Origin of the sequence: Edwardsiella piscicida (assembly GCF_001896205.1) — a bacterium.
Taxonomy (GTDB): Bacteria; Pseudomonadota; Gammaproteobacteria; order Enterobacterales; family Enterobacteriaceae; genus Edwardsiella; species Edwardsiella piscicida.
This window is the reverse complement of the sequence record NZ_MPNU01000001.1, coordinates 1007927-1064288: the sequence shown is the minus strand read 5'-3', so window position 1 is coordinate 1064288 and position 56362 is coordinate 1007927. Positions and strand designations below refer to the sequence as shown.

At 61.3% G+C, this 56362-nt stretch carries 58 protein-coding genes and 1 pseudogene (1 of these 59 only partly in view); 51 read left to right on the top strand and 8 right to left on the bottom strand.

Features of this window, described 5'->3' with window-relative positions; genetic code table 11:
• The 3 genes in view from sctT to sctR are tightly spaced (at most 18 nt apart) and all read right to left on the bottom strand, a layout consistent with a single transcriptional unit that may run on beyond the window.
• Nucleotides 1-298: the beginning of a type III secretion system export apparatus subunit SctT gene (sctT, locus tag BRD58_RS04860; protein WP_015683273.1), read on the bottom strand. The gene continues 482 nt to the left of window position 1, outside the view; 298 of the gene's 780 nt are visible here — the first part of the coding sequence; the start codon lies at nt 296-298; the stop codon falls past the left edge of the window.
• Nucleotides 299-300: 2 nt separating this feature from the next.
• Nucleotides 301-570, bottom strand: coding sequence for a type III secretion system export apparatus subunit SctS (sctS, locus tag BRD58_RS04855; RefSeq protein WP_012847746.1), 270 nt, complete (start codon nt 568-570; stop codon nt 301-303).
• 18 nt (nt 571-588) lie between these two features.
• Entirely contained in the window at nt 589-1236 is a 648-nt protein-coding gene (gene sctR, locus BRD58_RS04850; protein WP_069578283.1) for a type III secretion system export apparatus subunit SctR, read from the bottom strand.
• 179 nt (nt 1237-1415) lie between these two features.
• Between sctR and BRD58_RS04845 the strand changes: the two genes are divergently transcribed.
• The 27 genes and pseudogenes from BRD58_RS04845 to guaD all read left to right on the top strand — a co-directional run bounded on the left by BRD58_RS04845 (nt 1416) and on the right by guaD (nt 22049).
• On the top strand, nt 1416-1796 hold the full coding sequence (locus BRD58_RS04845; RefSeq protein WP_073381831.1) for a type III secretion protein: 381 nt from the start codon (nt 1416-1418) through the stop codon (nt 1794-1796).
• Complete coding sequence (locus BRD58_RS04840) at nt 1780-3837, top strand: EscV/YscV/HrcV family type III secretion system export apparatus protein (RefSeq protein ID WP_012847743.1); 2058 nt, start codon at nt 1780-1782, stop codon at nt 3835-3837. Before BRD58_RS04845 ends, BRD58_RS04840 begins: the two co-directional genes overlap by 17 nt.
• Nucleotides 3824-5139, top strand: a pseudogene (locus BRD58_RS04835) (FliI/YscN family ATPase). Before BRD58_RS04840 ends, BRD58_RS04835 begins: the two are co-directional and overlap by 14 nt.
• Complete coding sequence (locus tag BRD58_RS04830) at nt 5133-5501, top strand: hypothetical protein (RefSeq protein ID WP_012847741.1); 369 nt, start codon at nt 5133-5135, stop codon at nt 5499-5501. The pseudogene BRD58_RS04835 and the gene BRD58_RS04830 overlap by 7 nt, the downstream one beginning before the upstream one ends.
• The gene (locus BRD58_RS04825) at nt 5498-5971 is read left to right on the top strand and encodes a hypothetical protein (RefSeq protein ID WP_015461067.1); all 474 of its coding nucleotides are present in this window, start codon (nt 5498-5500) and stop codon (nt 5969-5971) included. The genes BRD58_RS04830 and BRD58_RS04825 overlap by 4 nt, the downstream gene beginning before the upstream one ends.
• On the top strand, nt 5956-6864 hold the full coding sequence (locus tag BRD58_RS04820) for a translocation protein in type III secretion (RefSeq protein WP_073381826.1): 909 nt from the start codon (nt 5956-5958) through the stop codon (nt 6862-6864). Before BRD58_RS04825 ends, BRD58_RS04820 begins: the two co-directional genes overlap by 16 nt.
• A gap of 303 nt (nt 6865-7167) precedes the next feature.
• On the top strand, nt 7168-7515 hold the full coding sequence (locus BRD58_RS04815) for a hypothetical protein (RefSeq protein WP_012847738.1): 348 nt from the start codon (nt 7168-7170) through the stop codon (nt 7513-7515).
• Nucleotides 7516-7539: 24 nt separating this feature from the next.
• Entirely contained in the window at nt 7540-8136 is a 597-nt protein-coding gene (sseB, locus tag BRD58_RS04810; RefSeq protein ID WP_012847737.1) for a type III secretion system translocon protein SseB, read from the top strand.
• Between the two features lie 10 nt (nt 8137-8146).
• The gene (locus tag BRD58_RS04805) at nt 8147-8614 is read left to right on the top strand and encodes a SycD/LcrH family type III secretion system chaperone (RefSeq protein WP_012847736.1); all 468 of its coding nucleotides are present in this window, start codon (nt 8147-8149) and stop codon (nt 8612-8614) included.
• The gene (locus BRD58_RS04800; RefSeq protein WP_012847735.1) at nt 8611-10047 is read left to right on the top strand and encodes a type III secretion system translocon protein; all 1437 of its coding nucleotides are present in this window, start codon (nt 8611-8613) and stop codon (nt 10045-10047) included. The genes BRD58_RS04805 and BRD58_RS04800 overlap by 4 nt, the downstream gene beginning before the upstream one ends.
• A gap of 15 nt (nt 10048-10062) precedes the next feature.
• On the top strand, nt 10063-10644 hold the full coding sequence (gene sseD, locus BRD58_RS04795; RefSeq protein ID WP_015461065.1) for a type III secretion system translocon protein SseD: 582 nt from the start codon (nt 10063-10065) through the stop codon (nt 10642-10644).
• A gap of 10 nt (nt 10645-10654) precedes the next feature.
• Nucleotides 10655-11038 carry a type III secretion system effector protein SseE gene (gene sseE, locus BRD58_RS04790; RefSeq protein ID WP_012847733.1) on the top strand — a complete coding sequence of 128 codons (384 nt, stop codon included), beginning with the start codon at nt 10655-10657 and terminating at the stop codon, nt 11036-11038.
• A gap of 155 nt (nt 11039-11193) precedes the next feature.
• Complete coding sequence (locus BRD58_RS04785) at nt 11194-11685, top strand: tetratricopeptide repeat protein (protein ID WP_012847732.1); 492 nt, start codon at nt 11194-11196, stop codon at nt 11683-11685.
• Between the two features lie 10 nt (nt 11686-11695).
• Complete coding sequence (locus BRD58_RS04780) at nt 11696-12592, top strand: protein EseG (protein ID WP_073381823.1); 897 nt, start codon at nt 11696-11698, stop codon at nt 12590-12592.
• Nucleotides 12593-12708: 116 nt separating this feature from the next.
• Nucleotides 12709-13110 carry a hypothetical protein gene (locus BRD58_RS04775; RefSeq protein ID WP_034168276.1) on the top strand — a complete coding sequence of 134 codons (402 nt, stop codon included), beginning with the start codon at nt 12709-12711 and terminating at the stop codon, nt 13108-13110.
• Nucleotides 13107-14591, top strand: coding sequence for an EscC/YscC/HrcC family type III secretion system outer membrane ring protein (locus tag BRD58_RS04770; protein ID WP_012847729.1), 1485 nt, complete (start codon nt 13107-13109; stop codon nt 14589-14591). The genes BRD58_RS04775 and BRD58_RS04770 overlap by 4 nt, the downstream gene beginning before the upstream one ends.
• A 7-nt stretch (nt 14592-14598) precedes the next feature.
• On the top strand, nt 14599-15789 hold the full coding sequence (sctD, locus tag BRD58_RS04765; protein ID WP_073381818.1) for a type III secretion system inner membrane ring subunit SctD: 1191 nt from the start codon (nt 14599-14601) through the stop codon (nt 15787-15789).
• 10 nt (nt 15790-15799) lie between these two features.
• Complete coding sequence (locus BRD58_RS04760; RefSeq protein WP_012847727.1) at nt 15800-16024, top strand: EscE/YscE/SsaE family type III secretion system needle protein co-chaperone; 225 nt, start codon at nt 15800-15802, stop codon at nt 16022-16024.
• An 84-nt stretch (nt 16025-16108) separates the two neighbouring features.
• Nucleotides 16109-16801 (top strand): helix-turn-helix domain-containing protein, encoded by a 693-nt coding sequence (locus tag BRD58_RS04755; RefSeq protein WP_012847726.1) that lies wholly within the window; start codon nt 16109-16111, stop codon nt 16799-16801.
• Nucleotides 16802-16819: 18 nt separating this feature from the next.
• On the top strand, nt 16820-17041 hold the full coding sequence (sctF, locus tag BRD58_RS04750; protein WP_012847725.1) for a type III secretion system needle filament subunit SctF: 222 nt from the start codon (nt 16820-16822) through the stop codon (nt 17039-17041).
• Nucleotides 17042-17045: 4 nt separating this feature from the next.
• On the top strand, nt 17046-17312 hold the full coding sequence (locus tag BRD58_RS04745) for an EscG/YscG/SsaH family type III secretion system needle protein co-chaperone (protein ID WP_015461061.1): 267 nt from the start codon (nt 17046-17048) through the stop codon (nt 17310-17312).
• On the top strand, nt 17309-17560 hold the full coding sequence (gene sctI, locus BRD58_RS04740) for a type III secretion system inner rod subunit SctI (protein ID WP_012847723.1): 252 nt from the start codon (nt 17309-17311) through the stop codon (nt 17558-17560). The genes BRD58_RS04745 and sctI overlap by 4 nt, the downstream gene beginning before the upstream one ends.
• Nucleotides 17557-18288 carry a type III secretion system inner membrane ring lipoprotein SctJ gene (sctJ, locus tag BRD58_RS04735; RefSeq protein ID WP_012847722.1) on the top strand — a complete coding sequence of 244 codons (732 nt, stop codon included), beginning with the start codon at nt 17557-17559 and terminating at the stop codon, nt 18286-18288. The genes sctI and sctJ overlap by 4 nt, the downstream gene beginning before the upstream one ends.
• A complete protein-coding gene (locus tag BRD58_RS04730; protein ID WP_073381814.1) occupies nt 18285-18839 on the top strand; it encodes a type III secretion system domain-containing protein in 555 nt (184 codons plus the stop codon). Before sctJ ends, BRD58_RS04730 begins: the two co-directional genes overlap by 4 nt.
• Nucleotides 18836-19501: a protein EsaK gene (locus tag BRD58_RS04725; RefSeq protein WP_015461060.1), complete on the top strand. Its 666-nt coding sequence runs from the start codon at nt 18836-18838 to the stop codon at nt 19499-19501. Before BRD58_RS04730 ends, BRD58_RS04725 begins: the two co-directional genes overlap by 4 nt.
• On the top strand, nt 19494-20522 hold the full coding sequence (locus BRD58_RS04720; protein WP_012847719.1) for a TyeA family type III secretion system gatekeeper subunit: 1029 nt from the start codon (nt 19494-19496) through the stop codon (nt 20520-20522). Before BRD58_RS04725 ends, BRD58_RS04720 begins: the two co-directional genes overlap by 8 nt.
• A 177-nt stretch (nt 20523-20699) precedes the next feature.
• Nucleotides 20700-22049, top strand: a complete 1350-nt coding sequence (guaD, locus tag BRD58_RS04715; RefSeq protein WP_041692715.1) for a guanine deaminase — start codon at nt 20700-20702, stop codon at nt 22047-22049.
• A 137-nt stretch (nt 22050-22186) separates the two neighbouring features.
• On the opposite strand, the gene BRD58_RS04710 is transcribed toward guaD, so the two are convergent.
• Genes BRD58_RS04710 through BRD58_RS04700 form a run of 3 tightly spaced genes read right to left on the bottom strand, consistent with a single transcriptional unit; the run spans nt 22187 to nt 23936 of the window.
• Nucleotides 22187-22495, bottom strand: a complete 309-nt coding sequence (locus BRD58_RS04710) for a pentapeptide MXKDX repeat protein (RefSeq protein WP_012847717.1) — start codon at nt 22493-22495, stop codon at nt 22187-22189.
• 43 nt (nt 22496-22538) lie between these two features.
• Nucleotides 22539-23327 (bottom strand): molybdopterin-dependent oxidoreductase, encoded by a 789-nt coding sequence (locus BRD58_RS04705; protein ID WP_073381809.1) that lies wholly within the window; start codon nt 23325-23327, stop codon nt 22539-22541.
• A gap of 9 nt (nt 23328-23336) precedes the next feature.
• Nucleotides 23337-23936: a cytochrome b/b6 domain-containing protein gene (locus tag BRD58_RS04700; RefSeq protein WP_073381805.1), complete on the bottom strand. Its 600-nt coding sequence runs from the start codon at nt 23934-23936 to the stop codon at nt 23337-23339.
• A 438-nt stretch (nt 23937-24374) separates the two neighbouring features.
• On the opposite strand from BRD58_RS04700, the gene BRD58_RS18070 reads away from it, so the two are divergent.
• Complete coding sequence (locus BRD58_RS18070) at nt 24375-24551, top strand: hypothetical protein (protein WP_012847714.1); 177 nt, start codon at nt 24375-24377, stop codon at nt 24549-24551.
• Between the two features lie 123 nt (nt 24552-24674).
• On the opposite strand, the gene dsdA is transcribed toward BRD58_RS18070, so the two are convergent.
• Together dsdA and dsdX are read right to left on the bottom strand one after the other, a co-directional pair.
• A complete protein-coding gene (dsdA, locus tag BRD58_RS04695; protein ID WP_015461055.1) occupies nt 24675-26003 on the bottom strand; it encodes a D-serine ammonia-lyase in 1329 nt (442 codons plus the stop codon).
• 17 nt (nt 26004-26020) lie between these two features.
• Nucleotides 26021-27358, bottom strand: coding sequence for a D-serine transporter DsdX (dsdX, locus tag BRD58_RS04690; protein ID WP_012847712.1), 1338 nt, complete (start codon nt 27356-27358; stop codon nt 26021-26023).
• Between the two features lie 226 nt (nt 27359-27584).
• Here dsdX and dsdC point away from each other — a divergent pair, with 226 nt between their 5' ends.
• From dsdC to BRD58_RS04575, 23 genes are all read left to right on the top strand, one after another.
• On the top strand, nt 27585-28526 hold the full coding sequence (dsdC, locus tag BRD58_RS04685) for a DNA-binding transcriptional regulator DsdC (RefSeq protein WP_012847710.1): 942 nt from the start codon (nt 27585-27587) through the stop codon (nt 28524-28526).
• 672 nt (nt 28527-29198) lie between these two features.
• On the top strand, nt 29199-30614 hold the full coding sequence (gene tnaA, locus BRD58_RS04680) for a tryptophanase (protein WP_012847708.1): 1416 nt from the start codon (nt 29199-29201) through the stop codon (nt 30612-30614).
• Nucleotides 30615-30698: 84 nt separating this feature from the next.
• Nucleotides 30699-31949: a low affinity tryptophan permease TnaB gene (gene tnaB / locus BRD58_RS04675; protein WP_073381797.1), complete on the top strand. Its 1251-nt coding sequence runs from the start codon at nt 30699-30701 to the stop codon at nt 31947-31949.
• A gap of 778 nt (nt 31950-32727) precedes the next feature.
• Nucleotides 32728-33117 carry a hypothetical protein gene (locus BRD58_RS04670; protein WP_012847705.1) on the top strand — a complete coding sequence of 130 codons (390 nt, stop codon included), beginning with the start codon at nt 32728-32730 and terminating at the stop codon, nt 33115-33117.
• Between the two features lie 65 nt (nt 33118-33182).
• Nucleotides 33183-34241: a class I SAM-dependent methyltransferase gene (locus BRD58_RS04665; RefSeq protein ID WP_012847704.1), complete on the top strand. Its 1059-nt coding sequence runs from the start codon at nt 33183-33185 to the stop codon at nt 34239-34241.
• Between the two features lie 66 nt (nt 34242-34307).
• Nucleotides 34308-35033, top strand: coding sequence for a beta-ketoacyl synthase chain length factor (locus tag BRD58_RS04660; RefSeq protein ID WP_015461053.1), 726 nt, complete (start codon nt 34308-34310; stop codon nt 35031-35033).
• On the top strand, nt 35030-35842 hold the full coding sequence (locus BRD58_RS04655; RefSeq protein WP_012847702.1) for a lysophospholipid acyltransferase family protein: 813 nt from the start codon (nt 35030-35032) through the stop codon (nt 35840-35842). Before BRD58_RS04660 ends, BRD58_RS04655 begins: the two co-directional genes overlap by 4 nt.
• Nucleotides 35823-36080, top strand: coding sequence for a phosphopantetheine-binding protein (locus tag BRD58_RS04650; RefSeq protein ID WP_015461052.1), 258 nt, complete (start codon nt 35823-35825; stop codon nt 36078-36080). The genes BRD58_RS04655 and BRD58_RS04650 overlap by 20 nt, the downstream gene beginning before the upstream one ends.
• 13 nt (nt 36081-36093) lie before the next feature.
• Nucleotides 36094-36345, top strand: a complete 252-nt coding sequence (locus BRD58_RS04645; protein ID WP_012847700.1) for an acyl carrier protein — start codon at nt 36094-36096, stop codon at nt 36343-36345.
• A gap of 4 nt (nt 36346-36349) precedes the next feature.
• Entirely contained in the window at nt 36350-36931 is a 582-nt protein-coding gene (locus tag BRD58_RS04640) for a COG4648 family protein (protein ID WP_034168538.1), read from the top strand.
• Complete coding sequence (locus BRD58_RS04635) at nt 36928-38289, top strand: AMP-binding protein (RefSeq protein ID WP_012847698.1); 1362 nt, start codon at nt 36928-36930, stop codon at nt 38287-38289. The genes BRD58_RS04640 and BRD58_RS04635 overlap by 4 nt, the downstream gene beginning before the upstream one ends.
• The gene (locus BRD58_RS04630; RefSeq protein ID WP_012847697.1) at nt 38276-38629 is read left to right on the top strand and encodes an ApeI family dehydratase; all 354 of its coding nucleotides are present in this window, start codon (nt 38276-38278) and stop codon (nt 38627-38629) included. The genes BRD58_RS04635 and BRD58_RS04630 overlap by 14 nt, the downstream gene beginning before the upstream one ends.
• On the top strand, nt 38620-40311 hold the full coding sequence (locus tag BRD58_RS04625; RefSeq protein ID WP_073381789.1) for a glycosyltransferase family 2 protein: 1692 nt from the start codon (nt 38620-38622) through the stop codon (nt 40309-40311). Before BRD58_RS04630 ends, BRD58_RS04625 begins: the two co-directional genes overlap by 10 nt.
• Nucleotides 40312-40314: 3 nt before the next feature.
• A complete protein-coding gene (locus BRD58_RS04620) occupies nt 40315-40737 on the top strand; it encodes an acyl-CoA thioesterase (RefSeq protein WP_012847695.1) in 423 nt (140 codons plus the stop codon).
• Nucleotides 40734-41339, top strand: coding sequence for an outer membrane lipoprotein carrier protein LolA (locus tag BRD58_RS04615; protein ID WP_012847694.1), 606 nt, complete (start codon nt 40734-40736; stop codon nt 41337-41339). Before BRD58_RS04620 ends, BRD58_RS04615 begins: the two co-directional genes overlap by 4 nt.
• Nucleotides 41308-43629 (top strand): MMPL family transporter, encoded by a 2322-nt coding sequence (locus tag BRD58_RS04610; protein WP_073381785.1) that lies wholly within the window; start codon nt 41308-41310, stop codon nt 43627-43629. Before BRD58_RS04615 ends, BRD58_RS04610 begins: the two co-directional genes overlap by 32 nt.
• Nucleotides 43626-44210, top strand: coding sequence for a DUF3261 domain-containing protein (locus tag BRD58_RS04605; protein WP_073381782.1), 585 nt, complete (start codon nt 43626-43628; stop codon nt 44208-44210). Before BRD58_RS04610 ends, BRD58_RS04605 begins: the two co-directional genes overlap by 4 nt.
• Nucleotide 44211: 1 nt before the next feature.
• Nucleotides 44212-45381: a beta-ketoacyl-[acyl-carrier-protein] synthase family protein gene (locus BRD58_RS04600; protein ID WP_073381780.1), complete on the top strand. Its 1170-nt coding sequence runs from the start codon at nt 44212-44214 to the stop codon at nt 45379-45381.
• Nucleotides 45378-45854: an ApeP family dehydratase gene (locus tag BRD58_RS04595; RefSeq protein WP_015461047.1), complete on the top strand. Its 477-nt coding sequence runs from the start codon at nt 45378-45380 to the stop codon at nt 45852-45854. Before BRD58_RS04600 ends, BRD58_RS04595 begins: the two co-directional genes overlap by 4 nt.
• Nucleotides 45851-46582, top strand: coding sequence for a 3-ketoacyl-ACP reductase FabG2 (locus BRD58_RS04590; RefSeq protein WP_012847689.1), 732 nt, complete (start codon nt 45851-45853; stop codon nt 46580-46582). The genes BRD58_RS04595 and BRD58_RS04590 overlap by 4 nt, the downstream gene beginning before the upstream one ends.
• Nucleotides 46579-47808, top strand: a complete 1230-nt coding sequence (locus BRD58_RS04585; RefSeq protein WP_012847688.1) for a beta-ketoacyl-ACP synthase — start codon at nt 46579-46581, stop codon at nt 47806-47808. The genes BRD58_RS04590 and BRD58_RS04585 overlap by 4 nt, the downstream gene beginning before the upstream one ends.
• A gap of 707 nt (nt 47809-48515) precedes the next feature.
• Nucleotides 48516-50279, top strand: a complete 1764-nt coding sequence (locus tag BRD58_RS04580) for a ShlB/FhaC/HecB family hemolysin secretion/activation protein (protein ID WP_073381778.1) — start codon at nt 48516-48518, stop codon at nt 50277-50279.
• 55 nt (nt 50280-50334) lie between these two features.
• On the top strand, nt 50335-56362 hold a 6028-nt coding region (locus BRD58_RS04575), incomplete at its 3' end, for a two-partner secretion domain-containing protein (protein WP_073381776.1).

Genomic DNA, 56362 nt, shown 5'->3' with positions numbered 1-56362 from the left:
TAAAGCCCGCCATGTTCAAGGCCCACAGCGGCAGCGCCGCCGAAAACCCCAGCAGCAGGCCCAGGACTAACTCCCCCAGCAGCAGCCCCCCATAGTGCAGCGGCGCCTGCAGAGGGCTGGGCAGGACCAAGGCCGCCAGCTGCGGCAGCGCCGGCAGCGCCGCCATCAGCGCCAGCGCATTACGGATCAGGGCCCCGCCGAGCATCGCGCTGTTGAATAGCGGCATGATCAGCATGATGCCCAGCGGGCGCATCATGGCGATGCCCAACAGCGGCCACCAGTGATTCAGCTCAGCCATCATCAGCCCCCCATCTGCGCGATCAGATCCATCGCTCTTCCGGCATAGCTAAACAGCGCGCTGCCCATCCAGTGGTAGGTCAACGCCAGCGTAACGCTGGCGGCCACCAGCTTAATGGCGAAAGAGACCGTCTGATCCTGGATCTGCGTCAGCGCCTGCACCAGCCCCACCAGCACGCCGACCAACGACGCGACCAGCACCACCGGTAACGAGAGGATCAGGACCAGCCAGAGCAGCTCACTGGCCAACTGCACGAGCTGTGCTTTTCCCATAGCGCGCCTCCCGGAGCCTTAGCGATACGAAAGCAACAGCTGGCCCAGCAGCTTGTCCCAGCCCCCGACCAGAATAAAGACCAGCAGCTTGAACGGCATGGAGATGGTCATCGGCGACACCATCATCATCCCCATGGCCAGCAGGATATTGGAGACGATGAGATCGATGGCGATAAAGGGCAAAAACAGCAGCAGGCCTATCTGAAACGCCTCCACCAGCTGGCTGACGGCAAACGCCGGCATCAGTAATAGCAGCGAGTCATCGCTGATCTGCTCCCGAACGGAGGCGGGCCAGCTCTTTGTCGCCACCTGGCGAAAGAAGTGCAGCTGCGTCGCGGAGGTGTGCTGGCGCAGAAACTGACGGTATGGGTCGAGCGTATTGTCGGACAGCCGCGCCAGCAGCGTGGTCTGCGCCTCCACGGGCGCATCGGCCAGCCGCGCCTGCACGGCGGTGCCGACCGGCGTCATGATGAACAGCGTCAGGATCAGCGCCAGCCCATACAGCGCAATGTTCGGGGGGATCTGCTGTATTCCCAGCGCATTACGCAGCAGGGCAAACACAACGGACAGCTTTAAAAACGATGTACCCATTACGATCAGCAGCGGTAACAGCGAGAGGGTAACCAGAAGCGCGATCAGTTCCGCCGGTTGTTCTGTCAGAGACATGATGGGTTCTCCTCTAGTATCTGCCGACAGTGTTCCCCACTTCCACGCCGACGCCCATCGGGTAAAGACCTGACCTGCATGGAAAACCCAGGGCTAACGCGACATCAGGTATTCACCCTATGCCCTCCTGAACACGGCTCCGCCATGATGAGTACGCATCACGATCGCGGAGGATATTCATGGACCTACAGTGGCAACGGCAAACCGAACTTTGGCTACGACTGATGGGCGCCGGCCCACAGCCGCCAACGAGCAGCCTGACCCTGGACAGGGATCGCGACCGTATCTTTCTGGAGCAGGATCAGGGGCGGGCGCGCCTGACGCTGGCGCGCCGCCTACCGGTGCCGCAGCGGCAGTCGACGCTGCTACGCCTGCTGCAGCTCTTGCAGCCCGAGGCCGGCGGCGGGATCCCGCTGCGAGCCTGGCTGGCGGGCGATGCGCTGTGGATTTCAGCGGCGGCACCGCCGGACAGCGGCGCCGAACAGTGGCATGAGCTGGCGCGCCGTCAACGGCGCCTGCTCGATCGCGTGATGGAGAATCCCCATGAAAACGGTCAATAGCTGGCTACACAAACTCACCGCGCGCCAGGATATCATTCTGGCGGCCATGCTGTTGCTGGCCGTTTTCATGATGATCATTCCCCTGCCGACGCCCCTGATAGACATCCTGATCGCCATCAACCTCACGCTGTCGATCACCCTGCTGATGATGGCGGTCTACATTCGGGAGCCCATGGAGTTCTCCGCCTTTCCCTCCGTCCTGCTCATCACCACGCTGTATCGTCTGGCGCTGACCATCAGCACCAGCCGCCTGATTCTGCTGCAGCACGATGCCGGCGAGATCGTCTATACGTTTGGCAACTTTGCCGTCGGGGGCAATCTGGCCGTCGGCCTCATCGTGTTCGCCATCATTACCGTCGTGCAGTTTATCGTGATTACCAAAGGCTCTGAGCGCGTGGCCGAGGTCAGCGCCCGCTTCTCCCTCGACGCGATGCCGGGCAAACAGATGAGCATCGACGGCGATATGCGCGCCGGGATCATCGACGCGACAGAGGCTCGGCGCCAGCGGGCCCTGGTGCAAAAAGAGAGCCAGCTCTATGGCGCGATGGATGGCGCGATGAAGTTTGTCAAAGGGGACGCCATCGCCTCGATCATCGTCATACTGGTCAATATTGTCGGGGGGATCTGCGTCGGCGTGTTTATGCATGAGATGAGCGCGGGCGATGCGGCGGCAACCTACGCCATCCTGTCCGTCGGCGATGGCCTGATTGCCCAGATCCCGGCACTGCTCATTTCGATCGCCGCCGGGATCATCGTCACCCGGGTGCCGGGCGAAAACCGACGTAACCTCGCCAGCGAACTCACCGAGCAGATCCTGCGCCAGCGCCAGGCGCTGTGGATCGTTGCCGCGGTGCTGGCCCTGTTTGCCGCCCTGCCCGGCTTTCCTACCCTGATCTTCATCGGCCTGGGCGCGGGGCTGGCCGCTATCGCCTACTCGCTGAGGCGCAAAGAGCGGCAGCGCTCCCCGCTCGCCGCCGGCCACTCCGCGAGCGACCACGACGAGAGTGGACAGGAGGGCGCGCCGCTGCTCATCGGCGCGACGCCGCTCGCGCTGCGCCTGCCCGACGCGCTGGCCCGCGATCCCACCCTCGCCCAGGCGCTGGCCACGCTGCGGGCGGAAAAGCTGGAGCTGGCGGGGCTGCCGCTGCCGGAGATTCAGATCCAGCCAGATAGCAGCCTGGGCCCGGATCAGTTTACCCTGCTGCTGTATCAAGAGCCGGTGCTCTCGATGACCCTTCCCCACCTCGCCCTGCTCGATCTTGCCGCGCCGACGCTGCGCCAGGTCGACCACCGGGAGACGCTCCCCTTCGGCGGGATCACCCTGCAGTGGATAGCTCAGGAGCAGGCCGAAGGCAGCGCCGCCATCGGCGTCAACCGCTATCAGGGCAATGCCCGGATTGCCTATCTCGTCTCGCTGGCGCTGGATCGCTACGGCGCCGAGTTCATCGGCGTTCAGGAGGCCCGCTACCTCATGGACCAGATGGAGCAGCGCTACGGCGAACTGGTCAAAGAGCTGCAGCGTCAGCTGCCGGTCGCCCGGGTCGCCGATGTGCTGCAGCGCCTGGTCGCGGAGAGCGTCTCCATCCGCGATCTGCGCGCCATCTTCGAGGCGCTGGTCGAGTGGGCGCCGCGGGAAAAAGATCCCGTGATGCTGGCCGAATATGCCCGGCTGGCCCTACGCCGCCACATTATCGGGCGCCAGCGCCACGGCCAGCCCTGGGTCAAGGCCTGGCTTATCGGCAGCCATATTGAGCAGAAGGTGCGCGAGTCTGTCCGCCAGACCTCTGCGGGCTCCTACTCCGCGCTCTCGCAGCAGGAGAATCAGGCGATCCTGACCGAGATCCACGCGGCGCTGGAGCGCAGCGGCGCCGTCAACACGGCCATCGTGACCGCGATCGATATCCGTCGCTTTATCCGTAAGCTGATCGAACGCGAGCTGTTCACCACCGCCGTGCTCTCGTTTCAGGAGCTGGACGATGAGGCGGAGCTCAAGGTGTTAGGACACATTGAGCTAATAGGAGACACCCATGCGGCTGCCTGATGCTCAGAAAATTCTCGATCGGCTCGACTGTCCCACCCTGCCGTCGGTGACGGACGTGCGCCTGGAGGGGCGCCTGCTCACCGTCGGCGCGACATTACTGCGCGCCCATCTGCCGGGGGTCGGGCTTGGCGAACAGTGTACTCTGCCCGACGGGAGCCCGGCGGAGGTGGTCGCGATTGAGGGCGATCAGGCGTTGCTCTCGCCCTACCACGCACCGCTGGGTCTCGCCAACGGTATGCTGGTGACGCCCAGCGGCGCGCAGGCCCGCATCGGCGTCGGCGAGGCGCTGCTGGGGCGGGTCATCGATGCGCTGGGGCAACCGATGGACGGGAGCGCGCCGCCGCAGGCCGCACAGTGGCGATCGCTGGAAAGCCCCGCGCCGGACCCCATGCAGCGGGCGCCGATCGATACCCTGCTGCCGATGGGCGTTCGCGCCATCGATGCCGCGCTCAGCGTCGGCGTCGGCCAGCGCCTGGGCATCTTCTCTCCGGCCGGCTGCGGTAAGAGCACCCTGCTCGGCATGCTGGCCGCCCATAGCCAGGTCGACGTCGTCGTGTTGGCGCTGATCGGGGAGCGGGGACGCGAGGTGCGGGAGTTTATCGAACAGATCATGTCCCCCGAACTGCGCGCCCGGAGCGTGGTCATCCTGGCGACCTCGGATCGGCCGGCGTTGGAGCGGATCAAGGCCGCCGATACCGCGACCGTCATCGCTGAATATTTTCGCGATCGCGGGCACCACGTGCTGCTGCTGGTCGATTCACTGACCCGCTACGCGCGCGCGATCCGCGAAATCGCGCTGGCCGCCGGCGAGCCGATGGTCAGCGGCGGCTATCCCCCCAGCCTCTACGCCCGCCTGCCCCGGCTGCTGGAGCGGGCGGGGCCCGCCGCCTGCGGCAGCATTACGGCGTTCTATACCGTACTGGTAGAGCAAAAGAGCGACCCGCTGGCCGAAGAGGTCCGCTCGCTGCTTGACGGGCATATCGTACTCTCCCGCCGCCTGGCCGAAGCCAGCCACTACCCGCCATTGATATTCTGGCCAGCATCAGCCGGGTGATGTCGCAGGTCGTCACGCCGCAGCACCGTCAGGCGGCAAACCGCCTGCGTCACCTTCTGGCGACCTGGCAAGAGATCGCGCTGCTGGTGCGGGTGGGCGAATACCGAGCGGGACAGGATGCCGACGCGGATGACGCGATGGCCCGCCGGGAGGCCATCGCCAGTCTGCTGTGCCAGCAGACCGATGAACGCTGCCCGCTGAGCGCCACCCTCAGCGCACTGTACAGCGCCGTAGGCCAGCCATGCTGACGCAGCTACGCGATATCAAGCGGCTGCGCGAACGCGGCCTGCGCAGCACGCTGGCCCAGCTGGCCGATGAGGCTGACGGCGTACGGCGACGACAGCAGCAGCTCCAGACGCGGCTATCCGCGCTGCAGATCCGCTGGCACACCCTGAACCAGCAGAGCGGCTGCCTGGATCATGTGGCGCTGGGACGCCTGCGCAGCGCCCAGTCGGCCATGGAGAGCGAATCACAGCGGCTGCGCCATGAGCTGGACGCGCTGGCCGCGGAGCAGGGACGCATCAGCCAGCTGCGCGGTGAACACGAGACGCAGCTGCGCCTCAACCTACGCGAACAGGAAAAACTGAAACTGCTGGAGGAGAGCGAATGATTACGCCATCGTATGGCCCCACGTCCGGCCACGCCCCGACCCCGGATCGCGACGGGCGCCGCCCCCGGCGCGACGCCGACGCCGATCGTGACGCCGAGCGTTTCCGTCAGCTGCTGGCGCAGCCAACGCCCCAGCCCCTCCCCGATTGCGCCGCCGACGATGCGACGCCCCCGGAAGCGTCAGAGCATCGCGCGCCGCGCGGCGACATGCCGCAGGCGCTCCCGCGCCCCGTCCCCCTGCCGCTCTCCGCGGAGGGGCTACAGCTGCGGGCGGCGAGCGGCCCGCTCGCCGGGCTGATGGTGACCGCGGGGTGGCACGGCGGACGGCTGATCCTGCGCCTGTCGGCCCCCTCCGGCGCCCTGCGCGATCGGCTGGCGCAGACCGACAATACGCTCGGCGCCACGCTCTCCGACCTGCTGGGGATCCCCGTAACCGTGGAGACAGCCTATGAACCTTGCCCCCCCCTTTAGCAGTGAGTCGCTGTTTTTTTCTCAGCCGCCTCGACGCCAGCGCGGAGATAAACGGCCTCCGGATCCAGGCCGATCGGCACCAGCCCTCGGGATCGGGCCTATGCCTGGAGAGCCGCTGTGACGATCTCGCCATCGCGCTGTGGGTCGGCGCGGAGTGGAGTGGCTGGCTGGCGCCGCAGCTGGCGGCCCCCTCCCTGGCGCACATTGAGCCCGATCTCCACCCGGCGGTGGCGGGCTGGCTGCTTTCACCGCTGAATGCGTGGCTGCAAGCGGCGTCGCTCCCCGAATTGGCGTCGCCAACCCTGCATCAGGCCGAGGCGCCAAAGTGCTGCTGGCGACTTACCTTTACCCGCGCCGACGCCCGCCTGTCGCTCTATATGACGCAGATCGCGCCCGCGCTGTTGACGCGCTGGCTGGCCGCGCTGACGCCGCCGGCAGAGCGGGAGCATACGCTGCCGTTAGTCCTCGGCTGGTGCTGGCTGGCGGCGGAAGAGGCGGCCAAGATCGCCCCCGGAGATGCGCTGCCGCTGCAGGGGATGGCGCCCCAGCCCGACTGCTTCTGGCTCTCCTCTCCCGATAGCCCCGAGCAGCTGCGCCTCAACGACGCGGAGAGCGGCGTCGTCGTGCGGGCAGCCCTGCCCACGGTCGCGCTCGCGGCCGCCGACGAGATCTGTCTCCTGGCCGAGGCCGGCCGCGTCAGCCTCAGCGCGCAGAGCCTCGGAGAATGGGCGCCCGGACTGGAGACGCCGCTCAACGCCTATGCCTACCCGCGCCTGCAGCTCTCCCTGCGCGGAGCCCCATGGGCAGAGGGGACGCTACTGCGGCTGGACGATGGCTGGGCCGTGCGGATCACCCGCCGGATTCCGGCCTCCCCCGTGGCGCGCGAGGAGTAACCCCGGCGCGGGCGACGCCTCGCCGCGCGGGGAAACGGCGCCTCGGCGCCCGAGCAAGCACCCGATAGCCGCCGGTCCAGGCCGGCGGCGCGGCCCCGCCATGGCCCGAACACCCGAGAAAAACCAACGTAACTTCAGGTAATTACCCGATATCTTTCGCGCGGGTTCAGCACCCAGAATGGGCCGGGGAAAAAGAGTTCGTCTCCCGATAACCAAACAGCAAACGTTATGCAGCTTCTCGAAAGTTCGCCCGCTAACGGCGTTCTAGCATCACCTCATCGGTAGTCAATAGGAGGTTTCACTATGAGCCAACACGCCATCCATCCCCTTTTGCAACTGATGCAAGACCTGCAGCGGCGCCAGCGCAAGCTGGGCGAGCAGATCGACGCCTTTCACACGTTACAGCAAGAGATCGCCACGCTCCACGAGCGCGCCCCCCACGACCCGCAGGCCCGTCAGCGGCTTGAGCGATTCAGTCACGCGATGCGGGAAGAGATAGCCCCGCTGCGTCAGCGGCTCGACGACAATATCAGCCGCCTGCAAACGCACTTTTCCGCCCTTGGCGCCACCCTGAGACAGGGCGGCGGCCAGGCGTCGCCGCCCCCCGACGGCGCCGGTCATTCCCCGACGATCGGGCATGACTTCATCTAACTCCATCCCTCAGAGGAGAGCACTATGACTGTCAATACAGACTACCACGGCGGTGTAAACCACGTCGGCGCCAACGGCTACGACAACAACCTGGATCGCATGGCGGGTCAGGGCGATAGCATCATGTCCGACGGGATCAGCGTGCTGTACCAGTTCATGACGCTATTCACCGATCTGGCGCAGGGAAAATATGACCAGATGAAGGCCAAGGCCGACCGAGCCAGAAACTCCCAGCAGGTAGCTAATCAGATCGACGCCATCATCGCCAAGTTCAAGAAAGCGGGCGATAAGGGCGATCTTCCGCCTGAAGTACTCAAATACCTGCGCGATCACAACATCAACATCACAGTACAAGACGACGGTAAAAACGCCACCAGCGACATCGACCAATACCTGAAAAGCATCGGCCACCCTGATGGCAAGGGGCTGGATAAAGGGGAGCTCGACGTGATTAAGGGCGCGCTGGAGACCGACTCGGGGCGCAGCTCCGACTTCGTCACCCAGGCGCAGCTGCAGATCCAGAAGACCATGCAGTCCTATAACGTCTGCGTCAGCCTCATCAACAGCATGCAGACGCTGCTGGCCGAGATGAACAAATCCATCGCCCAGAATATCCGCTAAGGAGGCCACGATGACCGAGCAGGACGATCTCGCTACGCTGCATGGTTTTTTCAACCAGGGCGGCACCCTACAGGCGCTGATGGATATCGCCCCCGACGATCTCGACCATGTCTACAGCTATGCCTGCCAGCTCTTCGACGCGGAGGACTACGCCGGCGCCAAACGCTTTTACCTGCTGCTGGCCCGCCTCTCCCACTGGCAATACGAGTACTGGCTCTCCCTGGGGCTGTGCTGTCAGCGTCTGGAGGAGCACGATCAGGCCGTCTTCTGCTTCGGTCAGGCCGGCCTGCTGCGATTGGACGACCCCCAGCCGGCCTATCTGGCCGGCCTCAGCTACCGACAGATGGGTCAGACGGCGCTGGCCGGTAAGGCCTTCAGCGCGGCGTTGAAATGGTGCGCCGCCAAGCCGCAGTACCAGGCGATCAAGGGGGAAATACTGCGTCAGTTCACACCGGTGACCGAGGAGACACAGCCATGAACAATATCACTGAGACCCGCTATACCACGCCGCCGCTGGGCGGCAGCGGTCAGAACGACAGCGTGCAGTCGCAGCACGATCACCCACAGATTGGCGCGGGCGCGCTGGATCCGCTGCGTCCGCCCCCTCAGCGTCAGCAGGATCACGATCCTAAGCGCGAGTTTCATCGCCCGCCTGCGCCCCGTCAGCCCGTGACGCTGCGCCTCGCAGAGGGCGCACTGAACCGCATTCTGGACATCTTTGGCCCCCGCGTCGACGGCAAGCCGCTGACGGTCAGCGATATCGAGCGCACGCCGATGGAGGCGATGACGCTGGCCGCCTCTCTGCTGGGGGTCAAGGCGCTCGGCGACAACGCCAATCTCAAAGCGCTGGCCATGGAGATCCGCACCCACGGCGCCGAAAATCTGCGTCTGCGCCAGAATGAAGATCTGCGTAAACAGGTGGAGAAATCCATCGAGGATCAGGCTAAGGCGCAGAAAGCAGGGATTTTCTCCGCCATCGTCGACTGGATCGTCTCTATCGCCGAGGTGGTCAGCGGCATTGGCAAAATCTTAATCGGCGACTTTGCCGGCGGCGCCATGGACGTGGCGGCGGGATGCGCCGGGCTGGTGAAAGCCGCCTGCGAGACCCTGGCGCTGATCGATAAGGACAATGCGGAAAAGTACCAGTCTATCGCCGACGTCGCCGGAAAGGTGCAGCTGGCCTTCGAGATCGCCGGCATGGCCGTCGATCTGGTCAGCGTCGGGCGCGGAGTCATGGCGAGCAAGTCCATCGCCAAAGCGACGGAAACCGTCATGGAGGGGGCGGCGGGCGAAGCGCTACATACCGCCGTGACCCAGGGCAGCGAGACCGCGATAAAGACCGCGGCCTCGGAAATTGGCAAGCAGGTTGCCGAACAGGTCGCCGATCAGGTCACCCGTACGCTGGCCGAGCAGAGCGGTCGCTTCCTGGGCCAGGGACATCTCCTGGAGGCGTTCAGCAAGCAGGCTATTGAGCAAATGGTCACGCGGGCGGTCGAGGCCGCCGCGAAAAAGGCGCTCCAATCCGGCGTCGAAATGTCGGCCAAGGAGCTGAGCAAGCAGGTCGTTAAAGAGGTGCAGCGCGAGGTCATCAAGGCCATCGTCGGCGCCTGTATCGACAGCGTGGCCAACAATGCGAAGTCGACCACCCGTAGCACCCTGCAGGGCGTTAACGGCGTCTACCAGGGCGTTATCACCAAGGAGCGGGCCGATCTCCAGAAGGTCATCCAGCAGCTGATCAATGAGACCGATTTTATGCAGTTCATGCTGGAGGAGTTTGAAAAAATCAAAAAACGCGCCAAAGAGGATATCGGCAGCCTGATGGACGGCGCGGGCAAAGCCCTCTCCGCGGCGGCGGATGCCCAGCAAAAGAGCGGCGCCATGCTCAGCAACATCGCCGCCAATATCGCCTAAACCAAGGAGCAGACTATGACGACTATCGACAGCGGCAGCCACGGTGTTAACGGCATTACCCCACCGGACGGCCATCGTTACGTTTCACAGGATCGCGGCGGCGACGCCATCGGCCAGCTGAATGAGCTGATGGTTCAGCTTGGAGAGCTGTTTGGGAAGCTGCGCGATGTGCTGCGCCAGTATCAACAGACGCAGCAAAGCAACGCGTTCAAGATGCAAAAAACAGCGTATGACACACGCGTGGACGCCATCGATAAAGACTTTCAGGCCAAGCAGGCCCAGGCTATCGCGCAAATCCTCGGCGGCATCGCCCAGACCTTTGGCGGGGCGTTCGGAGAAGAGGCGCATACCATTAGCAACGGCGTTAACAGCATGACGCAGGGGATTGTCGGCGTCGGCTATGTCAATGACATGTCGCGTCAGTCGCAGGAGGAGCAGGCGCTGTCCGAATATCAGCACGGCCTGGCCGAGCAGCAGCTTAAGCGGGCGGATGAAACGCTGGAAAAGGCGCTCAAGATCTCCGGCGATCTGCGCGAGATACTGACCACCCTGAATCAGGCCCACGAACGTATCGCCAGCAGCGTACGCATGTCCTGAAGGAGGCACGATGGATGACGTCAGCCGTTTCATGATAGCAGAGGGGCTACGCCCGGCGCCGGCGCACTTCCTGGAGAGCGAGTTTCTCATGGGACAGCGCATCGAAACCCCGCGTTTTTACCTCACCTATCGGCAGGAGGGAGAGCGTCTGATCCTCTGTGACTTTACCGCCCGCAATGACGATGGACAGGCCGTTATCGCCCTGATGGGACTCCTGCGCCGCCTCATCGGCGCGCTGCCCCTGCTGCGCTATATCGATGCCATGATCCTGCCCGCGCCCCACGATCGGGCGCTGGATAGGATGCGACGACGCCTGACGGATGTGATGCTGGCGGAAGGCGCACAGCCCCTACGTCTGGATGATGCGCTGTGGCTGCGCTATTGCTGCCGCTAACCGCCACCTCAACGCCGACCGGCGCGCTGTTGCAGAGGCGCTCGGCCGGCGCCCCGACGGCGCGATGCCAAAAGCCAAAGCCGCCCCGCTTTTCCAAAGCCCCGGGGCGCACGCCCTGATAATGTAATAATATATCATATCATTTGGAGACCCCCATGACGTCCGCACCGCTCTCCACCCAGGCTGAAAACGTGGCGCGTCGCTGTCTGGCGCTGCTGGAGGGGAGGGAAACACAGCGCCCCCTCAGCGGCGCCAGTCAGGATGAAATGGAGGCCGGCTACGCGCGCGGCTGCCAGGCCCTGAACGACGGCGATCTTCGCGAGGCGACGGCCACATTCGCGTTTCTCGCCCTACAGCAGCCGCTGGAGCGACGCTTCACCTTCGCGTTTGCCTGCGCGCTGCAGCAGCAGCAGGAGTATCGCCAGGCGCTGACCCTCTTTAGCTACGCCCTCGCGCTGCGGGCGAACGATCCCTTTACCCCGTTTCACATGGCGGAGTGCCTGTTCGCGCTGAGGGAGCCGGACGCCGCCATGGATGCCTTGGATGCCACGATTGCGCTGTGCTATGGCCAGGCCGACGGCAACCCAGGCTATACACTGCTGCGCCAGCGGGCACAGGATCTGCTGGATACGCTTAATCAACCCTAAGGAGCCTATGATGATCAACGGCGTTTTCACCGATGCACCGCTGCCACCCACCGCGGCGCCGGGGCCTTGCCCCGCGCCAAGCCGCAGAGAGATCGGCACCCAGTGCGACCTGCTGGGCATAGAGGCGCCGCGCAGCCGAGCGCCGGGGGCCTCAGCGCCCCTGGACCAGCTCAGGGCACAGGCGCAGGAGGCCGAGCAAAAGGCCAAGGCCTGCGGCGTCGATATGGCGAAACGCAGCTTTGTCGCCAAAGTGCTCACCCTGGTCGCGGCCAGCGCCGTGCTGATCACCGCCGCGCTGATCACCGGGCTCACCGCCGGCGCCGGCGTCCCCCTGCTGGCGCTGGCCAGCATCGGGTTCACCATCGCCGTCGGCGACGTCGCCTGCGCGGCCTATGACTGGAACCACAAAAAAAATGGCGGCGAGGGGCTCGCCATGGGCAGCGACGCTATCGGCAACGCGATCCACTGGCTGGGAAAAGTCAGCGGCGCCAGCGACGAAAGGGCCCGCCAGGTCGCCGCCTATGGCTCGCTGCTGGCGCGCAGCGCCATTACCGTCAGCACCGTCGCCGTCAGCGGATTCCTTCCCGTCGCCGCCCCCCTCGCCCTGCAGACCACGATCCCGGCGCTGACCCTGGGCAGAACGATGATAGAGATCAGCGCGAGCGCGATTAAAACCAATGAGACGCACCATGGCATCGTTCAGCGCGGCCATGAGATCAACGCCGGCAGGGCCTGGGGCCGCGTAGAGATAGCCCAGAGCGAACCGACGGTCGATCGCAATGCCGATGAACGGAGGATCGCGGCGCAGCTGGCGACGCTGGAGAAAACCCGCGCGTTTCTCATTCAAACCCTCCGCCAAAACGGCGTCGAGTCTGCGCCACCGGCGCGACGCTACAGCTTTGCCTGACCCCCTCCTCCCATACCGGCGGCGCCCCTGCGGCCGGTATGCCCGCGCGCCGCTCGCACATCAATTCAGGTATGCACCCGATACGCAGCGGGGCGCCGCCGCTTTACCCTAATGACATGAACAGAAAACTGAATCCCCGCCAGGCGCTGCAGCAGCTGGCAATGTACCTCAACCAGGCCGACTGGTCCCAGGGGCAGCAGAGCCTCACCGGCACCCTGCAGGATCGGCGTCTGAAAGGACGCTATTTTGCCAGCGGTATGTGCGTAGCGATAACGATCGCGTGGCCGCTGGCGCAGGCCAGTCAGGCGTGCCTGCTGCTGGCGGCGAGCCCGGAAACGCTGGACGATGCGCTCTACGTTGAACAGGAGCAGTTCTGGCTCCTGCGCCGCTATCCGCCGGCGCTGACGGAGGCCGAGCTCGATCTTTTGCTGCAGCAGCAGCTGGCGATGGCGGGGCTACTGGCGCCCGCGGTTCGGGATACGCATCCCGAAAGCCCGTTCATTGGGAGGTATGCATGAGAATTCTCGTTCTGCTGCTCTTACTCTGCGGTGGGTTTTCCGCCCCCAGCCTGGCTCAGCCCATCCCCTGGCGCGGCGCCCCCTTCTTCGTCTCCAGCCAGAGCGCCACGCTGGCCTCGGTGCTGCGCGATCTCGGCGCCAACTCCGGCGTGCCGGTGGTGGTGAGCCCCCGCATCACGGAGTCCTACGCCGGCGAGCTTCGCGATACGCCGCGCGGCACGATACTGGCCGAGCTAAGCCGGCTGTACCAACTGTTGCCCTACTACGATGGCAATACGCTGTATATCTATAAGGCGCAGGAGATGGAGCAGGCCACGCTGGCGCCCAGCTACCTGGCGGGATCCGTGCTCAAGCGCCTATTACAGCGCAGCGGGCTGCTGGACGGCTATGCCTGCCAGGTCCGCCAGGTCGCCAGCGCCAACGCCCTACAGGTCAACGGCGTTCCCGCCTGTCTCAGCCAGGTAACGACCCTGGCCAAACAGCTGGACGAGCAGGATCTTAACCTGGAGCAAAACCGTGAAACCGTCGCCGTGTTCCCGCTCAAGTATGCCAACGCCAGCGACACCAGCTACGCCTACCGCAACCAGAGCGTCGTCGTCCCTGGGCTGGTATCGGTACTGCGTGAGATGGCGCAGGGGCACGCCATGCCGCTGCCCGACAGCAAGAGCGGCACGCCCCCCAGCAATAGCAGCGGCCTGCCCACCTTCTCGGCTGATCTGCGCCAAAACGCGGTATTAATCCGCGATCGCAAGCAGAATATGGCGCTCTACCGCCAGCTTATCCAACAGCTCGACAAACGCCCGACCCTGATTGAGATCTCCGTGACCATCATCGACGTGGATGCCGGGGATATCAACGAACTGGGCATTGACTGGTCCGCCTCCGCGCGCATCGGCGGCGGTCAGGTCAGCTTCAACAACAGCGGCGGGCTCAACGCCGACAGCTTCTCCTCGCTGATCGCCAACTCCGGCAGCTTTATGGTGCGCCTCTCCGCCCTGGAGCAGCAGTCCAAGGCCAAGATCGTTTCACGCCCCTCCGTCGTCACGCTGGACAATGTGCAGGCGGTGCTGGATCGCAGCATCACGTTCTATACCAAGCTCAGAAGCGAGAAGAACCCCAAGCTGGAGGCGATTACCGCGGGAGCCCTGATGCGCGTTACGCCGCGCCTGATCCGGGAGCGCGGCGGGAATAAGATATTGCTGATCCTCAATATCGAGGATGGACGTCAGGGGGCGCCGCTCAGCCAGGCGGAGTCCCTGCCCCAGGTGCAAAACGCGGAGATCGCCACCCAGGCGACGCTAAATCTAGGGCAGGCCCTGCTGCTGGGGGGCTTTGTGCAGAATGAAAACACGCAGGGCGTCCGCAAAATTCCGCTGCTGGGCGACATTCCCCTGATCGGCGGGCTGTTCCGCAGCACCGATAGCAAGGTACACAGCGTTGTACGTCTGTTCCTGATTAAAGCCGAGCCCCGCCAGATGTGAGGTAACTATGGAGACCTGCTTCAAGCTTACGTTGCTCAATGGCCCCCTGCGGGGACAGGCGCTGCGGCTGCCCGCAGGCGAGTTTACCCTTGGCGAACGCGAAGAGAGCGATCTGCACCTGGCGCTGGAAAGCGGCGGCAGCGCCTCACTATCGGTCAGCGCCCAGGGCGTCAGCCTCGCTACCCCTACCGCCTGCTGGGTTGGCGGCCGCCCCTGGCACGGCGATCGCCTGCCGTTAAATCAGGGGATCGATCTCGCCGGGATCCACTTTGCGCTGACCGACGGCGCTAGCGATACGCCGCTGCCGCAGATAGCCAAACGCCGCGCCGGGCGCCGCGCCACGCTGCTGTATCTCCTTCTCGGCGCGCTGCTGCCGACGCTTGGGATCATCGGTCTCCTTTGGCCCAGCGCGGCGCCGACGCCCCCCTCCCCGCGCGCATGGCTGCCGCAGGCGCTGCAAAATGAGCCGGGGCTACAGGCCATCTGGCAAAGCAGCGGAGATCTGCTGCTGCGCGGCCACTGTCAGGAGAGCGGGCGGCTGGCGGCGCTGCGTCAGCGACTGCAGGCCAGCGGCATCCATCTGCAGCAGGAAGCCGTCTGCAACGATACGCTGCGCCAAGCGCTGCGGGCGCTGCTGAACAGCTATGGCTACCAAAATATGATCATCACGCTGCAGGATAACGGCGACGCCGCCATCGACGGCGATTTTCAGGGCAATAGCACGCCCCTGGCCCAGGCGCTGGATCGGCTACCGGGGCTGGGACGCTGGCAGTTTACGGACAGCGGCGCCCAGACCCTGTCCAGGCTGATCAATGCCCTGCGCGCGGAGGGGCTGCTGGAGGGCATCAGCGCGCGGCGCACCGAGCACGCCTGGCTGCTGTCGGGACACATTGCGCCGCCGCAGCAGGCGCGCCTGAACCATTTACTCCAGCGCCTCGGCCAGCAGGGCGAAGGCGATACGCTGCCCCTGCGCTTTATCGGTATGGCGGGAGCGTTCGACGCCGAGGATCTCCTGCCCGCGCCGATCGCGGGCGTCGGCGGCGCCGACAACGCCCTGTACCTGCAGCTGAGCAACGGCATGCGGCTGCTCCCCGGCGCACCGCTCAGCCAAGGCATGCGCATCGTCCAGATTACGGCCAGCGGCGTCTCGCTGGCGGGTCGACTGCGCCTTATTTTTATCCCCCTACACTCCCGTTGAGAGGCTCCCTATGCCCACCCTAACGCATCTTGAAGATTCGCTGCGCCACGATCCGCGCGGACACCAGCGCCAACGCCTGATCGACTGCCTGAATGAGGCCGCGCGGCGTTTGGCCCTTGAGCTGCGCCAGCCGCACAGCGCCGACGAGTACGCTCGCCTGGAGCGTCAGCGTCAGTCGTGTCTGGCCGCGGTACGCGTCATCGATACCCTGTGGACGCTGCACCAAGGCACCTGATTGCCGCGAACTCAGGTGATGACCCGATAGGGGAAATTTACCCGGTCGCTATGATGGCCTTAGTACCTCAGTCAGGAGCACCTCATGCCCAATTTGCATCTACTGCTCGTCACCGGTCCAGACAACATCGCGCTCCTGCCGGAGCCCGGCGCGCTGCTGATCGCTGACTCGCGTCCTCCCGGCATCGCGTCGACCCGGCATACTCGGCTATTTAGCTATCCGTGTAATCTGCTGCACGGCATATGCCGCGATTTGCAGCACCTGATGTACAGCGGCCCGGCCCCCGTCGCGCCCCCTCAGCCGCTCCCCATCGCCATGGCGCCGGGCCTGCTGAAAACGCTGCTGCGGCTCGCGGACGCCGACGATGAAACCATGCTCAGGCTGGTCTTGGCCTACAGCCTGACCCTGGAGTGTCAACGGACGTCCACCCTGCTGCGATCGCTGTTAACCGCCGATGCCGACCTGTTCGACACGCTCTACCGCCATCGGCTCGAACCCTGGCCGGTCGCGCGCTACGCCGATCTCTTCGGCCTGTCGCAGCGTAAGTTCAACCAGCTGTTCAACGACAAGTTCGGCATGGCGCCGAAACGCTGGCTGCTGCGCCAGCGTCTGGGCCATGCCCGCCAGCTACTCGAAACCACCTCTAAAAAGGTGATCGACGTCGCGCTGGAGTCCGGATTCTGTAACGCCGCCCACTTCTCTGACTGCTTTCGGCGTCACTTTAGTCAGTCACCGAGCGAAGTGCGTCGGGCCAGCCTTCACCACCGCGCCGGCTAAACACGGTAAGGAGCCTATATGAACATTGAGGATATCGTCTCTCAGCTGGGCAATCAGGTTTCCCGCATGTCTAACGATGCGCACTCGGTCATCACCTCTGGCAATGTCAACAACGATCCGCAGGCCATGCTGAAAGCCCAGTTTGCCATGCAGCAGTACTCCGTCATGATCGGCTACCAAAGCTCGGTCATGAAAACCGTCAAAGACATGATGATGAGCATCATCAGCAAAATAGGGTAATGCCATGGATACGCTGTCAGTTCCTCGCCTCGTCGTAGAGGCGGGCTTTGCCGCCGTTAACTGCGGGATGCGGGCCGAAATGCACGACATTCTCAATGCGCTGCCCGACTGGCTCGATGATCCCGACCAGGTTACCCGCTGCGAAGCCATTCTGCTCTTCGGACTGGGGCGCCAGCGGGCGGCCGCGGCCCGTCTGGCGATGTTACCGCCGGACGACTGCCTGCCGCTGCGCGCGCTGTTAACCCCCACCACTCAGGAGAAAACGCGATGAATGTTGATGCCCTTAACGCGATTGGACAGGCGCTCACCGGCGGAACACCCGAGGTGAACGATCCGGTCCCCCTGCCCGCTCAGCAGCGCTTTGCCGCCCTGATGAACGCGCCGCAGGCCGGCGATTCGCCGGATGCCCTGCTGGCGATCCAGGGCACCCTGAATGAGCTGGCCGTCGGGGTCGACCTGACCGCCAAGGTCGCGGGTTCCGTGGCCCAATCCATCAATAAGCTGGTGAATCTGTCATGAAAATTATTCCCTGGATACTGATCTTCGGCCTGCTGCCCCTGCTGAGCGGATGCAAAAGCGAGCTGTACAGCAAGCTGGATGAAAAAGAGGCGAATCAGATGATGGCCCTGCTGATCTACAACAACATTCCAGCCGATAAGCGGGTGGAGAAAGAGGGGGTGACCCTGCTGGTCGAGCGGGAGCGCTTTGTCGATGCCGTCGAGGTGCTCCGCCAAAACGGCCTGCCGCGCCGTAAAACCGTCACCATGCAGGAGCTGTTTCCCAGCGGACAGCTGGTTACCTCCCCCGAGCAGGAGGAAGCCAAACTCAACTACCTTAAAAGCCAGCAAATTGAAAAGATGCTTGGTAGCATGGATGGCGTCATTAATGCCGAAGTCTCGGTAGCCGAGCCGCGCGTCATCGTCGGCGAGGCGCCGCCCCAGGCCTCCGCGGCGGTCTTCATTAAATACAGCCCCGAAATCAATCTCCCCGCCCGAGAGGCGGAGATCCGAGCCCTCATCCACAACGGTATTCCTGGGCTCGCGCCGGATCGCATCAGCGTGACCCTGCAGCGGGCCGAATACCGCTATCAGCCCCCGACCATCGCCGCGGCAGAGGATCATAAAATCACGCTGTATGGCCACCCGCTGCCCCGAGAGGCGCTGGTCGCCGCGGCCTGCACCCTCCTGTTTGGCCTGCTCATTAGCCTGTTCCTGTGGCTGAGACGTCCAGGGAGGAGTACGTCATGACCCCCGCCCGGCAGCATCTGTATCAGATCTGGCACCAGCCTGGGCACATCATCGATCCGGCATGGTGGGGGGCGCTGGGGCTGCACTGCTGGCAGTCGATCTACCGTGACAGCCCGCTGGCGCGGCCAGCGCTCGATACGCTGCTACGCCAGCGGCTGGGGCAAAACGGCCTGCCGCCCGCGCTGACCCCGCTATCCAGCGATCTGCTGTCCAGCGCCGAGCGCCGCGCGACGCTGCTGCTGGCCATGGGGCTCTGGGCCCTGGAGGCCGGGGGACTGCTGCTGCTCAAGCCGTACCGAGAAACGCTCTCCGACGCGTTGGATCCGCTCAGCATAGGGCAGCTACAGGTGCTGCTGCCCTATGGCGCCGCGCCAGAGAGCCTACCGCCCGCGTCACTGTGTCAGCGGGCGAGGGAGCTCGGTATCGCCTGGCTGAGTCAGGCGCCGGATCCTGCGCTGCGCGCCTGCCGACTCTACGCCCCCCCGTCGCAGGGCGCGGCCCCCGAGGGATCGCCCATCCCCATACTGCAAAAGCTGGCGAGGTGGCTATGAACAATCCGCTGCACCTTCCGTTTACCACCCTACCCGGCGCCCTGCCGAGCCACGGATACCTCACGGCCCAGCGCCTGCGTGAGCGGGAGGAGGCGCAGTGCGCCATCGCCGCATCGCTGCGCCAGGCCGAAGCGCACGCCGGTGCGATACGGGCCGCGGCCGACGATCTTCTGACCCAGGCCAAGGCGCAGGCGCAGCAGATTCGGGAACAGGCGCAGCGGGAGGGGGAGCGCTCGGCCCAGCAAAAGCAGGAGGAGGCCATTGCCGCCGCCGTACAGTGGCTGTGTCACGAGCAGGAGCTGGAGCAGCATCTGGCCGACCAGCTAGCGCAGCGCTGGCGTCAGCTGACGGCGCAGGCCATCGAGGAGCTCTTGGGTAAACAGGACCAAAATGCGCTGCTCATCCGGAGAATCAATCAGCTCGTCATTCATCGCTTCGCCCAGGGACGCCTCACCCTGAGCGTACCGCCCTCGGCCATGACGCACGCCCAGGCCGCCTGGGCCGACAGCCCACGGATCGCCGTCACCGCCGATCCCACCCTGCAGGAGGGGCAGGCGCGGCTGGATGACGGGCTGCTGCGCATTCACTTGGATAGCCAGGCCCAGCAGTCGCGCCTGCTGCAGCTGCTCAGGGATAGCGCCTGCGGGAGGCAATATGCTTAACATTCACTCCGCCTCGCTGGCCCCCACCGATCGGCAGACAATCGTACCGCACGCCGCGCCAGGCCCGGAGAACGGCGCATCCGTCATCGCACAGGCGATGGTGGAGCTGAGCGAAAGTCAGAGCGATGCCTTAGAGGAGACCCAGGAGGATCTGAGCTTTGCGCTGGGGGGACGCCTGCGCGAGCTGCGCAACGGCAAAGAGCATGACTCAAGCAGCCGTGATCGGGTGCTCATGCACAAGCTGGTGGCGGAGGTGGCCATGATTGCGGAGGAGGATCTCAGCGATCTGAACGACGACAGCGCCTGGCAGCACGCGCCTCAGCTACTGAGCGCCCTACAGGCGCAGTATCCGGCGCCCGGCGCGGCCGCCCTGCATCTGGCCGCCTGGCTGGCCCACCGCCAGCCGGGTGCCAGACTGCGCAGCAGAATGGAGGCGGCGCTGGCCAGCCTGATGGCAGACGATCAAACGGCCATCGCGCTGTTTGCCACGCTGGAGTTCGGCGCCGTAACGCCGGGCCTGCGCCAAGAGCTGCTCCAGCTCTATCACCGTGCGCTGGCCCCGCGCCGCCAGATCTCCCAGTGGCTGAACCTGTTAGGAGAGCGCCAGCAGCGCCACAAAAAAATACGCGCCATGCTACACCTCTTAGCCTATGCGCTTTCCGCCAGCGGCCAGCCGATCGTCGGCAGCCATCTGGCCGCCGTCATTGACGATCTGCGCCAGCTGCTGCGTCTGCTCGGCCTGGAGGATTATTGCGATCGCGCCGCCGCGGCGCTGGGCATGCCGGCCATTAGCGGCGAAGGGCTCATGCTGCTCGTGGTGCAGCTGATCGAGCAGATCTGGCTTAACGCCGATACCCTGGCCGAAATGTTACCGCCGCAGGCCGAGCTGGATCGCTATCGCCTCCTGCAATCGCTGGGTAAACTGATACAGCTGCTGCCGGACGCATGCTTTAACGACGCGGACCATCGTCTGCAGCTCGATGACGCCATTCATAACCTTAGCGATAGTATCGTCTCCTGATCTATTTTTATCTCCCCGGACGACGCTCTGCCGCACGGCAATATCGCCGACATCGTTGATATCCGCATCGAAAATCATCGCGCCGCACGCTAAAAATAGATCCTGCGCCGTCCATACCGATAAAAGATAAACCAGACGCCAACACAATATAGATTCAGATAAACGCACCTGCCACCAATGCTATTATTTTACGCTTCTACCAACAATAACGAGACTATCCTTGTGAACCAAGCAACATCAGCCATTCGTTCTAGTTTTCTCCATTTCTTTAGTAATCCGGCAAAAACAGACAATCTCAGCGATTCATTCGAATTTATCGAGGATGGATTGCTTATTATTAAAGAGGGTAAAGTCGTGGAGTGCCGTCCCTATCATCATAGCGATGAGCATAATTATAAAAACATTGATGATAAAACGGGCTGTCTGATTACCCCGGGGTTTATCGATACCCATATTCACTATCCACAGAGCGAAATGATCGGCGCCTATGGCGAACAATTATTAGAGTGGCTAGAGAAATACACGTTTCCAACCGAAAAAAAGTTTGCCGATCCGGACTATGCCCAACGCATTGCGCATATTTTTGTCAACGAGCTGCTGGGAAATGGCACCACGACCGCCCTGGTCTTTGGCACCGTACACCCGCAGTCGGTAGATGCGCTGTTTGAGGAGGCGCTGAGCAAAAATATGCTGCTGATCTCCGGCAAGGTCATGATGGATAGAAACGCCCCCGACTATCTGCTCGACACCGCTGAATCAGCCTACCAGGACAGCGAACGGTTGATAAAAAAATGGCATAACACAGGCCGACTGAAGTATGCGATTACGCCGCGCTTTGCCCCGACCTCTACGCCCGAACAGCTGCACCTGGCCGGAAAGCTAAAAGAAAAATATCCCGATACCTATGTACACACCCACCTCTGTGAAAACCACAGTGAAATTGCCTGGGTTGGCGAACTGTATCCCGAGCAGGAAAATTATTTCCAGGTTTACCGCCACTATGGACTCGCCGGGAAAAAGTCGGTATTCGCTCATGCCATCCACCTCAGCGACGCCGAGTGGGACGGCATCGCAGCAACGGACTCGGCCATCGCATTCTGCCCGACCTCCAATCTATTTTTGGGCAGCGGCCTGTTCAATCTAGCCCGGGCGCAGCATCATCATATTCGGGTGGGGTTGGGAACCGATATCGGCGCAGGAACCAGCTTCTGTCAATTAGACTCGTTGAGCGAGGCCTATAAAATCACCCAGCTATCGGGGGGCACCCTGTCCGCGTTTATGGGATTTTATCTGGCGACCCTCGGTGGCGCCGTTGCCCTCAGCCTTGAGGGGCAGGTGGGGAATTTTACCCGCGGGAAAACCGCCGACTTTACGGTGATCGACTGGCACACCGATGAGATACAAAAGCTGCGCATGGAGAATACCACCACATTAGAAGACAGGCTGTTTGCGCTGATGATAATGGGGGGAAAACAGAATATTAAAGAGACCTATATTGCCGGTCAACAGCAGTACCAACGCGCGTAATATTCTCCGCCAAACTGCGCTGGGTATCCCCCAGCGCCGCGGCGCAGTGAGATAGTCCGATAAAAAACGCCCTATTGCCGGGGGAGCGGCGATAGGGCGTAGTAGACACAGGACAAAATAAAGCCGCAGACGCGGAATTACATGCCTTTATTCATCTCATCCTTGGCCATGCTATCTTTTTTCATCCCCTCTTTCTTCATGCCATCTTTCTTCATGCCATCCTTACCCATCGCGTCGTGGGACATTCCCTCTTTCGCCATCCCGTCATGGGTCATCATTTTTTTCTTCTTCATGCCATCTTTCCCCATAGAATCATGGGACATCGCGCTCTCTTTCTTCATGCCATCATGGCCCATATTATCTTTGGCCATGCTGTCTGCGGCGTAGGCTGCGGAGAATGCCATCATCAGAGAACCGGCCAGTACCGTTGCGATTACCTTTTTCATTTTTCCATCCTTATCTTATTGAGAAAGTACTGCATTAAAAAGATCAGCTGCCGCCAAACCAGTTGTAGCCCTGATCTTCCCAATAACCACCGGGGAATCGGTTAGTTATTTCTATGGAAACGATATGCTTTGGATTTTTATAGCCCAGCTTGGTCGGAATACGCAGCTTCATCGGATAGCCATACTCCGGCGGCAGCCGCTGCCCATCCCAAGAGAGCGCCATAATGGTCTGTGGGTGCAGCGCGCTCGCCATGTCAATGCTAGTGTAATAGTCGTCGGCGCAGCGAAAGCTAACGTATTTCGCCTGGGTCTGGGCGCCGATCAGCCGCAGAAAGTCAGCGAAGCGCACGCCGCCCCAGCGCCCGATGGCGCTCCACCCCTCAACGCAGATATGGCGGGTAATCTGCTCATGCTGCGTCAGCTGATACAGCTCCGCCAGGCGCCAGCTGCGGGTGTCCCGCACCAGCCCGCGAACCTCGAGCCGATAGTCATCTCCCGCGATGTCGGGAATATCCTCCTCCCCGTAAAACGCATTAAAGGGAAAGGGGCGCGTGATCTCGCGCTGCGTATACTCCGGCGCCAGGCGCTGCCCGCTGAACAGCCAACCCTGCACCCGATCGTTAAACCGAGACATACGGTTAAGTGCGCTCTCCACGTCGGGATTGTCGCTGAGATCGCACCCGGTCAGCATGGCGATACCGCCCAGCGTCAGGCCTTGCTGTAAAAAACGGCGGCGCGACGAGCCGCTCAGGCGACGGGCAACCAGACGCTGCGCCTCCTGCACCAGCGCCTGACCATCGCCGGCGGATAAGTCGATGTTGCTCTTCTTCATCGTCGCTCCTTAGCGTCCGCGTAACATCGCCAGCAACGTTTTAGGCACCAGCGCCACCATCACCACGTGCACCACGAGAAAGGCGCACACGAACGCCATGGCATAAAAGTGGATATAGCGCGCCGCTTCATAGCCGCCCAGCAGCTCTCGCAGCAGCGGAAACTGCACCGACTTCCACAGCACCAGACCGGAAAGCAGCAGCACGATGGCGGCGCAGATGGCCGACAGATAGGCGCACTTCTGCACCGTGTTATAGTGGTGCGGATCGTCATGGGCCAAGCGACCGCGCAGCGCATCTGCGATATCGTGCCCCAGCTGCCGCAGCGATATCGGCCAAAAGCGCCGACGAAAACGGCCGCCGATAATGTTGATAGCCAGATACACCGCGCCATTGACAGCAAACAGCCACATGGCGGCAAAGTGCCACTGCAGGGCGCCGCCCAGCCATCCCCCCAGGGTGTATTGCTTGGGAAAAGAGAAATCAAACAGCGGCGAGGCGTCATAAATCCGCCAGCCGCTCAGGATCATTAAAAAGATGGCGACGGCATTGATCCAGTGGCACAGCCGTAGCCATAGCGGATGGACATTCACTACCTTTGCGCCGTTCATCCAGTCACTCCTGCATGTAGGGGAATGATGGCAGTCTACCCCACGGCGAAAAGTTAAATCCTTAAACAAAACGTTATAAGTTATCGCCCTAAAAAGGGGGTCGGTTGTATTGTCGTTGAGTAATCGGTATCGCTATTCCCTAGCGTATTAGCTATAGGAATTAAAACACCGATGATTATTCTTTATGGATAGGATGATCAGTAGATAAATAAAGAGGCGAGACGAGAAGGAACCGATTAGTGCGGGGAGCACGGCGTTAATCGTCATACTCATTCCCGGTCGAGGTAACGCCCATGACGAGGCCGTCACAGAAAAAGGCGGGGCGTCAGCAGATAGCGTCAGCGCCCCACGTGAAAACAGCGCGCCTACGCAAGCGGAATAATCACCGTCTATACTGAACGGAGTCAATCCAAACGCCTAAAGGGAGCAAAGAGCAATATGCGATCTCTTCTTCTATCCACGCTATTTTTACTCCTCAACGGCTGCGCCACTGCGCCCACGGACAGTATGCAGGGGGAGAGTAACCCACAGAGCTGTGAAACCAGCGTTTCAGATAAAGATGCGTCCAGCGCCAACGATGGCTGCTCGCTCACCGTTGAGCCGCAGCTGCACTGATCGTGAGCGAATAGCGGCGCAGGCTCCATGCCCTGCGCCTGAGCATAATGCGATCCCCGCGCGGGGGAACGCGCCCGCCAACGACCGCCCGGTGATGCTACGTCCCGGGCGGCCGCTGCGCCGTTAGCGCCCCTTGGCCAGGTACTGCGCCATCTCGTTTTCAGGCACCATGCCGCCGCCGGTTGCCCATACCAGATGGGTCGCCTGCGCCAGCTGCTGCTCGCTGAAGCGGTGCATCTGCGAGTACTCTGCAGAGGCACAGACATGGCCAGGGCCCGCCATACCGGCCAGCGCCGAGGGCTCCAGGCGAATGCCCTCCTCCTGCGCCAGCCAGCCCAGCATGTTGTACAGGCTCTGATCGTCAAGCGTATAGCAGCCGTCCAGCAGGCGCTCCATGGCCCGCCCCACAAAGCCGGAGGCGCGGCCAACCGCCAGTCCATCCGCCGCCGTCAGGTTATCGATCCCCAGATCCTGTACGGCGATGGCGTCGTGCAGACCGGTATACACCCCCAGCAGCATGCAGGGAGAGTGGGTCGGCTCGGCAAAGAAGCAGTGTACGTTGTCGCCGAAGGCCAGCTTCAGGCCAAATGCAACCCCACCGGGGCCGCCGCCGACGCCGCACGGCAGGTAGACGAACAGCGGGTGATCGGCATCGATCGTACGCCCCTGCGCGGCGAACTGCGCCTTCAGCCGCTCGCCGGCCACCGCGTAGCCCAAAAACAGGGTGCGGGAGTTCTCATCGTCAATAAAGAAGCAGTTGGCATCGGACTCCGCCGCCTTACGCCCCTGCTCTACCGCCACGCCGTAGTCCTCTTCATACTCCACCACCGTCACGCCGTGGCTGCGCAGCTTGGCCTTCTTCCACTCACGGGCATCGGCCGACATATGAACGGTAACCTTAAAGCCCAGGCTGGCGCTCATAATACCGATAGACATCCCCAGATTACCGGTGGAACCAACGGCGATGCTGTACTGGCTAAAGAAGCGTTTAAACTCCGGGGTGAGCAGGACGCTGTAGTCCTGATCCGTCGTCAGGAGACCGGCCTCCAGCGCCAGTTTCTCTGCGTGCGCCAGCACCTCATAGATCCCGCCGCGGGCTTTAATGGAGCCGGAGATCGGCAGATGGCTGTCTTTTTTCAGCAGCAGCTGACCGCCGATCGGCTGGCCGTACTCCTGCGCCAAACGCCGCTGCATGGCCGGGATCGCCGCCAGCTCGGACTCAATGATACCGTTGGTCGCCGCCGTCTCCGGAAACGCTTTGGCCAGATAAGGGGCAAAGCGGGCCAGGCGATCGTGGGCATCCTGCACATCCTGCGCCGTCAGACCAACATAGGGGAGCCCTTCCGCCAGCGTCGTCGTCGCCGGGTTAAACCAGACGGTTTCCCGTAAATTCACCAGATCGGCCACCAGCGGATACTGGGCAATAAATGAGGTCATATTAATGTTCGTCATCATACGTCTCTTGATACTTAGATAATGAAAGAGAGCAAGAAAGTGCTTGCCAGGGCAATAATCGACGCAATAAAGGTTGCGGTCGTATAGTATTTGAAGGTCTCGTTCAGCGTTGCTCCGCAGTACTGCTTCACCAGCCAGAACAGCGAGTCCGTGACGATAGTGCAGCCAATTGCGCCGGAGCCGATGGCGATCGCGATGATTTCAGGGCTGACATTGGGATACAGCGGCAGCATCGGCGCGACAATCGCCGTGGCCCCCATCATCGCCACCGTCGCCGACCCCACCGCCGCATGCAGGATCAGCGCGACCAGCCAGGCCAGCAAAATCGGGTGCATATGCAGGTTAGAGAGGATCAGCGCCAGGCTATCTGCCAAGCCGCTGCTTTTTAAAATGGCGTTAAACGCACCGCCTGCGCCAATAATCAGCAGGATATTGGCAATAGAGCCGAAGCCATTTTCGGTTTGGGTCAACAGCGTCCCCATCCCCATATGCTGACGCAGCCCCAGAATGTAATAGGCGACAAAGACAGCGATAAACATGGCGGTTATCGGATTACCGATAAACTCCAGCAGCGTATACAGCGAGCCCTCCTTCGCCATATTCAGCTCGGCCAGGGTTTTTACCAGCATCAGCGCAATCGGCAGTAATACGGTAAACAGCGTGGCGCCCAGCGAAGGCAGCGTCTTTTCATCGCGTACCTGCAGATCGGCAAACTCTGCCGGGATCGCCTTAAACGGCAGGCGATGGCCGACCAGCTTCAGGAACAGCGGCCCACCGACTAACGAGGCGATTAAGCCGACCAGCAGACCATAAACGATCACCGTGCCGATATCCGCGCCCAGCTTATTCACCACAAACAGCGCCGCCGGATGCGGCGGTACCACGCAGTGCACGGCCATCAGCGCGGTACACAGCGGGATCGCCAGCTTCAGCAGTGAGGTGTTGGTCTTCTTAGCAATGGAGAACGCCAGCGGGATCAGCAGCACCACGCCCACTTCCACAAACAGCGTAATGCCGCAGATCAGCCCCACCAGTACCATAATGACATCGGTAGAGAGCCAGCGGCAGCGCTGCAGGGTGATGCCGATACGCTCTGCCGCCCCGGAGATCTCCATCATCTTGCCCAGGATGGTGCCCAGACCGATCACCGCCGCCAGGAACCCCAGCGTGCTGCCAATGCCGCTCTCAATGGCGTTAACCATATCCAGCGGCCCCATTCCCATCATGGTGCCGACAAAGAAACTGGCCAGCAGCAAGGCCAGAAACGGGTGCAGTTTACATTTTATGATAGTCAGTACGATTAACACGATGCTGATCAGCAGCGTGCCCACAACCCAAATTTGCGAGTGCATATCTCACCTTACCCTGTAATTAACCCAGTGCTATTGAACAAAGAAACCGCATGGGCTGACAAACGATATAATTGGCGACTCACATGAGAAAAACAGATGCAATGGCGTGACCGGCATCAAATAAAACGCCGAGAATAGAAAATAAGTCAGAAATTCTCATCAATATGATGAAATATGCAGCGGATTTCTTTACACTCTCTCCCCTTACTCCCACTCCGATGACGCCATGGAATCGCTACGAGAAGTCAGAAACCGCCCCCTTAACGGCTGGCAGCTTGCCAAGCTCCATACCTTTGAGGTCGCCGCCCGCCACCAGTCCTTCGCCCTGGCCGCCGCCGAGCTCTCCTTGAGCCCCAGCGCTATCAGCCATCAGATCACCCAGTTGGAGGCCGATCTGGCCATTCTGCTGTTCGTGCGCTCGCACCGAAAGGTCGAGCTGACGCCGGAGGGCAAGCGGGTATACTGGGCGCTAAAGTCATCGCTGGATGTCCTGAATCAGGAGCTTCTGGACATCAAAAACCAGCGTCTTTCCGGCACCCTGACGGTCTACTCCCGCCCCTCCATTGCGCAGTGTTGGCTGGTGCCCGCCCTGGGTGACTTTGCCCAGCGCTACCCGTCGATTTCGCTGACGATCCTGACCGGCAATGACAACGTCAACCTGCAGTGGTCGGGGGTGGATGTCGCCATCTATTTTGACGATGCCCCCTCGGCACAGCTCAGCCACCATATCCTGATGGATGAGGCCATCCTCCCCGTCTGCAGCGCCGACTACGCCCACCGTTTTAACCTGCTGAACGCGCCGCACCATCTGCAGCACTGTACGCTGCTGCACGACAGGCAGGCCTGGAGCAACGACTCCGGTACCGATGAGTGGTTCGGCTGGGCGCAGCATTTTGCCGTCCCCCTGCCGCCCGCCGCCGGCATTGGATTCGACCGTTCAGATCTGGCGGTCATCGCCGCGATGAACCATATTGGGGTGGCCATGGGGCGTAAGCGGCTGGTGCAAAAGCGGCTCGACAGCGGCGAGCTGATCGCCCCCTTCGGCCAAATGGCGCTGCAGTGCCATCAGCACTACTATGCCACCACCCTACCGGGCCGCCAGTGGCCCAAAATCGACGCCTTTATCGGCTGGCTACAGCAGCAGGCGCAGCGGGGAGCGGAGCGCTAAGACCCGCCGCCGCGCTCACCACGATGCGCGTCGACGTCCACGCCAGCAGACGAGCGCAACGCCGACGAGTGGGCTCGCGTGGTCGAGATCTCCCCCGGAGCAATACCGGCGGCGGCGCCAGCAGGATCCACGCCGTGCCCGACCGTTAAAAAACTGGCGTGACATGATACGCGCGGTGGGCGACGCGGCGTCATATCCACCGCCGCGTTCTACCGATGATTATCATCCCTGGCATTACCCCGTCATGCCAACGATAGCCACAGCAGCGGCTTTGTCTGGAAAATGATTGAGTTAAATTATGGCGCGTGAATTCCATCACAATTAAATACTATAGCAATAGACAAAAAAACCGGCTGTGTGCATTTTATAGTCACAACGTTCACTAAGGATGTTTGCATATCATGAAAAAACTATGTGACACAAATATTCCTAGCAAGTGGTTTAATCTCGACATCATCCTCGTCGAATTCTTTTCTTAACCCCCCATACTTACACCTTTGGCAAACTCGCATAGGATAACGCCCTTGCGGGATTGACCGTTCGCGAACGCACGCCACGGCATAATTATTTGATTATGCCCGCTCAGCGCCGCCATATATTTTATTTATCTACAGTGTTCTTTGCCATCGGTAAAGAATACTCCCTACCTGTATATTTAAAAGGGTGAGCACAATGGATAACTTTAAACATTTACCAGAACCGTTCCGTATTCGCGTTATTGAGCCGGTAAAAAGAACGACCCGCGAACATCGCGAGCAGGCGATCGCCGCATCGGGGATGAACCCTTTCCTGCTGGATAGCGAAGACGTATTTATCGATCTGCTGACCGACAGCGGCACCGGCGCCGTCACGCAGAATATGCAGGCCGCGATGATGCGCGGCGACGAGGCATACAGCGGCAGCCGTAGCTACTACGCACTGGTCGACGCCGTTAAGCAGATCTTTGGCTATCAATACACCATTCCCACCCATCAGGGGCGCGGTGCCGAGCAAATTTATATTCCGGTGCTGATCAAGAAGCGTGAGCAAGAGAAGGGATTGGATAGAAACAAGATGGTGGCCTTCTCCAACTATTTCTTCGATACCACCCAGGGTCATAGCCAGATCAACGGCTGCACCATCCGCAACGTCTATATCGAAGAGGCCTTCGATACCGCCGCACGCCATGACTTTAAAGGTAACTTCGACATCGATAAGCTGGAGCAAAGCATCCGCGAGGTCGGGGCCAACAACGTGCCGTATATCGTGGCGACGATCACCTGTAACTCGGCGGGCGGCCAGCCGGTCTCCATCGCTAACCTAAAGGCGATGTACGCCATCGCGCAGAAATACGATATTCCGGTGGTAATGGACTCCGCTCGCTTCGCCGAAAACGCCTACTTCATTCAGCAACGCGAGGCGGAATACCGCGACTGGAGCATTGAAGCGATCACCCGCGAAACCTACAAGTTTGCCGATATGCTCGCCATGTCGGCGAAGAAAGACGCCATGGTGCCGATGGGCGGCCTGCTGTGCTTTAAAGATGAGCGCTTCTTCGACGTCTACACCGAATGCCGCACGCTGTGTGTGGTGCAAGAGGGCTTTCCGACCTATGGCGGCCTGGAGGGCGGCGCCATGGAGCGCCTGGCCGTCGGGCTACACGATGGCATGAACCAGGACTGGCTGGCCTACCGCATCACCCAGGTGCAATACCTGGTCGATGGGCTGGAGGCGATCGGCATCACCTGCCAGCAGGCTGGGGGCCACGCCGCCTTCGTCGATGCCGGTAAGCTGTTACCGCATATCCCCGCCGAGCAGTTCCCGGCCCAGGCACTGGCCTGTGAACTGTATAAGGTTGCGGGCATCCGAGCCGTCGAAATCGGCTCCTTCTTACTCGGTCGCGACCCGAAAACCGGTAAACAGCTGCCCTGCCCCGCCGAGCTGCTGCGCCTGACCATTCCGCGCGCCACCTATACCCAGACGCACATGGACTTTATTATCGAGGCATTCCAACAGATCAAGCTGAGCGCCAAAAATATTAAAGGACTGGAATTTATTTACGAACCGAAGGTACTCCGCCACTTCACCGCCAAATTAAAAGAAGTCTAAATCAAAAATAGGCGCCTGCGCACCATGCGCAGGCTCTTCTCCGCCAACAAGAAATCATCACGCTCTGAATAAGAGGAGAATCTTATGGAGCCGGAGTTTAAAAACAAGCATTCTGAATTTTGGGGCATTATGGTTATCGCCGGCACCGTCATCGGCGGCGGAATGTTTGCCTTACCCGTCGATTTGGCCGGCAGTTGGTTTTTTTGGGGCGCCTTTATTTTAATCATCACCTGGTTTTCCATGCTACACTCTGGACTCTTATTACTCGAGGCGAATTTAAATTACCCTATCGGCTCCAGTTTCAATACCATCACTAAAGATCTCCTCGGCAACACCTGGAATATCATTAACGGCATCACCGTTGCCTTCGTCCTGTATATTCTGACCTATGCCTATATCTCCGCCAACGGCGCGATCCTCAGCGAAACCATCGCCATGCAGCTGGGCCATCAGGTTAATCCTCGCCTGGTCGGCATCGCCACGGCGTTGTTCGTTGGTGCGGTACTCTGGTTCAGCTCATTGGCGGCCAGCCGGATCACCTCACTCTTTCTCGGCATCAAGATCCTCGCCTTCGTCATCGTCTTCGGCTCGTTTTTCTTCCGCGTCGACTACGCCACCCTCACCGACGCGACCGCCGGAGTGGGACAGCACAACGATTACTTCCCCTATATCTTTATGGCGCTGCCGGTCTGCCTCGCCTCGTTTGGTTTCCACGGCAATATTCCCAGCCTGATCATCTGCTATGGCAAGCGCAAGGATAAGCTGATCAAAAGCCTGGTCTTCGGCTCGCTCCTGGCGTTGGTGATCTACCTGTTCTGGCTGTATTGCACCATGGGCAACATCCCGCGCGAGGCGTTTAAAGATATCATCGCCGCGGGCGGCAACGTCGACTCGCTGGTGAAATCCTTCATCGGCACCACGCCGGGCCGGGTGATCGAGTTCTTTCTGCTGGTGTTCTCTAACCTTGCCGTCGCCAGCTCCTTCTTCGGCGTCACCCTGGGGCTGTTCGACTACCTTGCCGATCTGTTTAACATCGACAACTCGTCTGTCGGCCGCCTCAAGACGGTGTTGTTGACCTTCATACCCCCGGCGCTGCTCTATCTGCTGTTCCCCAACGGCTTCCTCTATGGGATCGGCGGCGCCGGGCTATGCGCCACCATCTGGGCGGTCATCGTGCCAGCCATCCTCGGGCTGAAATCACGCCAGAAATTCCCTCAACAGCAGTTTACCGTCTGGGGTGGCAAGGTGATCCCCGTGCTAGTGATCCTGTTTGGCCTGCTGGTCATCGCCTGCTGGTTCGGCAAGGCGCTCAACCTATTGCCGATATTCAGCTAACGCAAGGCGAATAAATAAAGGGAACAGAATACCGAGCCAACGAGGCTCACTCGCAAACCGAGCGCATGGAGGCGCTCTAACGCCAGCGACGTCACGTCCTGCTGCGGTGCTTTAGACCGTTACGGCCACGACTCTTCGCCTGAGATAGCATCTCATCGACACGATGCACCAAGGCATCGACATCGTGCCGAATCCCCCGCTGTCGGGATCGCAGCACACCGCCGGTGTTGACGCTAGGATGCCCCAGTAACGCCCGATCGCTGCCGTAGTCCAGCGTTTCACGAACCTCTCCAGGCGCGCCACTACGCCACCGTTCCCAGCAGGGATTATAGGCGTGCAGCCCGATGCATCGAATCCCCTCCCCGTCGCGTGCTGAGGTCCCTCACCGCCGCACCTCTCGCCAACGATCCCTTCTGCAATGCGGGAATATTTGAAGCCTTATATTTCAGCCGGAAATCAAAATGCAATGAGATTACACTTTCCGATATCAAAAAAATAAAAAGCCTTGGGGGAGAGCATCGACGATCCACGCGGCATTAACCCTCTGGAAATCAAATTATATCATCTGGTTAATATCTCCCACCGCGGAGGCGTCATTAGGCCCGACAGCAATCTCATCAATACATTTATAGAAACGCATTATTAATGACTATATAACCTTGGGAGTAATCCCAATTCTGAAAAATGAGATATGTATTGGTATTAATATTTGTTTTCATTTACATTAAAATGATACAATATATGTTATTAGAATTTATATTACAAAACCGGAGTATATATGAAAAAAATAGTTAAGTGGTTAGCCGCATTCGCGGTCGTGGGAGCGTTGGCCGGCTGCGCGCGCACCGTACCGATTGATAACGTACGGTCAACCGTCAGCGCCGGTCATACCGAAGCTCAGGTTAAAAATGCCATTCTTAAAGCGGGCGTACAGCGTCAGTGGGTCATGACTGCGGCAGGTCCGGGCGTAATTAATGCACGCCAACAAAACCGCGGTCACGTTGCCGAAGTGCGCATCACCTATTCGGCCACCGGCTATAGCATCCAATATGACAGCAGCCTCAACCTAAAGGCCTCTGGCGGTAAAATTCACAAAACCTATAACCGCTGGGTGCATAACCTCAATAAAGATATTCAGCTCAATCTCGCCTCCGGCGCGGTTCAATAATGCGCACTAACGTTGGGCCAGCAATGGCCTAATGATTTTTTTGCCCAGGATAAGCTACCTATATTATGTACGATAAGGACTCTCTCAGCGCCCTTGATGCCATCACGGAAGCGCAGCGCATTGCATTTGCCCCGATGCTATTTCAAACCGCACTCAATCTGCGAAATGCCGGGGTATTAGCCTATCTTGATCGGCAAGGAAAGCAGGGGGCAACGCTCGACGACATCGTGACTAACGGCGCGCTGAGCGAATATGCGGTGAGTGTCCTACTTGATATGGGGCTCAGTGGCCGCATCGTCACCAGCAAAGATGAACGCTACTATCTGTCGAAAGTAGGGCATTTCCTGCTGCACGACGCCATGACGCGCGTGAATATGGATTTCACTCAGGACGTCTGCTATCAGGGGCTATTTTTCCTTGAAGAGGCCTTAAAGACGGAGAAGCCCTCCGGGCTCAAAGTCTTCAGCGACGCGGAGACCATCTACCCGGTGCTGTCGGAGCTACCGTCCCCGGCGCGAGAAAGCTGGTTTGCCTTCGATCACTACTATTCTGACGTCGCATTTAACGCTGCCCTACCGCATATTTTCGCAAGTCAGCCCGCAGTCCTGTACGATGTCGGCGGAAATACCGGTAAGTGGGCACTGCGCTGCTGCCAATACGACGAAAACGTCGCGATAACGATCCTCGACCTACCTCCGCAAATTGCGCTTGCCCGCCAGCATGTTAAAGAGGCAGGATTATCACATCGCATTCGCTTTCACGCCGTGGATATGCTTAGCGATGCGCCGCTCCCCGGCGAGGCCGATATCTGGTGGATGAGCCAGTTCCTCGACTGCTTCTCTCCGCAGCAGATTATCGCCATGCTGACGCGTATGGCCGCCGTGATGAAACCCGGAGCCCGGCTGTGCATCATGGAGCTCTTCTGGGATGCACAGCGATTTGAAGCGGCCGCGTTTAGCCTAAACGCCTCATCGCTCTATTTTACCTGCCTGGCCAATGGCAATAGCCGCTTTTACAGCGTTGAAAAGTTTTATCACTACCTGGAGATAGCCGGTTTCCGGGTAGAACAGCGCCTCGATAATCTCGGCGTTGGGCATACTTTATTAATATGCGAGAAACGTTAATATTCGGCGGCTTTCAGCGTCAGCGTTAACGCTGCGTTGGTCGCGACCTACCGCGGACATGCGTTGATGAAATTTGCATTAAACCTTATCGACTGGCAGGCGAGAGCGCCTGGACTGAGCGAAACGTCACAGTGGCAGCAGTGGTCACGGCAGCCCTTTGCCATCGATCCCCGCGCGACTCAGGCAAAACTGACTGAATTACCGATGATGACCGCCCGACGACTGAACTCCGGCAGCAAACTCGCCGTCGAGTGCGGTCTGGCCATGCTGCGCCGGCATGCCATCGACGCGGTGCTCTACACCAGCCGCCATGGGGAGCTGGAGCGCAACTACCGCATCCTGCAGGCGCTGGCGACCGACCAGGCGGTCTCGCCCACCGATTTCACCATGTCGGTACACAACGCCGCGGTCGGCAACCTGACCATCGCGGCGAAGCAGCCGGTGGTCTCCTCATCGCTGTCGGCGGGGCGTGATACTTTTCAGCAGGGGCTGTGCGAGGTCATCTGCCTGCTGCAGGCGGGCTATCAGCGCGTGCTGATGGTCGATTTTGACGGTAATTTACCGGCGTTTTACCACCCGCATCTGCCGGAAGCGATGCCGACCTGGGCCTACGCCGTCGCGCTGGTGTTTGAAGCCGGTGATACGCTGCGCTGCAGTTCGCAGCGCGCAGACGAAAGCCCAGAGGCGGCGCTGCCGCAAAGCCTGCTATTTTTACAGCATGTGCTAAATGATGCCCCACACTTTACGCTGGCCGGCGACCACCGGCAGTGGCGCTGGAGCCGCGCGCAATGAGTTTCATCGCTCGCCTCAGTCAATGCTGGCGTCTGCTGATGACCGGAATGTGCTTCGCGCTGTTTGGCGTGGGCGGTTTGCTGCTGTCGCTGGTCTGGTTTAACCTCCTGTTACTCGCGGTGCGCCACAATAATACCCGTCGACGCATTGCCCGGCGCAGCATCTCCCTCAGTTTCCGCTTCTTTCTGCGGGTAGCGAAGCTCACCGGGGCGCTGGATTACCACATCGAGGGAGCCGCGCTGCTGCGTCAGGATCAAGGCTGTCTGGTGGTGGCGAACCACCCCACGCTGATCGATTACGTGCTGATCGCCTCCGTGATGCCGGAAACCGACTGTTTGGTTAAGAGCGCCCTGTTGAAGAACCCCTTCATCAGCGGCGTGATCCGCGCCGCGGACTACCTGGTCAACAGCCAGGCTGACGCCCTGCTGCCGCAAAGCCAACGGCGTCTGGCGCAGGGCGACACCCTCCTCATTTTCCCGGAGGGCACCCGTACCCGTCCTGGGGAAAGCATGTCGCTGCAGCGCGGCGCGGCCAATATCGCCGTGCGCTGTCAATGCGATCTGCGCATTGTGACGATTCGCTGTAGTGAGCGCCTACTCGATAAACAGAGCAAATGGTATAACGTGCCCCCCGCCAAACCGCGGTTTACCGTCACGGTGGGTGAACGGCTCTCCATTACCGATTATTATGACGCGAAAACACAAGAACCGGCGCTGGCGGCAAGGCAGCTTAACCGGCATCTTTTAAATAAATTACAAAACGTTGAAACACCTCTTTCAGGAATTAATGATGCAAGAGCTTTACCTTGAAATTAAAAATCTCATTATTAACACGTTAAATCTGGACGAGCTGAGCACCGATGACATCGACACCGATGCCGCGCTGTTCGGGGATGGATTAGGTCTGGACTCTATCGACGCATTAGAGCTGGGTCTGGCGGTGAAAAATCAGTACGGCATCGTCTTGTCCGCCGAAAGTGAAGAGATGCGTCAGCACTTCTACTCCGTGGCGACGCTGGCCGCTTTTATTCACTCACAACGCGCCTGATAACGAGCCCGCTATGACAGAACAACACGCTATCTACCAAGAAGTCTCCACGCTTCTCACGAAACTGTTTGAAATCGCCCCGGAGGACATCACGCCCGAGGCGCGCCTGTATGAGGATCTGGAGCTGGACAGCATCGATGCCGTCGACATGATAGTGCATCTGCAGAAGAAAACCGGCAAGAAAATCAAGCCGGAAGAGTTCAAAGCCGTACGTACGGTGCAGGATGTCGTCGACGCCGTAGAGCGCCTGATGCAAGACGCCTAACCCCATGCGAGGCTTCAGAGGGCTACCTGTCGTTCAGGTAGCGACCGGCGCGCTGCTGCTGGCCTGGCCCTTTATTATCTGGTTTGGGCTGGCGCATAACGCTCTGCGCTGGCTGCTGCCGATATTGGCACTGCTGCTGGTTTTACGCCTACGCCAGGCGCGACAAAGCGCCGGGCCGATGCGCTTTGTCATGCAGAGCGTGGCGCTGGCGGGGATTGTGCTGTGCGTAACCAGCGCGCTGCTGAAAACCCACCAGCTGCTGCTGTTTTATCCGGTGGTCGTCAACACGGTAATGCTCAGCGTCTTCGCCGGCTCCCTGTGGAGCGCCATGCCGCTCGTCGAGCGGCTGGCGCGTCTGCGCACCCCCGATCTTCCGCCGCAGGGTGTCCGCTACACTCGCCGCGTGACGCAGGTCTGGTGCCTCTTCTTCCTCGTTAACGGCGCTATCGCGCTCTTTACTGCCCTGCATGGCGATATGCGGATGTGGACCACCTGGAACGGTATGGTCTCCTATCTGTTGATGGGCACACTGATGGTCGGCGAATGGCTGGTTCGCCGCCGGGTCATGAAACGAGATACACCATGAATCAGACGCTTCCCCTGTCGCAGTGGCTCAGTGCCCCGCGCAGTGACGAAACCGTCATCGCCTGGCTTGGCGATCGCAGCTGGACGCTGGGCCAGCTGCGCTACGATGTTGCCGCGCTACTCGCGCCCCTGCGAGAGCAAGAGGGCCAGCGCTGGGCGCTGTGCTTTGAGAACAGCTATCTGTTTATCGTGGCGCTGCTGGCGACGCTACACGCGGGGAAAACCCCGGTGATCCCCGGCCACTGCCGCCCCTCGCTGCTGGACGAACAGCGCGCGCTGTTCGACGGCGTACTGAGCGAAAGCCCGCTGGACTGGCGCGGCCCGCACCTGCAGGTTCACTCGGCTGACGACGGTCGCACCTGCGCCGCCGCGCTACCGCCCATACCCGCCGATGCCCTGGTGACGCTGTTCACCTCCGGCTCTACCGGGCAGCCTAAGCGGGTGGTGAAGCGCATCGCCGCCCTTGATGCTGAGGCCGCGCTGCTCGGTGCCCGCTTTGCCGAACGCCTCGCCGGCTGCCGGGTGGTCGCCTCCGTGGTGCCCCAGCACCTCTACGGCCTGACCTTCCGCATTTTTTTACCGATGGCGCTGGGGCTGCCGCTGCACGCCGCGATGACGCACTACGCTGAACAGCTGGCGGCGCTCAACCCACGCCACCGCTATCTCTTCGTCAGCAGCCCAGCGTTCCTTAAGCGTCTCGATCACCAGCTGGCGCCGCCGCCGCTCGCGATGCTGCTCTCCGCCGGCGGTATGCTGCCCTGGTGCGACGTGACCCGCTCACAGCGCTGGCTCGGCATCTGGCCGGATGAAATATACGGCAGCACCGAAACCGGGATCCTCGCCTGGCGTCACCGCCAGCGGGACAGCGTCCCATGGCTCCCCTTCCCCGGCGTGCACATCACGCCGGAGGGCGACGCCTTCCGCGTGAGATCCCCCCTGATCGCCGATCCTGACGGCCTGCTGCTTGACGATGTGCTGCGCTTTGGCGACGACGGACGCTTCTGCCTTGCCGGACGCCGTGGGCGCGTGGTGAAAATTGAAGAAAAACGCATTTCGCTGAGTGAGATAGAGCGGCGCTTGACCGACATCGACGGTATTCGCGAGGCGGCGGCCATCCCGATCACCCGCGGTGGCCGCCAGGGTATTGGCGTACTGCTGGTCCTTGACGATGCGCTCCGTCAGCGCTGGCAGGAGACCCACGGCAAAGCGCTGGCGCTGTCATGGCGCCGGGCACTGCTGCCGTGGCTTGAGCCGGTGGCGATCCCCCGCTACTGGCGGGTACTGGACGAGATCCCGGTCAACAGTATGAACAAGCGCGTTTATGCCCAGCTACAGGAGTTATTTGATGAAACCTCATGAAATTAAGCGCCTGCAGACGCCGAACGGAGAGATGGCGATCGAACTCTATCTCGATCCGACCCTTTTCTGGTTTCAGGGCCATTTTGCGATCCAACCGCTGCTGCCCGGCGTCGCCCAGCTGGAGTGGGTGATGCACTATGCCACGACCCTGCTGGCGCCAGGCTTTCATTTTCACAGCATTCAGAACGTGAAGTTTCAGGCACCGCTGCTGCCCGGCACCACCGTCACCCTGGTGCTGAACTGGCTGCAGGCAAAGCAGATGCTGAGCTTCAGCTTCCAGCGCCATCAGGGCGAGATGCGCCACACCGCCAGCAGTGGGAAGATCCGACTATGCCAGTAGCGTTCTCCCCCTGTGTGCTGATCCCCTGCTATAACCACGGCGCGATGATGCCGAGGGTGCTGGCGCGTCTCGCGCCGTTCTCTCTGCCCTGCATCATTGTCGATGACGGCAGCGACGACGCCACGCGCGCGGCGCTGGAAACCCTGGCCGCAGAGCAGCCCCACGTGACGCTGCTGCGCCTCGCGCAAAACGCAGGTAAAGGCGTCGCCGTGATGCGCGGCCTACTGGCGGCACAGCAGCAGGGCTTCAGCCACGCGGTGCAGGTCGATGCCGATGGTCAGCACGCCATTGAAGATATTCCCCACATGCTGGCCCTGGCACAGCAGCACCCACAGTCGCTGATCTCCGGCCAGCCGATCTATGACGGGTCGATACCCCGCTCGCGGCGGTATGGCCGCTGGATTACTCACGTCTGGGTCTGGATTGAAACCCTCTCGCTGCAGCTTAAGGACAGCATGTGCGGCTTTCGCGTCTACCCGGTTGCCCCGACGCTGCAGTTGGCAAACCGGGTGAATATCGGCAAGCGCATGGATTTCGATATCGAGGTGATGGTTCGCCTCTACTGGCAAGGTAACACCAGCCATTTTATGCCCACCCGGGTGACTTATCCCGCAGATGGGCTGTCGCATTTTGACGCCCTGAAAGACAACCTGCGCATCTCCCTGATGCACACCCGGCTGTTCTTCGGCATGCTGCCGCGCATTCCCGCCCTGCTGCGCCGCCGCCGGACGGCGCACTGGGCGCAGCAGAAAGAGGTCAAGGGCCTGTGGGGCATGCGCTTTATGCTCGCCGTCTGGCGACTGCTCGGCCGCAACGCCTTTACCGTTCTGCTCTGGCCGGTGGTGGGCGTCTACTGGCTAAGCGCCGCGCGCGCCCGTCACGCTTCGCAGAACTGGCTGGCGCGCGTACGCCAGCAGCTCGCCCTGCGCCAGATGCCGATCCCCAAACCCTTTAACAGCTACCGCCACTTCCTGCGCTTCGCCAACGCGATGCTGGATAAAGTCGCCGGCTGGCGCGGCGAGCTGCGCTTTGGGCGCGACGTGGTGTTTGCCCCCGGCGCCGAAGCCGCGCTGGCGCTCGATAAGCCACAGGGCACGCTGCTGCTGGCCTCACATCTCGGCGATGTCGAAGCCTGTCGGGCGCTGGCGAGCCTGAAGGGGAACATCACCATCAACGCGCTGGTGTTCAGTGAAAACGCCCTGCGCTTCAAGCAGATAATGGAGGAGATGGCGCCAGAGGCCGGGGTCAATCTGCTGCCGGTGAACGATATTGGCCCGGAAACCGCCATTATGCTGAAAGAGAAGCTCGAACGCGGCGAATGGGTAGCCATCGTCGGCGATCGCGTGGCGATCAACCCGCAGCGCGGCGGCGACTTCCGCGTGACCTGGAGCCCGTTTATGGGCCAGCCTGCGCCCTTCGCCCAGGGGCCGTTTATTCTCGCCTCGATTCTGCGCTGCCCGGTGCTGCTGATGTTCGCCCTGTACCAGCAGGGCAAGCTGCATATCCACTGCGAAGCGTTTGCCGACCCGCTCCTGCTGCCGCGCGCCGAGCGCCAGGCCGCGCTGGAGCAGGCCATCCACCGCTACGCGGCGCGCCTCGAACACTACGCGCTGCTGTCGCCGCTGGACTGGTTTAACTTTTTTGACTTCTGGCAGCTGCCAGAGGCCGCCGATAAGGAGTAAAGGGTGCTGAGCGATCCCCGCTTTACCGCCGAAGTTGAGCTGACCGTCCCGTTTCACGACGTCGATATGATGGGCGTGGTATGGCACGGTAACTATTTTCGCTACTTTGAAATCGCCCGCGAGGCGCTGCTGAACCAGTTTGACTACGGCTATCGGCAGATGAAAGCCTCCGGCTACGTCTGGCCGGTGGTCGACACTCGGGTAAAGTACCGCGACGTACTGACCTTCGAGCAGCGTTTTCGCGTGCGCGCAACGCTGGAGGAGTTTGAGAACCGCCTGCGCATCGGCTATCAGATTTTCGACGCCGCCAGCGGCAAGCGCACCACGACCGGCTACACCATTCAAGTGGCGGTGGAAGAGCAAAGCCGGGAGATGTGCTTCGTCAGCCCGGCGATCCTGTTTGAACGTATGGGAGTCACACCATGAGATTCTGGCCCGTTATCCTGCTGCTGGTGAGCCCGCTCGTCAGCGCCGTCACCCTGGACGAACTGCAGCAGCGTTTTACCGAACAACCGGTGGTGCGCGCCCATTTCGAGCAGATCCGGACGATTAAAAGTCTGCCTCAGCCCCTGCGATCGCAGGGCGAGATGCTGATCGCCCGCGACACCGGCCTGCTGTGGGATCAGAAAACGCCGTTCCCGATGCGGCTGATGCTCGATGACACGCGAATGGTACAGGTGATCAACCACCAGCCGCCGCAGGTGATCACCGCAGAGGATAACCCACAGATGTTCCAGTTTAACCATCTGCTGCGCGCCCTGTTCCAGGCCGACCGGACGGTGCTGGAGCAGAACTTCCGCATTGATTTTCAGGATCGGGGCCAGGGCCGCTGGACGCTGCGTCTGACGCCTATCACCACGCCGCTGGATAAGATCTTCGCCACCATCGATCTGGCGGGACATACCTATCTAGACACCATTCAGCTGAACGATAAACAGGGCGATCGCACCGATATCGCGCTTTCTCAACACCAACTGACGCCCGCAACGCTGACCCATGACGAACGCCAACGCTTTGCCGCCCAATAAGGATCGCCGCCCGGCGCTGCTGTGGGGCATGCTGTGCCTGGCGCTGCTGGGTACCCTGCTCGTGCTGCTGCCGCAGTCGCGCATCAACAGCAGCGTGCTGGCAATGCTGCCCAAACACGCGCTGGGGGCGCTTCCCCCGGCGCTCAACGACGGCTTTATGCAGCGCCTCGATCGCCAGCTGGTATGGTTGGTCAGCCCTGGAAAAACCGCCGATCCCCGCGTGGCGCAGGCGTGGCTGAACGCGCTGCAAAGATCGCCGGCGCTCAGCGAGGTGAAAGGCCCGCTGGATGCGGCCGGTCAGCAGGCCTGGGGCGCGTTCTTCTGGCGTCACCGCAACGCGCTGATCGACAGCGCCACCCGCGCGCGCCTGCAAAACGGCGGCGAAGCGCAGGCGCAGTGGATCCTGGCCCAGATCTATTCGGCGTTTTCCGGCGTGAGCGGCAAAGAGCTCAGCCAGGATCCGCTGATGCTGATGCGCGGATCGCAGCTGGCGATGGCGCAGAACAGCCAGCGCCTGCAGCTGAAGGACGGCTGGCTGGTGACCCAGGACGAGGACGGTCGCTACTGGTATCTGCTGCACGGCGAACTGGCGGGCAACTCCTTCGATATGCAGCAAACTCACCGCCTGGTGACGACGCTGAGCACGCTTGAGCGCGAACTTCAGGCCCGTTATCCCCAGGCGCGGCTGCTCGCCCGCGGGACGGTGTTCTACAGCGACTATGCCAGCCAGCAGGCCAAACACGATATTTCGACCCTCGGCGTCGCGACCATTCTGGGGGTGATCCTGCTGATCGTGATCACCTTCCGCTCCCTGCGTCCGCTGCTGCTGTGCCTGATCTCCATTGGCATCGGCGCGCTGGCGGGCAGCGTCGTGACGCTGCTGCTGTTTGGTGAGCTGCATCTGATGACGCTGGTGATGAGCATGAGCATCATCGGCATTTCGGCTGACTATACGCTCTATTACCTTACCGAACGGATGGTCCACGGCGCGGAGAATACGCCGTGGCAAAGCCTGCTAAAGGTACGCAGCGCCCTGCTGCTGGCGCTGCTCACCACCGTTGCCGCCTACCTGATCATGATGCTGGCGCCCTTCCCCGGGATTCGCCAGATGGCGGTATTCGCGGCCGTCGGCCTGAGCGCCGCCTGCCTGACGGTGCTGTTCTGGCACCCGTGGCTCTGCCGCGGTTTGCCGGTGCGCCCGGTCCCCGCCATGGTGCCGATGCTGCGCTGGCTGGCGGCCTGGCGGCGCGACAACCGACTGCGCATTGGAGTGCCGGCGGCGCTGGCGCTGCTGTCCCTCGCCGGTCTGGCGCAGCTGAAAGTCAATGATGATATCTCGCAGCTGCAGGCGCTACCGTCGTCGATTCAGGCGCAGGAGAAAGCGATCACCCGCCTGACCGGACAAAGCGTCGATCAGAAGTGGTTTGTGGTTTACGGCGATACGCCGGAGCAAACCCTGACGCGCATGGAGGCCTTTATCCCGGCGCTGGAGGCGGCGCGACGCGACGGGGCGCTGAAGCGCTACCGTACCATTCCATTGAACTCGCTGGCGCGTCAGCAGCAGGATCTGCGGCTGCTGCGTGAGGCGGCGCCGACGGTCGAACATACGCTGCAAAGCGCCGGGCTCAGCGCCGCCACGCCGGACCTCAGTCCGATGCCCGTCAGCGTTGACGCCTGGCTGCAAAGCCCGGCCAGCGAAGGCTGGCGCCTGATGTGGCTGACGCTGCCGAGCGGCGCCAGCGGGGTGCTCATTCCGGTGGACGGCGTCACCGACAGCCCTGCGCTGGCGGCGCTGGCGGCGAAGCAGCCCGGCGTTGCCTGGGTCGATCGTAAGCTGACCTTCGATGCGCTGTTTGCCGAGTACCGAACCCTGCTGACCGGCCTGCTCGGCGTGGCGCTGACGGTGATAGCCTGCGGCGCGGTGGTGCGCCTGGGCCTACGCAAGGGGCTGATAAGCCTGGTGCCATCGGTACTGTCGCTCGGCTGCGGGCTGGCCGCGCTGTCGTTCAGCGGTCATTCGCTAAACCTGTTTTCACTGCTGGCGCTGGTGCTGGTGCTCGGCATCGGCATCAACTACACCCTGTTCTTCAGTAACCCACGCGGGACGCCGCTGACCTCGCTGCTGGCGATTACCCTCGCGATGCTGACCACCTTACTCACCCTTGGCATGCTGATCTTCAGCGCCACCCAGGCTATCAGCAGCTTCGGCATCGTGCTGGTGAGCGGTATTTTCACCGCTTACCTGCTCTCGCCGTTAGCGATGCCGGACAAAAAACGGGAAAAACGATGATAACCTCCCCCTTCTGGCGCACCGTCGCCCTGCTGGCTGCCTTCACCCTCGCGGGCTGTAGCCACTCCACTCCGGAAAACCCGGGGCGCCCCCAGGCCTGGCTTGAGCCGGGCGTACGCGTAACGCTGCCAAAGCCGGGGATCACCCCGGCGGTCAACGCGCAGCAGCTGCTGACCGGCCGCGTTAACGGCAAGACCCAGTCGCTGCTGGTGATGCTCAACGCCGACGACAACAGGCTGACCCTGGCGGGGCTCTCCTCCGTGGGCATCCGCCTGTTTCTCTTGACCTACGATGAGACAGGGCTGCACACCGAACAGTCGATCGTCGTGCCGCAGCTGCCGCCGGCGAGCCAGGTGCTGGCAGACGTGATGCTGAGCCACTGGCCGATTAGCGACTGGCAGCCGCTGCTGCCAACGGGCTGGACCCTCATCGATAAGGGGGATAAACGTGAGCTGCGCAATGCCCACGGCGCGCTGGTGACGGAGATCACCTATCTGCAGCGCAAGGGGAAACGTGAGCCGATCAGCATTGAACAGCACGCCTTTAAATACCACATTACCATTCAATATCTGGGTGAGTGAGATGATCTACATTTCTGCCATCGGCATGATTAATGCGCTGGGCAGCAACGCCGCAGAGGCGGCGGTGAACCTGACCCGCGGCGTCGCCCCGGGCATGCGCCCGCGCGCAGGCTGGCTGCTGGGCTTCCCTGACGCGGTGCTGGGCGGCGTCGATGCCGCGCTGCCGCCGATCCCCGACCGCTTTGCCGCGCACCGTTCGCGCAATAACCAGCTACTCCTGGCCGCGCTGGCGCAGATCCAGCCGCAGGTGGATGACGCCATCGCGCGCTATGGCCGCGATCGCATCGCCGTGGTGATGGGCACCAGCACCTCGGGGCTTGACGAGGGCGACACGCACGTTAATTTATCGCTGAACCAGCAGCCGAGCCCGCACTGGCAGTATCCGCAGCAGGAGCTGGGCGATCCGTCGCGCTTCCTCAGCCGCTGGCTGGCGCTGGAAGGACCGGCGTTCACCCTGTCCACCGCCTGCTCGTCCAGTGCCAGGGCCATCATCAGCGGACGCCGCCTGATTGAGGCCGGGCTTGCCGACGTGGCGATCGTCGGCGGCGCGGACACCCTGAGTCGGATGCCGATCAACGGCTTTAACAGCCTGGAATCCCTCTCTCCCACGCTATGCCAGCCGTTTAGCCGCGATCGCGGCGGCATTACTATCGGTGAAGGCGCCGCGCTGATGGTGCTAACGCGCCAGCCCCAGCCGATTGCGCTGCTGGGCGTGGGAGAATCCAGCGATGCCTGGCACATCTCGGCGCCGCATCCGCAGGGCGAAGGGGCGATCCGGGCGATTACGCAGGCGCTGAACGACGCCGGACTGCCGCCGCAGGCGGTGGGCTATATCAACCTGCACGGCACCGCCACGCCGCTCAACGATCAGATCGAAGCCCAGGTGGTGCACGACCTGTTTGGCGAACATACGCCATGCAGTTCGACCAAACACTTAACCGGGCATACGCTGGGGGCGGCGGGGATCACCGAGGCGGCGATCGCCGCGCTGATTCTGCAAATGCGACTGCCGCTGCCGCCGCAGGACTTCAGCCGCGGCGAGATTGACCCGTCGCTGCCCGCCTGCGGGATCCTGCGCGAAGCACAGCCGCTGGCCCGGCCGGTGATCCTGTCCAACTCGTTTGCCTTTGGCGGTAACAACGCCAGCATTCTGCTGGGGAGCGTATCATGAGCCACTATCTGCCCCCCGCGCACTATCTGCCGCACGACGCGCCGATGCTGCTGCTAGAAGAGGTGCTGAGCGTCACAGACAGCACGGCGCACTGCCGGGTCACCGTCAGTCGCCGCGGCGTGCTGGCGCCGTTTGTCGATACCCACGGTCAGCTCCCCGGCTGGTATGCGCTGGAGCTGATGGCGCAGACCGTCGGCGTATGGTCGGGCTGGCACCGTCAGCAGGCCGGTAAGGCGTGCATTGCGCTCGGCATGGTGCTCGGCGCGCGCGAGCTGGTGTGCGCCGCAGGGGGTTTCCCGGCCGAGACCGCGCTGGAGATAGAGGTAACGCTGCTGATGCAGGATCAGCGCTTTGGCAGCTTTGAGTGCGCCATTAGCGCAGAGGGCGTCCCGCTCGCCAGCGGACGCATCAACACCTTCCAGCCGACGACTGAAGAATTAATAACGCTTTTTAATAAAGGGGATAGCGCATGAGTCGCTCAGTACTGGTCACCGGGGCCAGTAAAGGAATTGGACGTGCGATTGCCCGTCAGCTCGCCGCCGACGGCTTTACCGTGGGCGTTCACTACCACCGCGACGAAGCGGGCGCACAAGAGACCCTGGCCGCCATTCAGCAGGCGGGCGGCCGCGGGCGCGTGCTCAGCTTTGACGTCGGCCAGCGCGAGCAGTGTCGCGAGGTGCTGGAGCAGGAGATAGCCCAGCACGGCGCATGGTACGGCGTGGTCAGCAACGCGGGCATAACCCGCGACGGCGCGTTTCCGGCCCTGAGTGAAGACGACTGGGACAGCGTGATCCATACCAACCTCGACAGCTTTTACAACGTCATTCACCCGTGCATTATGCCGATGATCGGCCTGCGTCAGGGCGGGCGTATCATTACCCTGTCGTCGGTTTCCGGCGTGATGGGCAACCGCGGCCAGGTGAACTACAGCGCGGCGAAAGCGGGGATCATCGGCGCCACCAAAGCGCTGGCGATTGAGCTCGCCAAGCGCAAAATCACCGTCAACTGTATTGCGCCCGGGCTGATTGAGACCGGGATGATCGCGATGGAAGAGACCGCGCTGAAAGAGGCGATGGCGATGATCCCGATGAAACGCATGGGCCAGGCCGACGAAGTGGCCGGGCTTGCCCGCTATTTAATGTCTGACATTGCGGGCTACGTGACCCGACAGGTCATTTCCATCAACGGAGGGATGCTATGACACGTCGCGTAGTGATTACCGGAATGGGCGGCGTAACCGCCTTTGGCGAGAGCTGGGACGCCGTCTCCCGCCGCCTGCTCGGCTACGAAAACGCGGTGCGTAAAATGCCGGAGTGGCAGGTCTATGACGGCCTCCACACCCTGCTCGGCGCCCCGATCGACGACTTCACTCCGCCGGAGCACTATACCCGCAAGCGCATCCGCTCGATGGGCCGCGTTTCGCTGCTCTCGACCCGCGCCAGCGAACTGGCGCTGACGCAGGCCGGGCTGATCGACGATCCGGTGCTGACCAACGGTGAAACCGGGATTGCCTATGGCTCCTCCACCGGCAGCACCGGCCCGGTGAGCGAGTTCGCCACCATGCTGACCGAAAAGCACACCAACAACATCACCGGCACCACCTACGTGCAGATGATGCCGCACACCACGGCGGTGAACACCGGGCTGTTCTTCGGCCTGCGCGGACGAGTGATCCCCACCTCCAGCGCCTGCACCTCCGGCAGCCAGGCCATCGGCTACGCCTGGGAAGCCATCCGCCATGGCTACCAGACCGTGATGGTGGCGGGCGGCGCAGAGGAGCTCTGCCCTTCAGAAGCGGCGGTGTTCGATACGCTGTTCGCCACCAGCCAGCGTAACGACGAACCCAAGACCACCCCCTCCCCGTTCGACCAACGGCGCGACGGGCTGGTGATTGGCGAAGGCGCAGGAACGCTGGTGCTGGAAGCGTTAGAGCACGCTAAAGCGCGAGGCGCGACCATCTACGGAGAAATCGTCGGCTTTGCCACCAACTGCGACGCCGCGCACATCACTCAGCCGCAGCGCGACACCATGCAAATGTGTATGCAGCAGGCGCTGAACATGGCCGGCCTTAGCGCGCGCGATATTGGCTATCTTTCCGCCCACGGCACCGCCACCGACCGCGGCGATATTGCGGAAAGCCAGGCCACCGCGGCGATTTACGGCGATAGCGTGCCGATCTCCTCGCTGAAAAGCTATTTTGGCCACACGCTGGGCGCCTGCGGCGCGCTGGAGGCCTGGATGAGCCTGCAGATGATGCGCGAGGGCTGGTTTGCACCGACCATCAACCTGACGCAGCCGGACGCACAGTGCGGCGCCTTGGACTACATCATGGGAGAGGCCCGCCGCATTGACTGCGAGTACCTGCAGAGCAACAACTTTGCCTTCGGCGGGATCAACACCTCCATCATCATTAAGCGCTGGGCGTAGCATACCGTATGCCGCGGATCCGCCTGGGAGCGTCTCAGCGCTGCCGGCGCGGATCCACGCTGCGCGTCGTCGAAGCCCGCGCCGTCGGGCTGACCAGGCGCGCGCCTCTCGCCGATGCGCCTTACCCTGCCCCGCCGTCGCATCTCCCCCATCATCAAAACGGCCAACCGGCGTTTGCGAGCGCAAGAACACAGTGACGTAGCCTTAGCCCCGGCGACAATGAATAAGCGAGAGCGGCGATCGCCCGCGCTTTTCCGACGTCGTTTATCGCGCAAGAGGTCGTTTATCGCGAATAGATGGCCGGCGGCAATCGCGCCTGAACACTGCATATATGACAGAACGCGACAGCGGCGATATTTATCGCTCATCATCCGACGAAAAACAGATATATTCATAGCATATGGCCTTCGCAATATCCATTTTACACTAAATTCACCCGGCGCATTACCGCGGCGATCGCCATTATTCCCGGACAACGCCCCTCAAATAATAATTAAAGATTATGTCAGCAATGCAATGGATATATATTTATATATGGGATAAGTCTGAAAATTCGCCGCACCATTGCTTTTTGAATCCGATTATTTATTAATGATTCGACTTATAACCGAGCGGCGTTTATTTCATTATCCACCCAGATCCATCCAGCGCAGATAATAAGGTAAAACGTTCTTTCTTATCACCACAATAAATATAACTAACGATAAATGCAAAACTCGCATCCCTATTATCCTGACCCAACGCCGCGCATCAGCGCGAGTATCGCCGTCAGAAAAAATAGTTTATTTATCTCTGCGATTGCGCTGGCATGCGCCTTTTCATCTCAGGCCGCATCAATCGCACCGCCGCTGACGGGACACCCCTTTATCCACCAACAGCAGCGTCAACAGGCGCTCGAACAGCAAATGACGCCGGTGGCGCCCGATATCCGCCTGGCGCCCCCGGCGTTGCCCCCCCTTGACGGTGCGTTTCCGCGTGAGGTGCCCTGCTTCCCTATTTCTCAGGTGCAGCTCAGCGGCACCGAGGCATTACCCCACTGGCTTCCCTTAGCCCGCCTCGCCAACCAGGCGATCGGCCATTGCCTGGGCGTACAGGGCATTAACCTGCTGATGTCCACCCTACAAAACCGCCTTATCGACCACGGCTGGGTGACGACCCGCGTGCTGGCGCCGCAGCAGGATCTGACGCAGGGTACGCTTGCGCTGGCCGTGGTGCCTGGTCGCATACGTCAGGTGCGTTTTACCGAAGATTCCGATACCTATGCCTTACGCTATAGCGCCATGCCTGCCCGCGAAGGGAAGGTGCTGGATCTGCGGGATATCGAACAGGGGCTGGAGAATTTACAGCGTTTGCCGAGCGTTGACGCTACGGTGGAGCTGCATCCCGGCAATCAGCCGGGGGAAAGCGATATTGTCATTACCCGCAAACAGGAAAAACTGTGGCGGGTTAATCTGTGGGTAGATAATACCGGCACAGAGAGCGCTGGAAAAAACCAGGGGGGGATGATGTTAGCCCTGGATAATCCACTCGCCCTCAGCGATCTGTTTTATGTCACCGCCACCCGAGACCTGCTGTTTACGGACGCGAAAGCATCGACCAACTACAGCGCGCACTATTCTGTACCGTTCGGTTACTGGCAGCTGGTATTCACCGGGAGTAAATATGACTACGTCCAAACCGTGGCGCTGCTTAATGGCGATGCGCGTTATAAAGGGCGCAGTGAAAATATCACGATGCAGCTCAGCAATGTGCTGTATCGCAATACCTCGGGCAAAACGACCCTGAACTATGGCGTGGATCTGCGCCAGACCCGCAACTTTATTCAAGAGACTGAAATAGAGAACCAGAAACGCCGCACCAGCAGCTGGCGGGTTGGGCTGACGCACCGACAGTATTTCGCCTCTGCCATTCTGGATGTGGGCGGGAGCTATCAGCGCGGCACCCGCTGGTTCGGCGCCATTCCCGCGTTTGAGGAGTACCGCGATCGTGACGGCGGAGACTATGCCACCGCACTCTCCCGTATTTTACAGCTCTCCGCGTCGTTGACGCTCCCCTTCTCGATGGGTGAACAGCAGTTTCAATTACACAGTGAATACCTGCGCCAGCTGAGCGCGACGCCGCTGACACCGCAGGATCAGTTTTCCATCGGTAATCGCTGGAGCGTTCGCGGTTTTGATGGCGAACGCACGCTGAACAGTGACGACGGTTGGTATCTGCGTAACACGCTATCTTGGCAGACGCCGCTGCCGCAGCAGCAGCTGTATATCGGCGCAGATTACGGCCGGGTAGACGGCCATAACCGCAGCGAACTGATCGGACAAACCCTTGCGGGCGGCGTGATTGGCCTGAAAGGCGGCTATTACCCCGCGGGGCTTTCATATGATTTCGCCGTCGGTACACCGCTGTCCAAACCGGACGGCTTCAAGACTGACAATGCGGTCGTTAATTTTTCGGTGAACTGGCAGTACTGACGGGGACGCGTGATGGCGGTGCTAATGACCAGACTGATGATGCAGGTAATAACCCATGAATAAACGCTGTTATCGTGTCGTTTTTAATCACTCCCGTCAGATGATGATGGTGGTATCCGAGTTAGCCAAAAATCATAGCGCGGATAACGCCCGGGCCCCGCGCCGCGTGGATACCCGAAAGCTGACCGCCGTCATCTCCCCACTGCGTCTGACCATGATGCTGCTGCTGGGCTGGATTGCCCTGCCCGCCAGCGCCGGCGGTATTGTGGCGGACGGCGCGGCGCCCGGCAATCGACAGCCGTCGGTGCTCTCCAGCGCCAACGGTACGCCGCAGGTGAATATTCAGACCCCCAACCGCGATGGGGTATCCCGTAATCAGTACCGTCAGTTCGATATCGATCGTAAAGGCGCCATCCTCAATAACAGCGCAATCCATACGCAGACGCAGCTGGGCGGCATGATCACCGCCAACCCGTGGCTGGCAAAAGGCGAGGCGAAGATCATTCTCAATGAGGTCAACAGCGCCAACGCGAGCCAGCTCAACGGTTTTATTGAGGTGGCGGGTAAGCGGGCGGACGTGATTATTGCCAATCCGGCCGGGATCACCTGTAACGGCTGTGGCTTTATCAATGCCGGGCAGACCACGATGGCCGCCGCGCAGACGCTGCTGGAGCAAGGGCGAGTCGCGGGGTTTGAGGTAGACAGAGGCCAGATTGCCATCGGCGGCGGCGGCATGAACGATGTGCAAAGTGACCACACCCGGCTGATCGGCCGCGCGGTGGAGGTCAACGCCAAGCTGCATGCCCAGGAGTTGACCATCACCACCGGGCATAATATCACCGATGCGCAAGGCAACGTGGTAAGGCAAAAACAGCGCGCGGGCGATGCGCCCGCCTTTGCGCTGGATGTCGCCGCGGTCGGCGGCATGTATAGCGACAAAATTAAGCTGGTCGGCACGGAGCATGGGGTTGGCGTGCGCAATGCGGGCATCATCGGGGCACAGGTTGGCGAACTGAGCCTGAGCGCCGACGGTCAATTGCAGAACAGCGGCATTCTTACCGCCGCCGCGGACGTGAAGGTGACGCTGACGGATAGCTTCACCAACGCGGGCACCGTCAGCGCTGGGCGAGATATTCAGCTGAAAACGGCCGGGGATATGGATAACCGGAAACAGCTCGTCGCAGGACGCCATATCACCTCTGACAGTCGGGCGCTGAGTAACGCCAGCGGGGCCGTTATGGCGGCCGGCGTCGATCACGACGGCAGACTCACGCAGCGCGGCGACCTTGTCCTGAACGCCGCGAACGCAGCCGCCCTGAACGGGCTGCAGCTGGCGCAGGACCGTATAGCTGTATCGGCACAGGATCTCTCGCTGCAGGGCAGCCGCAGCGCCGCCGACGCCGTCACGCTGCGCGCGGCCACTCGGCTGGAACTGCACAACGCGACGGTGACCGCCGCCGACACGCTCACGGCGGTGGCGCCGGACGGCATTGATAACCACAGCGGCAGGCTGAGCGCCGGCGCACTGACGCTGAGCAGCCGCAGGCTGGACAACACCCAGGGGCAGATTATCCAGTTCGGCGCAGAGGATCTGGCGCTGACGCATGAGAACGGGATAATCAATAACGGCGGCACGATCGCCGCCAACGGCCGCGATCTCACGCTGAATGCAGACAGGATCGATAACCGCGGCGGGCGCATTCAGCACGCCGGTGACGGCGCTGTCCGCATCGCCACCGCGGATTTTAGCGGCCAAGAGGGCGCGATACGCTCCAATGGCAGCCTGATAATGAAAGGCGGGAGCTATCAGCTGGATAACAGTGAAACCTCCGCCCGCAGTATCAGCGCGCAGATCCAGTCGCTGTCACACCGCGCCGCTACGCTGATACAGCGCGACAGCGGTGCGCTGACATTGGCCGTACAGCACACCCTGGACAACGCGCAGGGGGTCATCGCCGGACAACACGTCACGCTCCGCGCCGACGCACTGAACAATCAGCGCGGAAAAATTCAGGGCAGCGCGACTACGCAGCTAACGGTGGCCGAGAAAACGGATAATCACGGCGGGGAGATCCGCGCGGGCAGGCAGCTGAGCGTCTCGACCCGTGCGCTGGACAACGCGCAGGGCATCGTAGACGGCGATGAAGAGGCGCGGCTTACCACGGAGCACCTCACCAATACGCAGGGCACGCTGAGGGCCGGTCAGGCGCTGGCCATTACCAGCGGAACGCTCAGCGGTGACGGGAGTCTCCTCTCGTCTGGCGATATGGCCCTGACGCTGAATGATCGGTTCATCAACCAGCACAATGTACAGGCTGACGGCAGCCTGCTGATCGCGGCACACCAGGGCATTCAAAATGATGCACGGATCCAAGGGGGAAACGCGCTAACCCTTGAAACCCCATGGCTGATCAATACTCGCAACGCCGAAATCAGCGCCGATCAGGCCACGCTGAACGTACGCAATACCCTCACCAATACCGGATTGATTGACGGCATCAAGACGCAGATTAACGCCGGCACCCTGAACAATACCGCCTCTGGGCGGCTCTACGGTGATGATATTGCGCTGCAGGCCGCGCTGATTAATAACACGGCCGCCGCAGATAACGCCCGCTCGGCGGTGATCGCCGCCCGCAGCAGCCTGAACATCGGCAGCGCGACCCTGAATAACGCCGGAGAGAGCCTGATCTATAGCCAGGGACCGCTGAATATCGGGCGTAGCCTGGATGCCAATGGCCGCGCGACCGGCAGCGCCGAGCGCTTTAACAATATGGGCGCCACCCTCGAATCGCAGGGAAATATGACCCTGAGCATCGGGGAGATCAACAATATCAATACGAACCTGGTCACCCAGGTGGCCGAAATCAGCCGTCAGCAGCGCCACGAGGGGGTACTGAAAGGCCACACACAGCGTTTTGACTGGAAGGATATTGATATCAGCCATAAAAATAAATATGGCGTCCATAGCGCAGTGATGCCGGACGGCAGCCGTGATGAGGCGTTTTACGAATATCGCTATACCCGGGTTATTCAGGAAACACAGGTGATCACGACGGAGCCCGGGATTATTCAATCCGCGATGACGCTGACCATCAACGGTGACAAGCTGGTGAATCAGGACAGCCGCGTTATGGCAGGGGATCTGCTGATAGCAACGATTAATGACCTGCAGAATAGCGCGACGCCGGGCGTTCATATTGTCACCGACGCAGGAACCCAAACCCGTTGGTGGGCCAAAAAGAAAAAGCGCCCCATCGGCGGAACAAAAACATCCCAGGGAAAGGAGAGCAGCGACTACTCCCCTCCCCCGCAGACCACATCTATCGACCTTGCGGTACAGAAATGGGAGGCCAATGCGCAGACCGACGTTCAGACGCGGGACAGCGCCGGACGCACGCCGCTGGCCATCACTACGGTTCCGCTGGTTTCTGCCACGGACAGCGCGCCGGTGGAGGCGGTGATCCGTACCGCGAATCCCCCGTTAACCCTGCCAAAGAATAACCTGTTTAGGGTGCAACCGGGCAGTGACAGCCAATACCTGGTGGAGACGGATCCGCGCTTCACCAACCACAAAAAATGGCTGGCGACCGATTACATGCAGCAGGCCATGCTGGGCGATCACCAGCAGGCGCACAAACGGCTGGGGGACGGCTACTACGAGCAGAGGCTGGTCTCTGAGCAGATTGTGAAATTGGCCGGGCAGCGTTATCTGGGCGACTACCGCAGTGACGAAGCGCAGTTCCAGGCGCTGATGGACAACGGTATCACCTTTGGCCAAACGTTTAATTTGACCCTGGGCACGGCGCTGACCGCAGAGCAAATGACGCTGCTGACGAGCGATATCGTCTGGCTGGTGGAACAAACCGTGACACTGGCGGACGGCAGCAGCGAAACGGTGCTGGTGCCGCAGGTTTATGCCCGGCTAAAGCCGGGAGATTTAGGCGCCGACGGCGCGCTGCTGTCCGGTAAAAACACGCAGTTTACCGTTAACGATCAGCTCATGAACAGCGGCAGCATGCTCAGCCAAGAGGCGCTGCGGGTGAATGCCGGGGATATCCTCAATCTGGGAACCATCCGCAGCAATGACCTCCTGCTCAGCGCGCAGCGTAGCCTCAGCAACATCGGCGGTACGCTTATCGGCGGCCGCGCCCTGACCATGAATGCGGAAAATATCCACAGTGAAACGACCCTGACGGAAGCGGCGGACAGCCGACATCTCAACCGTATTGCCGGCGTGTATATACAGCACGATGCGGGCCGACTGACGATGAACGCAACAGATTCTGTCACGCTGGCGGCGTCAGACATTCAGAACCGGGGCCAGGACGCTAAAACCGCCATTACCGCCGGCGGCGACATCACCCTGGCGACGGTGACCACCACCCGTACCGAAAACGGCGACTGGGGCGCGGATAACTACCGCCGCCTCAGCGAACAGGCCGACGTCGGTACACAGCTTATCGGCGGGAGCATCGCCCTCAACGCCGGACGGGATATCACGGCCACGGCGGCGACGGTGGCGGCGGATAGCGCCCTGACGGCCTCGGCGGGACGCGATATAACCCTAAACGCCGGGACGGTGGCGACCGATCTGGTTGAACACAGCCGACAGCACAGCAAAGGTCTCCTTTCGGCGTCGTCGCTGGAAACCCATGACGAGGTACAGCACCAACGGGCGGCCAGCAGCCAGCTCAGTGGCCACACCGTTACCCTGCGTGCCGGAGATAACCTCACGACCGAGGGCAGCCAGGTGATTGCGGACGGCGACCTGAGCGCCCGCGCGGGAAAAAATATCACCGTCACCACCGCGGATGAGATGCGTAACGAAGCCCACCTGCGCGCAGAGAAAAATAGCGGACTGATGGGCTCCGGGGGCATCGGGTTTACCATCGGAACACGTTCCCTGACACAGACGACGGACAGCCACAGCCAGCAGCACCAGGGCAGTACCCTGGGCAGCACCGGGGGCGATGTCACGCTGAGCGCCGGTGAAAACCTTACGCTGCACGGCAGCGATGTGATCGCGCAGAAAGATATAAACCTGACCGGTCAGTCCGTTACGATAAGCGCAGCGGAAAACACCCACACGGAGCTGACCAAAACCGAGCAGAAGCAGAGCGGGCTGACGCTCGCCCTGAGCGGAACGGTAGGCAGCGCGCTGAATGCCGCCGTGCAGACGGCGAATCAGGCAAAAGAGACGGATGACAGCCGGATCAAAGCGCTGCAGTCGATCAAAGCGGGGCTATCCGCGGTTCAGGCGGCTGGAGGCGCGCGTCTGGCTGACGCCTCTCAGGGTGAGAGCGGCGCATCCATCGGGATTAACCTCTCCTTTGGCAGCAGCACCGCCAAGTCCGAAACCGAAACGCGCCAGACCACGGCGCAGAGCAGCGGCGTCAGCGCCGGTAACAACCTGACCGTCAGCGCGACAGGCAAAGCCCCCGACAGCGGCAATATTGCCGTCACCGGCAGCGCGCTACAGGCCGGTGGCGATATTGCACTCGATGCCCAGCATGATATCACCCTGCTATCGGCCCAAAACACCCAGACGGTGGACGGCAAAAACAGCAGCCAGGGTAGCAGCGTGGGGGTCGGGATAACCTTCGGCTCCAACGGCGTGGGGTTCAATGTCAACGCCAGCGTCAATAAAGGCAAAGGGTTTGAAAAAGGCAACAGCCGCTATGCCACGGATACCACGGTGAACGCGGGCAACACCCTGACGCTGAGCAGCGGTAATGACACCACCCTGAAAGGGGCGCAGATACAGGGGGAGAACGTGGTGGCGAATGTCGGCAATAATCTGATCCTACGCAGTGAACAGGCGATGGATAACTATGAAGCCAAGCAGTCCAGCTTCAGCGCCGGGGGGAGCATCGGCTTCGGCAATGGCTCTCTGAACATCGCCGCCAGCCGCGATAAGATGCACAGCGACTATGCCTCGGTGGAGAACCAGACCGGCATCTTTGCCGGTAAAGGCGGCTTTGATATCACCGTGGGTAATCATACCCAACTGGACGGCGCGGCCATTGCCAGCGCGGCCAATCAGGAGAGCAATCGCCTCGATACCGGAACCCTGGGCTTTA

What these genes read in the sequence shown, in the direction of transcription:
- guaD (WP_041692715.1), top strand. Translation starts at nt 20,700, where the DNA reads ATGCTATTATTTTACGCTTCTACCAACAATAACGAGACTATCCTTGTG.
- BRD58_RS04640 (WP_034168538.1), top strand. Translation starts at nt 36,350, where the DNA reads ATGCGAGGCTTCAGAGGGCTACCTGTCGTTCAGGTAGCGACCGGCGCG.
- BRD58_RS04660 (WP_015461053.1), top strand. Translation starts at nt 34,308, where the DNA reads ATGAAATTTGCATTAAACCTTATCGACTGGCAGGCGAGAGCGCCTGGA.
- BRD58_RS04645 (WP_012847700.1), top strand. Translation starts at nt 36,094, where the DNA reads ATGACAGAACAACACGCTATCTACCAAGAAGTCTCCACGCTTCTCACG.
- BRD58_RS04585 (WP_012847688.1), top strand. Translation starts at nt 46,579, where the DNA reads ATGACACGTCGCGTAGTGATTACCGGAATGGGCGGCGTAACCGCCTTT.
- BRD58_RS04760 (WP_012847727.1), top strand. Translation starts at nt 15,800, where the DNA reads ATGCCCACCCTAACGCATCTTGAAGATTCGCTGCGCCACGATCCGCGC.
- sctR (WP_069578283.1), bottom strand. Translation starts at nt 1,236, where the DNA reads ATGTCTCTGACAGAACAACCGGCGGAACTGATCGCGCTTCTGGTTACC.
- BRD58_RS04665 (WP_012847704.1), top strand. Translation starts at nt 33,183, where the DNA reads ATGTACGATAAGGACTCTCTCAGCGCCCTTGATGCCATCACGGAAGCG.
- sctS (WP_012847746.1), bottom strand. Translation starts at nt 570, where the DNA reads ATGGGAAAAGCACAGCTCGTGCAGTTGGCCAGTGAGCTGCTCTGGCTG.
- sctI (WP_012847723.1), top strand. Translation starts at nt 17,309, where the DNA reads ATGAATGTTGATGCCCTTAACGCGATTGGACAGGCGCTCACCGGCGGA.
- sseD (WP_015461065.1), top strand. Translation starts at nt 10,063, where the DNA reads ATGACGACTATCGACAGCGGCAGCCACGGTGTTAACGGCATTACCCCA.
- BRD58_RS04595 (WP_015461047.1), top strand. Translation starts at nt 45,378, where the DNA reads ATGAGCCACTATCTGCCCCCCGCGCACTATCTGCCGCACGACGCGCCG.
- BRD58_RS04730 (WP_073381814.1), top strand. Translation starts at nt 18,285, where the DNA reads ATGACCCCCGCCCGGCAGCATCTGTATCAGATCTGGCACCAGCCTGGG.
- sctD (WP_073381818.1), top strand. Translation starts at nt 14,599, where the DNA reads ATGGAGACCTGCTTCAAGCTTACGTTGCTCAATGGCCCCCTGCGGGGA.
- dsdX (WP_012847712.1), bottom strand. Translation starts at nt 27,358, where the DNA reads ATGCACTCGCAAATTTGGGTTGTGGGCACGCTGCTGATCAGCATCGTG.
- BRD58_RS04625 (WP_073381789.1), top strand. Translation starts at nt 38,620, where the DNA reads ATGCCAGTAGCGTTCTCCCCCTGTGTGCTGATCCCCTGCTATAACCAC.
- BRD58_RS04710 (WP_012847717.1), bottom strand. Translation starts at nt 22,495, where the DNA reads ATGAAAAAGGTAATCGCAACGGTACTGGCCGGTTCTCTGATGATGGCA.
- sseB (WP_012847737.1), top strand. Translation starts at nt 7,540, where the DNA reads ATGACTGTCAATACAGACTACCACGGCGGTGTAAACCACGTCGGCGCC.
- BRD58_RS04610 (WP_073381785.1), top strand. Translation starts at nt 41,308, where the DNA reads ATGACGAACGCCAACGCTTTGCCGCCCAATAAGGATCGCCGCCCGGCG.
- BRD58_RS04785 (WP_012847732.1), top strand. Translation starts at nt 11,194, where the DNA reads ATGACGTCCGCACCGCTCTCCACCCAGGCTGAAAACGTGGCGCGTCGC.
- BRD58_RS04705 (WP_073381809.1), bottom strand. Translation starts at nt 23,327, where the DNA reads ATGAAGAAGAGCAACATCGACTTATCCGCCGGCGATGGTCAGGCGCTG.
- BRD58_RS18070 (WP_012847714.1), top strand. Translation starts at nt 24,375, where the DNA reads ATGCGATCTCTTCTTCTATCCACGCTATTTTTACTCCTCAACGGCTGC.
- dsdC (WP_012847710.1), top strand. Translation starts at nt 27,585, where the DNA reads ATGGAATCGCTACGAGAAGTCAGAAACCGCCCCCTTAACGGCTGGCAG.
- BRD58_RS04805 (WP_012847736.1), top strand. Translation starts at nt 8,147, where the DNA reads ATGACCGAGCAGGACGATCTCGCTACGCTGCATGGTTTTTTCAACCAG.
- BRD58_RS04800 (WP_012847735.1), top strand. Translation starts at nt 8,611, where the DNA reads ATGAACAATATCACTGAGACCCGCTATACCACGCCGCCGCTGGGCGGC.
- BRD58_RS04590 (WP_012847689.1), top strand. Translation starts at nt 45,851, where the DNA reads ATGAGTCGCTCAGTACTGGTCACCGGGGCCAGTAAAGGAATTGGACGT.
- BRD58_RS04630 (WP_012847697.1), top strand. Translation starts at nt 38,276, where the DNA reads ATGAAACCTCATGAAATTAAGCGCCTGCAGACGCCGAACGGAGAGATG.
- BRD58_RS04825 (WP_015461067.1), top strand. Translation starts at nt 5,498, where the DNA reads ATGATTACGCCATCGTATGGCCCCACGTCCGGCCACGCCCCGACCCCG.
- sctJ (WP_012847722.1), top strand. Translation starts at nt 17,557, where the DNA reads ATGAAAATTATTCCCTGGATACTGATCTTCGGCCTGCTGCCCCTGCTG.
- BRD58_RS04755 (WP_012847726.1), top strand. Translation starts at nt 16,109, where the DNA reads ATGCCCAATTTGCATCTACTGCTCGTCACCGGTCCAGACAACATCGCG.
- BRD58_RS04770 (WP_012847729.1), top strand. Translation starts at nt 13,107, where the DNA reads ATGAGAATTCTCGTTCTGCTGCTCTTACTCTGCGGTGGGTTTTCCGCC.
- BRD58_RS04700 (WP_073381805.1), bottom strand. Translation starts at nt 23,936, where the DNA reads ATGAACGGCGCAAAGGTAGTGAATGTCCATCCGCTATGGCTACGGCTG.
- BRD58_RS04670 (WP_012847705.1), top strand. Translation starts at nt 32,728, where the DNA reads ATGAAAAAAATAGTTAAGTGGTTAGCCGCATTCGCGGTCGTGGGAGCG.
- BRD58_RS04635 (WP_012847698.1), top strand. Translation starts at nt 36,928, where the DNA reads ATGAATCAGACGCTTCCCCTGTCGCAGTGGCTCAGTGCCCCGCGCAGT.
- BRD58_RS04775 (WP_034168276.1), top strand. Translation starts at nt 12,709, where the DNA reads ATGAACAGAAAACTGAATCCCCGCCAGGCGCTGCAGCAGCTGGCAATG.
- BRD58_RS04780 (WP_073381823.1), top strand. Translation starts at nt 11,696, where the DNA reads ATGATCAACGGCGTTTTCACCGATGCACCGCTGCCACCCACCGCGGCG.
- sseE (WP_012847733.1), top strand. Translation starts at nt 10,655, where the DNA reads ATGGATGACGTCAGCCGTTTCATGATAGCAGAGGGGCTACGCCCGGCG.
- BRD58_RS04830 (WP_012847741.1), top strand. Translation starts at nt 5,133, where the DNA reads ATGCTGACGCAGCTACGCGATATCAAGCGGCTGCGCGAACGCGGCCTG.
- tnaB (WP_073381797.1), top strand. Translation starts at nt 30,699, where the DNA reads ATGGAGCCGGAGTTTAAAAACAAGCATTCTGAATTTTGGGGCATTATG.
- sctF (WP_012847725.1), top strand. Translation starts at nt 16,820, where the DNA reads ATGAACATTGAGGATATCGTCTCTCAGCTGGGCAATCAGGTTTCCCGC.
- dsdA (WP_015461055.1), bottom strand. Translation starts at nt 26,003, where the DNA reads ATGACGAACATTAATATGACCTCATTTATTGCCCAGTATCCGCTGGTG.
- BRD58_RS04580 (WP_073381778.1), top strand. Translation starts at nt 48,516, where the DNA reads ATGCAAAACTCGCATCCCTATTATCCTGACCCAACGCCGCGCATCAGC.
- BRD58_RS04745 (WP_015461061.1), top strand. Translation starts at nt 17,046, where the DNA reads ATGGATACGCTGTCAGTTCCTCGCCTCGTCGTAGAGGCGGGCTTTGCC.
- BRD58_RS04615 (WP_012847694.1), top strand. Translation starts at nt 40,734, where the DNA reads ATGAGATTCTGGCCCGTTATCCTGCTGCTGGTGAGCCCGCTCGTCAGC.
- BRD58_RS04655 (WP_012847702.1), top strand. Translation starts at nt 35,030, where the DNA reads ATGAGTTTCATCGCTCGCCTCAGTCAATGCTGGCGTCTGCTGATGACC.
- BRD58_RS04605 (WP_073381782.1), top strand. Translation starts at nt 43,626, where the DNA reads ATGATAACCTCCCCCTTCTGGCGCACCGTCGCCCTGCTGGCTGCCTTC.
- BRD58_RS04840 (WP_012847743.1), top strand. Translation starts at nt 1,780, where the DNA reads ATGAAAACGGTCAATAGCTGGCTACACAAACTCACCGCGCGCCAGGAT.
- BRD58_RS04720 (WP_012847719.1), top strand. Translation starts at nt 19,494, where the DNA reads ATGCTTAACATTCACTCCGCCTCGCTGGCCCCCACCGATCGGCAGACA.
- tnaA (WP_012847708.1), top strand. Translation starts at nt 29,199, where the DNA reads ATGGATAACTTTAAACATTTACCAGAACCGTTCCGTATTCGCGTTATT.
- BRD58_RS04600 (WP_073381780.1), top strand. Translation starts at nt 44,212, where the DNA reads ATGATCTACATTTCTGCCATCGGCATGATTAATGCGCTGGGCAGCAAC.
- BRD58_RS04815 (WP_012847738.1), top strand. Translation starts at nt 7,168, where the DNA reads ATGAGCCAACACGCCATCCATCCCCTTTTGCAACTGATGCAAGACCTG.
- BRD58_RS04845 (WP_073381831.1), top strand. Translation starts at nt 1,416, where the DNA reads ATGGACCTACAGTGGCAACGGCAAACCGAACTTTGGCTACGACTGATG.
- BRD58_RS04650 (WP_015461052.1), top strand. Translation starts at nt 35,823, where the DNA reads ATGCAAGAGCTTTACCTTGAAATTAAAAATCTCATTATTAACACGTTA.
- BRD58_RS04725 (WP_015461060.1), top strand. Translation starts at nt 18,836, where the DNA reads ATGAACAATCCGCTGCACCTTCCGTTTACCACCCTACCCGGCGCCCTG.